The sequence below is a fragment of the Paenibacillus lutrae genome, from assembly GCF_009757775.1.
GTDB classification, from domain to species: Bacteria; Bacillota; Bacilli; order Paenibacillales; family NBRC-103111; genus Paenibacillus_F; species Paenibacillus_F lutrae.
Window position 1 is genome coordinate 238,869 of record NZ_RHLK01000004.1, and the last position, 47,787, is coordinate 286,655.

Annotated in this window: 35 protein-coding genes, 12 tRNA genes, 1 rRNA gene, 1 pseudogene and 1 other annotated feature (1 of these 50 cut by a window edge); of the genes and pseudogenes, 4 read left to right on the forward strand and 45 right to left on the reverse strand. The window is 48.1% G+C overall.

Going from position 1 to position 47,787, the window contains the following annotated elements:
* A protein-coding gene (locus tag EDM21_RS10380; protein WP_157335284.1) for a hybrid sensor histidine kinase/response regulator transcription factor crosses the window boundary here: on the reverse strand, positions 1-61 show its beginning. The gene continues 1,766 nt to the left of window position 1, outside the view; 61 of the gene's 1,827 nt are visible here — the first part of the coding sequence; it begins with the start codon at positions 59-61; its stop codon lies beyond the left edge, outside the window.
* A gap of 94 nt (positions 62-155) precedes the next feature.
* Positions 156-758, reverse strand: a complete 603-nt coding sequence (locus EDM21_RS10385) for a sensor domain-containing protein (protein WP_157335286.1) — start codon at positions 756-758, stop codon at positions 156-158.
* A 530-nt stretch (positions 759-1,288) separates the two neighbouring features.
* On the opposite strand from EDM21_RS10385, the gene EDM21_RS10390 reads away from it, so the two are divergent.
* Positions 1,289-3,283, forward strand: coding sequence for a serine hydrolase domain-containing protein (locus EDM21_RS10390; protein ID WP_157335288.1), 1,995 nt, complete (start codon positions 1,289-1,291; stop codon positions 3,281-3,283).
* Positions 3,284-3,598: 315 nt separating this feature from the next.
* Here the strand turns inward: EDM21_RS10390 and EDM21_RS10395 are convergent, their stop codons facing one another.
* From EDM21_RS10395 to EDM21_RS10435, 9 genes and pseudogenes are all read right to left on the reverse strand, one after another.
* Entirely contained in the window at positions 3,599-4,180 is a 582-nt protein-coding gene (locus tag EDM21_RS10395) for an LOG family protein (RefSeq protein ID WP_157335290.1), read from the reverse strand.
* Positions 4,181-4,283: 103 nt separating this feature from the next.
* Entirely contained in the window at positions 4,284-4,637 is a 354-nt protein-coding gene (locus EDM21_RS10400; RefSeq protein ID WP_157335292.1) for a hypothetical protein, read from the reverse strand.
* A 287-nt stretch (positions 4,638-4,924) separates the two neighbouring features.
* The gene (gene ileS / locus EDM21_RS10405; RefSeq protein WP_157335295.1) at positions 4,925-8,011 is read right to left on the reverse strand and encodes an isoleucine--tRNA ligase; all 3,087 of its coding nucleotides are present in this window, start codon (positions 8,009-8,011) and stop codon (positions 4,925-4,927) included.
* A 78-nt stretch (positions 8,012-8,089) separates the two neighbouring features.
* Positions 8,090-8,346, reverse strand: a binding site (T-box leader).
* Positions 8,347-8,670: 324 nt separating this feature from the next.
* A complete protein-coding gene (gene dcuC, locus EDM21_RS10410; protein ID WP_157335298.1) occupies positions 8,671-10,101 on the reverse strand; it encodes a C4-dicarboxylate transporter DcuC in 1,431 nt (476 codons plus the stop codon).
* Between the two features lie 34 nt (positions 10,102-10,135).
* Complete coding sequence (gene rihC, locus EDM21_RS10415) at positions 10,136-11,062, reverse strand: ribonucleoside hydrolase RihC (RefSeq protein ID WP_157335300.1); 927 nt, start codon at positions 11,060-11,062, stop codon at positions 10,136-10,138.
* Positions 11,063-11,133: 71 nt separating this feature from the next.
* Positions 11,134-12,018 (reverse strand): ribokinase, encoded by an 885-nt coding sequence (gene rbsK, locus EDM21_RS10420; protein ID WP_166541934.1) that lies wholly within the window; start codon positions 12,016-12,018, stop codon positions 11,134-11,136.
* A gap of 13 nt (positions 12,019-12,031) precedes the next feature.
* Positions 12,032-13,006 carry a LacI family DNA-binding transcriptional regulator gene (locus tag EDM21_RS10425; protein ID WP_157335302.1) on the reverse strand — a complete coding sequence of 325 codons (975 nt, stop codon included), beginning with the start codon at positions 13,004-13,006 and terminating at the stop codon, positions 12,032-12,034.
* Between the two features lie 362 nt (positions 13,007-13,368).
* The gene (locus tag EDM21_RS10430) at positions 13,369-13,839 is read right to left on the reverse strand and encodes an NUDIX domain-containing protein (protein ID WP_157335304.1); all 471 of its coding nucleotides are present in this window, start codon (positions 13,837-13,839) and stop codon (positions 13,369-13,371) included.
* A gap of 255 nt (positions 13,840-14,094) precedes the next feature.
* Positions 14,095-15,708 (reverse strand): annotated as a pseudogene (locus EDM21_RS10435) (endonuclease); the annotation flags it as partial.
* A 319-nt stretch (positions 15,709-16,027) separates the two neighbouring features.
* Here EDM21_RS10435 and EDM21_RS10440 point away from each other — a divergent pair.
* Positions 16,028-16,945: a WYL domain-containing protein gene (locus EDM21_RS10440; protein ID WP_166541935.1), complete on the forward strand. Its 918-nt coding sequence runs from the start codon at positions 16,028-16,030 to the stop codon at positions 16,943-16,945.
* 81 nt (positions 16,946-17,026) lie between these two features.
* Positions 17,027-17,563, forward strand: coding sequence for a DinB family protein (locus tag EDM21_RS10445; protein WP_157335306.1), 537 nt, complete (start codon positions 17,027-17,029; stop codon positions 17,561-17,563).
* Between the two features lie 27 nt (positions 17,564-17,590).
* Here EDM21_RS10445 and EDM21_RS10450 read toward each other — a convergent pair whose 3' ends face one another.
* The 3 genes from EDM21_RS10450 to EDM21_RS10460 all read right to left on the reverse strand — a co-directional run bounded on the left by EDM21_RS10450 (position 17,591) and on the right by EDM21_RS10460 (position 22,769).
* Positions 17,591-18,649, reverse strand: coding sequence for a flavin-containing monooxygenase (locus EDM21_RS10450; protein ID WP_157335308.1), 1,059 nt, complete (start codon positions 18,647-18,649; stop codon positions 17,591-17,593).
* A 372-nt stretch (positions 18,650-19,021) separates the two neighbouring features.
* Positions 19,022-20,014: an aspartate--ammonia ligase gene (asnA, locus tag EDM21_RS10455; protein ID WP_201280776.1), complete on the reverse strand. Its 993-nt coding sequence runs from the start codon at positions 20,012-20,014 to the stop codon at positions 19,022-19,024.
* A gap of 292 nt (positions 20,015-20,306) precedes the next feature.
* On the reverse strand, positions 20,307-22,769 hold the full coding sequence (locus EDM21_RS10460) for a response regulator (RefSeq protein WP_157335312.1): 2,463 nt from the start codon (positions 22,767-22,769) through the stop codon (positions 20,307-20,309).
* 490 nt (positions 22,770-23,259) lie between these two features.
* Here EDM21_RS10460 and EDM21_RS10465 point away from each other — a divergent pair, with 490 nt between their 5' ends.
* A complete protein-coding gene (locus EDM21_RS10465) occupies positions 23,260-24,066 on the forward strand; it encodes a phosphotransferase (protein ID WP_235918131.1) in 807 nt (268 codons plus the stop codon).
* Between the two features lie 191 nt (positions 24,067-24,257).
* Here the strand turns inward: EDM21_RS10465 and catA are convergent, their stop codons facing one another.
* The 31 genes from catA to rrf all read right to left on the reverse strand — a co-directional run bounded on the left by catA (position 24,258) and on the right by rrf (position 47,778).
* The gene (catA, locus tag EDM21_RS10470; RefSeq protein WP_157335314.1) at positions 24,258-24,917 is read right to left on the reverse strand and encodes a type A chloramphenicol O-acetyltransferase; all 660 of its coding nucleotides are present in this window, start codon (positions 24,915-24,917) and stop codon (positions 24,258-24,260) included.
* A 228-nt stretch (positions 24,918-25,145) separates the two neighbouring features.
* Positions 25,146-25,487 carry a YxeA family protein gene (locus EDM21_RS10475; RefSeq protein ID WP_157335316.1) on the reverse strand — a complete coding sequence of 114 codons (342 nt, stop codon included), beginning with the start codon at positions 25,485-25,487 and terminating at the stop codon, positions 25,146-25,148.
* Between the two features lie 23 nt (positions 25,488-25,510).
* Positions 25,511-27,442 carry an ABC transporter permease gene (locus tag EDM21_RS10480; RefSeq protein WP_157335318.1) on the reverse strand — a complete coding sequence of 644 codons (1,932 nt, stop codon included), beginning with the start codon at positions 27,440-27,442 and terminating at the stop codon, positions 25,511-25,513.
* The gene (locus EDM21_RS10485; RefSeq protein WP_157335320.1) at positions 27,429-28,214 is read right to left on the reverse strand and encodes an ABC transporter ATP-binding protein; all 786 of its coding nucleotides are present in this window, start codon (positions 28,212-28,214) and stop codon (positions 27,429-27,431) included. Before EDM21_RS10485 ends, EDM21_RS10480 begins: the two co-directional genes overlap by 14 nt.
* 142 nt (positions 28,215-28,356) lie before the next feature.
* The gene (locus EDM21_RS10490; RefSeq protein ID WP_157335322.1) at positions 28,357-29,403 is read right to left on the reverse strand and encodes a sensor histidine kinase; all 1,047 of its coding nucleotides are present in this window, start codon (positions 29,401-29,403) and stop codon (positions 28,357-28,359) included.
* Between the two features lie 13 nt (positions 29,404-29,416).
* The gene (locus tag EDM21_RS10495; RefSeq protein WP_157335324.1) at positions 29,417-30,100 is read right to left on the reverse strand and encodes a response regulator transcription factor; all 684 of its coding nucleotides are present in this window, start codon (positions 30,098-30,100) and stop codon (positions 29,417-29,419) included.
* Between the two features lie 264 nt (positions 30,101-30,364).
* On the reverse strand, positions 30,365-30,691 hold the full coding sequence (locus EDM21_RS10500) for a hypothetical protein (protein ID WP_201280770.1): 327 nt from the start codon (positions 30,689-30,691) through the stop codon (positions 30,365-30,367).
* 560 nt (positions 30,692-31,251) lie between these two features.
* Entirely contained in the window at positions 31,252-32,481 is a 1,230-nt protein-coding gene (locus EDM21_RS10505; RefSeq protein ID WP_201280771.1) for an MFS transporter, read from the reverse strand.
* On the reverse strand, positions 32,481-33,365 hold the full coding sequence (locus EDM21_RS10510) for an NAD(P)-dependent oxidoreductase (RefSeq protein ID WP_157335326.1): 885 nt from the start codon (positions 33,363-33,365) through the stop codon (positions 32,481-32,483). The genes EDM21_RS10505 and EDM21_RS10510 overlap by 1 nt, the downstream gene beginning before the upstream one ends.
* A 152-nt stretch (positions 33,366-33,517) precedes the next feature.
* Positions 33,518-34,099, reverse strand: a complete 582-nt coding sequence (locus tag EDM21_RS10515) for a TetR/AcrR family transcriptional regulator (RefSeq protein ID WP_157335327.1) — start codon at positions 34,097-34,099, stop codon at positions 33,518-33,520.
* Positions 34,100-34,813: 714 nt separating this feature from the next.
* Positions 34,814-34,957 (reverse strand): hypothetical protein, encoded by a 144-nt coding sequence (locus EDM21_RS10520; protein WP_157335329.1) that lies wholly within the window; start codon positions 34,955-34,957, stop codon positions 34,814-34,816.
* Between the two features lie 167 nt (positions 34,958-35,124).
* Positions 35,125-36,954, reverse strand: coding sequence for a glutamine--fructose-6-phosphate transaminase (isomerizing) (gene glmS, locus EDM21_RS10525; RefSeq protein ID WP_157335331.1), 1,830 nt, complete (start codon positions 36,952-36,954; stop codon positions 35,125-35,127).
* Positions 36,955-38,349: 1,395 nt separating this feature from the next.
* Complete coding sequence (glmM, locus tag EDM21_RS10530; protein WP_157335332.1) at positions 38,350-39,690, reverse strand: phosphoglucosamine mutase; 1,341 nt, start codon at positions 39,688-39,690, stop codon at positions 38,350-38,352.
* A 142-nt stretch (positions 39,691-39,832) separates the two neighbouring features.
* Positions 39,833-41,176, reverse strand: a complete 1,344-nt coding sequence (locus EDM21_RS10535; protein WP_166541936.1) for a CdaR family protein — start codon at positions 41,174-41,176, stop codon at positions 39,833-39,835.
* Positions 41,169-41,987 carry a diadenylate cyclase CdaA gene (gene cdaA / locus EDM21_RS10540; RefSeq protein WP_068776761.1) on the reverse strand — a complete coding sequence of 273 codons (819 nt, stop codon included), beginning with the start codon at positions 41,985-41,987 and terminating at the stop codon, positions 41,169-41,171. Before cdaA ends, EDM21_RS10535 begins: the two co-directional genes overlap by 8 nt.
* A gap of 215 nt (positions 41,988-42,202) precedes the next feature.
* Entirely contained in the window at positions 42,203-42,802 is a 600-nt protein-coding gene (locus EDM21_RS10545; RefSeq protein ID WP_157335334.1) for a zf-HC2 domain-containing protein, read from the reverse strand.
* 81 nt (positions 42,803-42,883) lie between these two features.
* The gene (sigW, locus tag EDM21_RS10550) at positions 42,884-43,462 is read right to left on the reverse strand and encodes an RNA polymerase sigma factor SigW (protein ID WP_068776759.1); all 579 of its coding nucleotides are present in this window, start codon (positions 43,460-43,462) and stop codon (positions 42,884-42,886) included.
* Positions 43,463-43,589: 127 nt separating this feature from the next.
* Positions 43,590-46,376 carry a phosphoenolpyruvate carboxylase gene (gene ppc, locus EDM21_RS10555; RefSeq protein WP_157335336.1) on the reverse strand — a complete coding sequence of 929 codons (2,787 nt, stop codon included), beginning with the start codon at positions 46,374-46,376 and terminating at the stop codon, positions 43,590-43,592.
* Between the two features lie 232 nt (positions 46,377-46,608).
* Positions 46,609-46,682: transfer RNA gene (locus tag EDM21_RS10560), tRNA-Gly, on the reverse strand.
* Positions 46,683-46,689: 7 nt separating this feature from the next.
* Positions 46,690-46,766, reverse strand: a tRNA-Pro gene (locus tag EDM21_RS10565).
* 11 nt (positions 46,767-46,777) lie between these two features.
* Positions 46,778-46,854 (reverse strand) — tRNA-Arg (locus EDM21_RS10570).
* A 9-nt stretch (positions 46,855-46,863) separates the two neighbouring features.
* Positions 46,864-46,938 (reverse strand) — tRNA-Gly (locus tag EDM21_RS10575).
* Positions 46,939-47,000: 62 nt separating this feature from the next.
* Positions 47,001-47,081: transfer RNA gene (locus tag EDM21_RS10580), tRNA-Leu, on the reverse strand.
* Positions 47,082-47,094: 13 nt separating this feature from the next.
* A tRNA-Lys gene (locus EDM21_RS10585) sits at positions 47,095-47,170 on the reverse strand.
* 8 nt (positions 47,171-47,178) lie between these two features.
* Positions 47,179-47,253: transfer RNA gene (locus tag EDM21_RS10590), tRNA-Gln, on the reverse strand.
* 9 nt (positions 47,254-47,262) lie between these two features.
* Positions 47,263-47,338: transfer RNA gene (locus EDM21_RS10595), tRNA-Thr, on the reverse strand.
* A gap of 5 nt (positions 47,339-47,343) precedes the next feature.
* Positions 47,344-47,419: transfer RNA gene (locus EDM21_RS10600), tRNA-Val, on the reverse strand.
* 4 nt (positions 47,420-47,423) lie between these two features.
* Positions 47,424-47,498 (reverse strand) — tRNA-Glu (locus tag EDM21_RS10605).
* Between the two features lie 8 nt (positions 47,499-47,506).
* A tRNA-Thr gene (locus EDM21_RS10610) sits at positions 47,507-47,579 on the reverse strand.
* Position 47,580: 1 nt separating this feature from the next.
* Positions 47,581-47,656, reverse strand: a tRNA-Asn gene (locus tag EDM21_RS10615).
* Between the two features lie 5 nt (positions 47,657-47,661).
* A 5S ribosomal RNA gene (gene rrf, locus EDM21_RS10620) occupies positions 47,662-47,778 on the reverse strand.
* Between the last annotated feature and the right edge of the window lie 9 nt (positions 47,779-47,787).

Genomic DNA, 47,787 nt, shown 5'->3' on the forward strand with positions numbered 1-47,787 from the left:
GAAGCCGAATTAGAAGCAGCAGCCAGTCATACCAGAACCATTTTTTTATAACATCAAACAAATCGCTCATCTCCTGCTCTTTCTTCCATATGTTCCTACGCTATTATAGACCAGACCTCCACATAACGTATATGGTTTAAGGGGGTGAAGACCTCCTAGTGCTTCTTCCTGTTCGTTTGGTTAAGAGCCCGAAACATGTCACGGGTATAACCGCCTGCCAGCACGACCAGAAGACTCCCCAGCTTCCCGCCTGCGAACACGCAAATAAATCCAATCACCATCACAACCAGAGATTTAAACAGCGTATCGATTGGAACCACGATATACATATCCACAAAGTGAAGCAGCAATGGTGCCGCGATCATAATCAGCGGTGAAATGTACAGAACGAATGCCCCGAGGAAGCAGACCAGACCGAGCAGAAATTTCAGCATGAGCCACTGAATCGCTTTCCAGTTAACCGGATCGAGCAGTTCCTCTTTGGCCTGCAGCCATACGCTTCCTTCCGCTAATGCTTTTCCCGGGTACGATTCAATTGAAATATCCGTATAGAGTTTCGTCTGAATTCGTTCATATTGCGTAAAAGTCTGTGTTGTGCGCATGATGTTCTTGAGCAGCGGAATGCCGATCAGCGTAAAAGACAGAGACAAACCGAACGTCAGACTGACCATATAAAAGCAAAAGTAAAAAAAACCTGTTCCAAAAGTAAGCAACAAAAACCAAAAGTTTTGTACGTGCTTAAGTAATCTTCTTTCCATAAAGCTCCGCTCCCTTTCTTCTATTTCCTACTCTCTTCGATACCTTCCCTGATAACTTCGTATTTCAATCTCCCAGCAAGTAAGCTGCATGTTTGCCCTGTGTCTGAAGTTATCCCGCATGTATGAAAGTCTCCTTCCCCTCTCTTCTGCTGCCTGTATCTTATCTCTCCTGTTGTCAACAAGACTAGTGTCAAAGTGTCATATGACACGTGCAGTGATTTCCGGTACCGATTTCATGCGAAAATAGACCTCCCATGTGTGATCCGCACTTCGTGACATGCCATCAAGACAAGTGTCATGCCTTCTTTACGATTCATCATGTATCAGGCTGCAAATTCCCGTTCCGTCCGGGGGCCCCCATACTGGTGACGAAAGCTAACTTGCCGCTGTGACAGCCTCATTGAGATACTTTGGGGGTGATACACGATGAGAGCACACGTAAAGGAGGAAACGGCTCTTTGTGAATCAAATGATGATCCTGCACAAGAAAACGGCCAGAAAACTACGAGCAGTTAAAGGAGAACCCCACGATGAATACAAGGATACGCAACCTGAGTCTAGCTGCCCTATTAGCTGCCTCCACTGCAATTACAGCTTGTACACCTGCACCGGTTAAACCGGAAGTGTCTCAGCCGGCAGATCCGGATAAAATGAACGGACCGCAAGACGGTAAAGAAGTCGAAGCGTTCGCCGATCCTCTTTTTGCGGAAATGATGAAGAAAGATAATGTGGCCGGATCGAATTTCGTCGTCGTTAAAGATGGCAAAGTGCTGGTCAACAAGGGATACGGTTACGCGGATAAAGAGAAGAAGATTCCAGTCGATCCAGACACGGTGTTCCAGATCGCTTCCGTATCCAAGACTTTCACGGCGCTCGCTGTGATGCAGATGGTCGACGAGGGAAAACTGGATCTGAACAGAGATGTCAATGAATACCTAGGCGGATTGAAAGTGCCGAACACAACGGGCAAACCGCTTACTTTGTTCGAGATGCTGAATTATACGAGCGGGGTGGACAAACCGGATATCACCACCTTCATCTCGCCGGATTATATCGGCCAGGACATCCCGATGAAGTCGTTCATCGCCGGGCACATGCCGACAGTCGTCCGGCCGCCGGGCGAAGCTTATACGTATGACAACTTCGGATTTCTGCTGGCGGGTTTAGCCGTAGAGAACGTGAGCGGAATGCGTTTTGATGAGTATATGAAGACCAAAGTGTTTGAGCCGCTCGGCATGAAATCAACCAGTGTCCGCTATACGCCTGAGCTTAAGTCTAGAATGGCGCAGCATTACTCCCCTACAGGTGAACTTCAGCCGGCTTTTGGACATGCGCCGACCGACGGCCCTCAAGGCAGTATCCTTTCTACCGGAACCGATATGGCGAACTACCTGGTCATGCAGCTGGGCAGAGGCAAATTCGGGGACAAGCAGATTGTCAGTGCCAAGAGCATGGAGCCGATGCACACTTATTCGGCCTTTGCCGATGCCGGCAAAACCATTCCGATTGCTACAGTTGGTTTTGAAGGCTATTACAAAGAATTGATGAATGGGCAGCATGTTGTTCTTAAAGGCGGCAATATGCCGGGCCACTCTTCCCTGATGGTTCTGATCCCGGAACAGAACACGGCCTTCTATATGTCTTACAACAGCGATACCCAAATGAGTGTCGGTTTCTATGAAGCGTTCATGGACCACTACTTCCCCGAACCTGTGAAAAAGCCGGCACCTGCCTATCAAGATCTGACCGCGCAAGACGCGCAGAAATACTTGGGCTTGTACCAGAATACACGCGCTTATGGTTTAAGAACCCAGTTTACCTACCAGGATGGAAAACTCATCATGGATGACGGAAGCACCGGCAAGCATACGCTCCGGATGATTACCCCGACCCTGTTCGATGACGAGGCCGGCGAGAAACTGGCTTTCCAGAAAGATGCAGCCGGCAGCATCAAGTACTTTTACTACACAAGCAAGAAGGGGATCAATGTGGTCGGACATTCTCAGAAAGTGGAGATGAAACCAGCCTTTGCCGATGTACCGGCTGACAGTCCGTACAAGCTTCATATTGACCATCTGAATGCACTTACTATTATGGGGGCAGCACGAGACAATCTGTTCGAGCCCGCAAGAACCCTGACCCAAGGAGAATTCGCGGACCTGCTTATTCAAGCTCATGGCTGGTACATCTTCCCCGGCCAGAGTGAGAACAACAAGAAACAAATGATGGCCGATATTCCCGGATTCGAATCATCCGAAGTGATCACCCGGCAAATGGCGGCGGCCATGATTCAGAACCTCAAGCAGGCCAAACCTGCATCTGAGGTCCGGTTAACGGGTCCGACGGATGAATGGGCCGCAGCCAGAATCTCCGCGCTCCTCTCGCAAGGAATCGCCGATCCGGACACGAAAGTCGGCGCAGACGGTTCTGCCGACTTCCGTTCCAGGCAGCCGCTGCTTCGCCAGGAAGCCGCAGCCCTGCTCGACAAAGCATTCGGCGCGTATAGCTTGCCGATCAAGAACTAGAGCGGGCCAGCGGGATCGATGCTTCTCAAGAGCCTCAGGCTTCAAAGAACAGCATGCTCCAGCGGACAGACTGGCCCTATCTGCACCGTTACAGGAACAGTAAAGTTACTTCAGCAAGGGACAGCCGTATAGTTCTTCTTCGCAACCTCTCCGAAGAATTTGAGCTGCCTCGCAAGCTGCATCTGTATAAACTCAAAAGGAGTGAGCCCCGGCAAACATGCCAGCGGGTTCACTCCTTTTTTATTTAGCTACGTAAGAAATAGGGCTATGCGAATCGGATGGTACGAAGAAGACCAGCACCGCATAATCGCGGTTTTATGTCTGGTCTTCCTTAATGTAAGTTTTTACGGCAGGCGGTTCATAGGAACCGAATTTGTCCAGCAGCGCCGATGGATTGGAGTCCACAAGCACCATAGAACGGTATTTCTCCTGCAGAAATTGTTCATTCGTCATATGATCGAAAAACTTCACGAGCGGCTCGTAGTAATCCTGGATGTTAAGCAGCCCGAATGGCTTCCGGTGCAGTCCAAGCTGCGCCCATGTGTAAATTTCAACGAATTCTTCCAGTGTGCCGGGACCTCCGGGCAGAGCCAGGAACCCGTCCGACAGCTGTTCCATCTTCGCCTTGCGTTCATGCATGGATTCTACCACGATTAGCTCGGTTAAGTTCGTATGCGCAATTTCGCGCGTCTGCAGCATTTGAGGGATCACGCCGATTACCTTGCCGCCCTCTGCCAGAACGGCATCCGCCACAGCACCCATAAGACCTACACTGGCTCCGCCATAAACGAGCGTAATCCCGCGCTTTGCCAGCTCCTTGCCGAGCGCAGCCGCCCCTTCTTTGTACACGGCCGAAGCCCCGTTACTTGATCCGCAGAAAACCGCAATACTTTTCATGATTTCTCCTCCATCCGTTTATCTAAGTTCTGGATATGACTATTAGTATATCGGTTAAATAGCGGAAGGGAAAGATGCTTCATAGTTTATAACAAGCGTATGATTATTCACTCCATATTTTATTTACATCATTAAGGTCCGTTGTTTTTAATACAATCTTTGCATCATCCACAACAACAAAAGTGGGGAAATCCGCAATATCCAGAGCCTTAATCATCTCTTTATTACGTTTTTGAAAGTTGTCATAGAATTGAACGGATTCAATTTTCTTAATATTTTTATTCCATATCCTGTTTACTTCTTTATCTAATTCATCAGCCCCACTGTCTTCTTTAAAGACATGCAGGGTATAAGTATCAGACGATTTCGATTTTAATTGTTTAATAACTTCCTTTTGGCTTGTGCAACCAATTAGTAAAATAAAAAGCAGAAGATAACATAATTTCGTTAAATTCACTGCAATTGCTCCTCGACGACTAATTTTATAATCTTCAAACCTTATCAGCTTTATCACTTACTTCATATCAATCCGGTCATCCTTACAATATCTTGTTCTTTCTAAAATTATCAACAAAACTCCCTACGCATCATACAAATCATTCTTGCAAAATATACCATATTTTCAACCGAATAATATTTTTTCATTTCAAGCAGCCTCTATCTCTCTTCAGACATTGCTAGCACTTACCCTATTCTATACAAAAAAGGCTGCACCCCTAAGGATACAGCCTGTTTATTCAGTTCCTATTCAATCCGCATTCCGAACGACTTGCTGCCGAACGAGAATGTCTCCATGCCGGCTTCCTCGGTATAAGCTACTTCGTTGACCAGCACGTTGTCACGCAGTACATGATCGAATGCTTCCAGGGCTGCTTTCAGCTCCGCATCCACATTCAGCACCAGATTAACACGCTTCTCGATCGGAAGCTCCAGCTTCTTGCGGTAATCCTGGATCGCACGGACGATCTCGCGGACAAGACCTTCCTGCTCCAGCTCACGGGTGATTTCCGTGTTCAGCGCAACGGTCATCTGGTAGCCGGACATGGAAGCGAATCCTTCCTTCGCGTGCTTCTCGACCAGCAGCTCATCCAGCGCGATCTGAACCGCCTCGCCGTCCAGCGTCAGGTCCAGGGAGCCGCTATCCACGACGGCCTTGCTCTCCTCTGGCGACATCTGCTTCAGGTGGCCCTGGATCGGCCCGACGAGCTTGCCGAACTTCTTGCCCGCGACCTTCAGGTTCAGCTTCAGGCTGAACTGGACGTAGCGGCTGTCGCTCTGCTCCACGCGGATTTCCTTCACGTTGATTTCATCCTTGATGATGGATTCAAAACGGCTCAGATCGAAATCCCCGCTCAAGGATACGATCAGCTCCGACAAAGGCTGACGGGTCTTGATCGCCGTTTCATTGCGGACGCTGCGCGCCAGCTCTACGATCTTACGGGCGGTATCCATTTCCTTCTCAAGCCCGGCGTCAATTGCCGCCTCATTCACCTGCGGATAATCAGCCAGATGCACGCTGCCGTCTCCGGTCAGGTTCATGTAAATATCATCGGCAATCAGCGGAGTGTAAGGCGCGACCATACGCGACAGTGTCACGAGCACCTCATGCAGCGTCTGGTAAGCCGACACTTTATCCATCGTCATTTCGCTGCCCCAGAAGCGGTCGCGTGAACGGCGGATGTACCAGTTGCTCAGCTCATCGACGAACAGCTCCATTTGCTTCGCCGCATTAAGGAAGTCGTTGACTTCGAGGCCCTTAATCACATTCTTCAGCACGCTGTTCAGTCGCGATAGAATCCAGCGGTCCAGCTCGTTCTCCGATACCTGCTGTGCATGATCCTCATGCTGGTAACCGTCGATTCCGGCATACAGCACGTAGAACGCATGCACGTTATTCAGCGTATCGACCAGCTTGGATTTCGCCTCCGCGACGATCCCTTTCGAGAAGCGCTTGCTGTTCCAAGGCGCGCTATCCGACAGGAGCGCCCAGCGGAACGCATCGGTGCCGAATTCCTCGATGATTTCCCAAGGATCGATAACGTTGCCCTTGCTCTTGGACATTTTCTGCCCGTTCTCATCCAGCACGTGGCCTGTCGAAATCACCGCTTTATAAGGCGCTTTGCCCTTAAACAGCGTCGATACCGCAAGCAGGCTGAAGAACCAGCCGCGTGTCTGGTCAACACCTTCGCAGATCATATCTGCCGGGTACTGATCCTCGAACTGCTGCTTGTCGCCGAACGGATAGTGCATCTGCGCGAACGGCATCGAGCCGCTGTCGAACCAGACGTCGATCACTTCCGGCGTTCTTTCCATTACGCCGCCGCATGTACAGCGCAGCTTAACGTCATCGACGAACGGCTTATGCAGCTCCAGATCGTCACTCACCGGATCAACTGCTTTAGCCTGCAGATCGGCGAAGCTTCCCGGCGAATACTGACAATCACAGCCCGGCTCCTGGCAGAGCCATACGTTCAGAGGCGTACCCCAGTAACGGTTCCGGCTGATGTTCCAATCGACGAGATCCTCCAGGAACTTCCCGAAGCGTCCTTCACGGATGTGGGAAGGATACCATTCCACCTTGCTGTTGTTCTCGATCATTTGATCCTTCACAGCGGTTGTCTTGATGAACCAGCTCTCCATCGCATAGTAGAGAAGCGGAGACTTGCAGCGCCAGCAGAACGGATAGCTGTGCTCATAGCGTTCTTTGGAGAACAGCAGTCCGCGTTCGGACAAGTTTTTGACAATATCAATATCGCAATCCTTTACGAACCGTCCGGCAAAATCCGTCACCTGATCCGTGTAACGCCCCGCCAGGTCAACCACGTTCACAAAAGCGAGCTCATGCTGCTTCACCGTACGATAGTCATCCTCACCGTGTGCCGGAGCAATATGAACAATCCCCGTACCGCTTGCATCCGTCACATAGTCGGCATCCACTACCACATGTCCTTTGTCTGCGGCAATGTAGCCGAAAGGAGGCTGATAGGAAGTTCCTACGAACTCGGAACCTTTATGCACAGACAGGATTTCGAAATTTTCTTTGAACACTTTCTCAGCCAGGTTCTTCGCAACAATATATACTTCGCCTTCGTAGTTGACTCTGGCATAGTCCATCTTAGGGTTAACCGCGAGCGCAATGTTAGCCGGAAGCGTCCAAGGCGTTGTCGTCCAGGCCAGGAAGGACTCATCCGCAGTCTTGCTTTTGAATTTGACCGTTGCACTCAAATCTTTGACATCCTCATAGCCCTGCGCTACTTCGTGGGAGCTTAGAGTGGTCTGGCAATCCGGGCAGTACGGACTTACACGGTGGCCTTTGTACAAGAGGCCTTCCCCGTGAATATGGGACAGAATGTGCCATACACTCTCAATGTAATCATTCGTCAAAGTCACATAAGGATTATCCATATCGGTCCAGTACGCGATTCCTTCGGTCAGCTCACGCCACTGCCTCTCATACTCGAACACGCTGCTTTTGCACTGTTCCACGAACTTGGCAACGCCGTATTTCTCAATCTCCTGCTTGCCGGAAATCCCCAGCTGCTTCTCCACGCCCAGCTCTACAGGCAGCCCGTGCGTATCCCAGCCCGCTTTGCGGACAACCCGGAAACCGGACATCGTTTTGTAACGGCCGACAAAATCCTTGATTACACGTCCGAGCACGTGGCCGATATGCGGCTTCCCGTTAGCGGTCGGAGGGCCTTCATAGAAGACGAAATTCGGCTTTCCTTCGCGGTTTTCGATCGACTTACGGAACGTATCGTTCTCTTTCCACTGCTGGTGCACACGCAGCTCGCGCATTCTTGCTTTTTCTTTGACATCTACCTGTCTCATGGATCTTCATCCCCTCTTATTTAAGCTCTATTGGAACTTGCTCCTGCTATCTGAAAAAAAACAAAAAAATCCCGTCCCCTAAGGGACGAGATTGTATCTCGCGCTACCACCCTTGTTCCGTCAGAATCACCATCGTGTGACTCCGCGGCACCTCCACTGCGTACCAGCATACGCGTCCTTGGTAACGGCAGGACCCCGGGGCAGCTTACTCACAGCATTCAGCTTTCCTTCTCGGAGAGGATTTCCGGCTAAGTCTTGAACGTCGGCTTCCAGCATAGCACCGACTCTCTGGGGGACAAGGAATTTAGCGTACTCGTTCTCGTCAATGAATTTGATTGGGATTATTCAATTTCTAGCTAGTTTTAGGTATACGCCATTTCCATGTAAATGTCAACTTGATTTCCTCAGAAATCCGCGTCTAATTTTACTAGTATACCCTCTGGAACCGAGGAATAACCCGCCAGCTCCGCAAAGGGGCCCACACTGACCCTGCTTGGGCTCGGCCTGCCCCAATAAATTACGTGCCGCTTGTTGAAGATCACGAATTCTCCATGAAGAGCAGCCAGATCATCCTCTCTGAACGTTCCAAGAAGGTAATGATGGTTTTTGCCTAGAAAGCCAGTCATCGAAAAGAACGATAACTGGCTGCAGGCGTAATTTTATAAAAATATAATCATAGAGAGCACGAACATAAAAACGACTCCGGCAATCATAGGGACAGAGGTTCGTTTTACAATGGCAATAGGATCTGCCTTAACTGTTCCTGCAACGATTAGAATAACTGCAGCTACAGGTGAAACGGCCCGGAAGAGGTTTCCTGATAGACCGAGTGGAACGGATATGGCAATGGGATTAATGCCGGCTGCAACTGCTAACGGTACGATCAAAGGCACCATAGCGAAAATCAGGGCAGTACCGCTTCCGCTCAAGATGACGATAAGAGCAGTCAGCGCGACCAGGATGAGAGGCAGAATAAAGTCTAATCCATTCCCTTGAATTTGTTGCATGGATGTTTGAAGCTCATCAACCAACCCGATTGATTTCAGCCCTGTTACGAACACGGATGCGGCAACCAGCAAGGCCACAATAGGGATAGCTCCACCCATTCCTTTAAAGAATGCTTCCGTTTTCTCCAGGACGCTCTTATTTCCTTTGTGACGGATTAATTCACACACAATAGCGAGAATCAAGGATACTAATGCGGCCACTTCCACGCTCATATTGATCGATTGGCCTGTAGTAAGTTGAACCGCATACACAACTAACAGAAGAATAATAGGGAAGACGGGAAGAATCGCATATACCGTTTTATATAATTTGCCTCCGGTGATTTCAGCGACGACAGGCGCTTCGATGTTCTCCTCATGACCAGTCTTTGTAAGCTGGTTTTCTTTGCGATCCATTCTTTTCTGCCAAAAGTAATGAATGACTGCTATAAAAATTAAAGTCGGTATGGAAACCACCGCGTGATAGTTAAATACATAGTCCGTCACGTTCATACCGGCGAACAATGAATGTTTGGCTAATTCCTCCGCAATGGCAACATTGTCGCTTCCTAGCGGGGTCGGCACTATGGTTGCCGATGTTGCTATAATAGCCCCTGCCGTCAGAGCAGACATCCCTGCTTTTCTCATAATAGGATACAGGGTAGCAAGCAATATGATGGCCAGATTTGAAGCACTCGGAATAACAAGAGACAATACGTTTCCTAACAGAAAAACAATCGGGACGAGAACATAGACGGATTTGATTTTAGCAATGGGCTTAGTTAAAGCATTTACGGTTACTTCGTTCGCACCGATGGAAGACATATAAGCGGTATATCCGCCCAATATAAGGACAATAAAGCCCGCCGCGCCAAAAGTTTGTTTGAACTGGGTAACGATGACTTGAAGCGGATCTAACCAGATTGATCCTGTCGATTCAAAGCCTTTAATGGCAATCTCTTTTCCCATCCCCATGCTGATCAATATGAGTACGATCCCCATTAAGAACAAGGTAATTTTGATATCCATTTTCTTGATTAGCATATAAATGACTATGGATACCGCTACAATAGCAGAAGCATACATGATGATGTTAGAATCCATGGTGTTGTTTCCTTCCTGTTCATAGGGTTTCAGCTTAGTTGCATTTTTTCAGACTTTCCATAAACCATAGTTTGAACATCTGGGGGTCCAAATCGACACATACTTTGGCATTACTGGCTTTTCCTAAATATCCTTTCAAATCCACTACCGTACATCCTGTCGTCAAAGAACCGCCTAATTCCACATCAACAAATGTATCCACAACCTGGAACATTTCCGGCTGCAACAGATATGCAATCGCGCAGCTGTCATACATCTTCAGCCCTGTTTTCATGCTGCCGCCTCTGTATTTCTGGAATAACTGATAAATCATCCGGCCCGTCTGATTCATATCCTTCAATTGTTCGCTGTCTTCCGGATATACGAGAGCCTTCAATCCAACGTCAAGTCCAACCATGACAAGGGGCAGGCCGCTCTGGAAGACGATTTTGGCGGCTTCCGGATCGGCTAAAATATTAAATTCAGCCATCACGCCCGAATTTCCCCGTCCTGTGGAACCGCCCATTAATACAATTTCAGCAATCTTGCCTTTCACTTCCGGATACAGTCTCAGCAAGAGAGCGATATTGGTTAATGGACCGATCGGCACCAGGGTCATAGGCTCTTCACTTGCCATAATGACGCGGTACATGGCGTTCACAGCATGCTCTTCGAGCACCAGGTTTTCCGTCGGCTCTTCAAAATCAAACCCGTCCATGCCCGTAGATCCATGGATATCGCTTGCATCGATCGGTTCCTTGATAAGAGGTCTGTCGGCCCCCAGGGCTACCGGTATATTTTTGCCGAAAAATTTCAGTAAGCGCAAAGCATTCAACGTTACTTTCTCCAGTCCGACATTGCCGGCAACCGTCGTAATTAAGCGGACATCCAGTCCCTCACTATACAGCGCTATGGCAAGCGCAACTGCATCATCAATTCCAGGGTCTGTGTCAATAATTATAGGTCTTGGTGTTTGGGTCATGGTTGTATTCCTCCTGAATAATTGTAGTAAGCGATTGCAACGAGTGGAGAAGAACAGCTTTCAGCAGCTGGTTACTCCTGACTGCCGATAAACTTTTCTACCTCTTGAGCTGTAGGCATTCCTGTCTGCGCTCCAAGCTTGGTCGTCGATAATGCGGCAACCGCATTTCCGAATTTGCAAGCCTCCCTCAGGTGGATACCCTTTGCCAAGGCAAAAGCCAATCCGCCATTAAAGGCATCTCCCGCTCCGGTAGTATCCACCACATCTATCCTGTAAGCGGGTATGTTGATTTCCTTATTTCCTTCACGAATCGAGACCCCTTGACTGCCCTTCGTGACGATCAGTTTCCCATCCAGCTCTTCCTTGCTTCTCCCTTGTTTGAGCAGGGTTTGTTCATGTTCATTTGGGGTAACATAATCAATCCGCTGAATTAATTCAGACGGCAGCTCCTGGATCGGGGCCGGGTTAAGAATGACTGTAACTCCGTTTTCTTTGGCAATCTCAACTGCCTTCTCCACACCTTCGAGCGGTATTTCCAACTGAAGAATGAGAATGTCGCTGTTGGCGATAACAGCTCGTTTGGATTCAACGAATGCAGCCGTTACATACTGATTAGCCGCCGGTACGACAATAATACTGTTGTCTCCGTCAGAAACAGTGATTGATGCCGTTGCCGTCGAACCTGTAACCGGTTCCACATTGCTTACATCGACACCTTCTTGTTGAAGATGTCGCAGAATATCCTTGCCGAAGACGTCCTTGCCTATACAACCAATTAATTGAACATGCGCTCCCAGTCTGGCCGCTGCTACGGCTTGATTGGCTCCCTTGCCGCCGGGATTCATTTGAAACCGGTTACCGAAAACAGTCTCTCCTACCTTCGGCACTTGAGTGGTAATCGTCACTAAATCCATGTTAATGCTGCCCACAACCGTAATTCTAGGTTTCTGTTCCACAGCGATATACTCCTTAAGTTGATTTTCTCTCTACAAGTTCCACAGCCATCGTATAATACGTTTGTTCAATCGGCTGCTGCTCCATCAGGCTGATCAACATCGTAGTCGATGTTTCACCCAATTGATAAATCGGCTGTACAATGGTGGTTAGCTCCGGAGTCATCACTTCGGACAGCTTGATTCCGTCAAATCCGATAACGGCAAGTTCTTCGGGCACTTTCCTGCCAAGCCGGTAAGCTGCTTTCATCGCGCCGATCGCCATAATATCATTCGCGGCAAAAATCCCGTCAATTTCAGGATGCAGACTTAAAAGCTCTGCCGTCGCTTCAATGGAGAATTGCATATCGAAATCCCCGTTGACGATAAAGCTTTCCCTAAACCACGGTTCTTTAGAAACTACTTCTTTGTAGCCCTCATAACGTTCTTCTGCATTCGCTACCCCGTAGGAACCTCTGATATGACCGATTCTTCTACACCCTTTGTTCTGCAAAAAACGTGTAGCCATCACGGCCCCTTTCTTGTTCTCTACGACAATAGTCGGCAGACCTTTGCTGATTTCCCGGTCAATACTTACTACGGGAACATTAAGTTCTTCCACCTGCAGAGCCGTCAGCGTATTGGAAGAAACTATAATTCCATTTACATATTTTTGTTTCAGTACATCCAAATAGGCTTGTTCCTTGTCTTTGTCCCCGTCAGAGTTGCACAGAATAACGTTGTAGCCCAATTTGGTAGCCATATCTTCAACCGCTCTCGCCAGCTCCGTAAAGAAGGGATTCATAATATCGGGCACAATTAAACCGATCGTATTCGATTGCTTCTTAAACAAACTTCTCGCTACCTCATTAGGCTTGTAGCTCGTTTCTTTAATCGCTTTCTCAACCTTTTCCCGGGTATTCTGCCCGACATATCCTTTATCGTTCAGCACTCTGGACACTGTTGCAACAGATACACCTGCAATTCTGGCAACGTCTTTAATGGAAGTCATCTTTTCACTCCACCTTACATAGGTAACCGGTTACACAAATAATATACTATTGATTAAATGGCGCGTCAACGCTATTTCGAATCCATTTAAAGTAAATACCCCAATCCCACGACCCGAACAAGTCCAACACGCAGGAAACGATCCGGTTTTCTGTGCTTAATAAGCTTAATTCCGTACATCTTGAGGTTAAGCTTATTTCTTTACCTACCCTTCATATACCGGTTTCTGAGTTTGAACACTTTCACAAACATCAGTCGTAGTTACCCGTCAGAAAGGAGTTGGCAGACCCGTTTGCTGAGTAGGCAAAATAAATTAAGTATTTCCGATTTACTCCGGCTTCCTTCTATACCCAGATATCTGGCTTAAAAGAAAGTACGTTCAGACTCCGTCTTGATGAATATCTCTTTGGGATAAGGGATGGGAAGCTCCGGCATATCGGAATGGCTGAAATAGCGCAACTCAGCAGATTCGCCGTCGATTGCTTCAAGAGTTCCGCTGTCAACAACGCATTCAAACAGTAATATAACATATTCAACCTGATTCCCGTCCGGATACGTAAATCTGAAATCCTTCCCGCCGAACACGCCTAGTAACTTCACCGGGGTTACCCGTAATCCCGTTTCTTCCCATACTTCACGGATAATCGCTTCTGCCGGTGTTTCCCCCAGTTCGATTGCCCCGGCAGGCAAGCTCCAAGTATCCGTATTTGAAACAGGGCGCTGAAATAGGATTTCATCTTGTTCATTACGGATTACAGCAGCGGCACTGGGACTAAAAATCATTTGTGTCCCGATTGTATGTCGCAAATCTTTGTAGTATTCGGACATTGGCATTGGTTCGCAACCTCCTCGATTAAGAGCTTGTCAGTTATACACAAGTAAAGAATAATTTCCTGTCTTTTCAGATCTCGCAGCACAAAAAAAGAAAATCACAAAAACCTTTTAGAAACCGGGTTTTTGTGATTCCATTCTACTCCAGCTGTTTCTTCTCCGCCAGAGGGGGTCGCAGCCAATTCCCGCCTGCCACCTGCCTCGGCTTAAATATACGACTCCTTACGGCTCTTACCCCCGTACAACCCCGCTCGTTTACGGGAGAGGCTGAGCCGGGACGTTGCCGATCGTGACGGCCTCCGTCTTCAAATTCGTGCTGTTCTGGCGAAGCCGCAAGTTCGCCGCTCCACTGGTCCCCGGCTTGATCCGGACCGTGAGGTCCTTGTAAGCGCGGCCCGTACTGTCGGCGGTCAGGCTGAACGCCGCGCTGTAGCCGTATGCGGACGGCCATGTCCCGTCCGCACCCCGGACCTTGGCTACCTGCGTGCCGCCGGAAGCCAGATAAATGCCGGCGTTATAGCCGCTCACGGTGCTGCCCGCCGGCAGGTTGTCAACGACAACGCGGATCTGGAAGTCCTGCGCGTTGGGCAGAACCGCCTGCCGGATGAAGCTGTACGTGACCTGGCCCGGAATGCCGGGTCCGGGACCGCCGCCGCTGCCGCCTCCGAAGGAGCCCGCCTTGAAAGTGGTACGGTCATACCACTTGTAGCCCGCTGCCGGCGCGGCCCATGGCTCCGGCTGCGGTTCCGTCGAAGCTGCCGGTGCCTCCATCGGCAGCAGGACCGTCGGCTGGTCGAGCAGCAGGCCCGGGACCTGCGACAGGCTCGTGTAGCTCTCCTTCTTCGCGAGCCAGTTCACCGTATTCACGAGCAGCACGCCGTCATCGGCTTCCTTGAAGCCGTCGTACGTCTTCTTGACCGCTCCCGTGTCCTCGCGCAGATACTTCGGCGTGGCATCCTCGACAGGCGAGGAATCTCCAATAAAAGCCGCCTTCCCGGCGCCTTTCTTGGAGACCGCCACGAAGGGGCCTTCCGCGACCCCGCCGCCGTTATAGACGCCTTGGTCGACCGCATTAGCCCAAGCCGCATTCGTCTGCGGCAGATAGACAATCCCCTTCGCCTTGGCAGGATCGAGAATCGCCAGCGTGGAGCCCGCATGCATGGCGACCGAGGATACGCCGGCTGTGATGCCAAGAGCCTGGCTCGGAGCGACGATGTTACTCGCGGCCACATCGCCGATCGCATTGTAGCGGAAGCGGACGCCGAACTGCGTGCCGAGCCAGTCCGAGCTGGCGACGTCCTGCATAGCGGCAGATGCCGTCTCTTCGGCGCTCATTCCCTTGGCCGGGTTCGTCCAGGCCCCCCGGCGGTAGCCGTTGAACACCTCGGAGCCGTCCCAGCGATTCTTGTTCCGGTCGGCATTGTAATGATCGCCGATGAAGAAAATGCTGCCGCCCCCCTGCACATAAGCCGCCATCGCGGCCTGCTCACTGACCTTATAAGGAACGTTCGCTTCCGCAACCACAAAGACATCATAGCCGCTCAGATCGCCGAGCGTAATCGGAGAGGTTTTGCGGAGTTCCTTGACATAGTAGCCCTGATTCGCAAGCGCATTCCCGAAATCCGAGAAAGCCCCGTCGATGACCCAGTCTGCCGCGCCTGCTGTCTGTTCATGGGTGTTGTCGAAAAGTACCTTTTTCCCCGCATTCTCATTAACAACCTTCGCTTCAATAAAAGGAGCCGGGTCTGCCGGCCCCTCGGCCAGAGCAATCTGAGCGTTTCCAGCCACTATGAATGGCAGCGGCAGCGCTAACGTCAGGGCAAGTACTGATTGAATCAGTTTCGATTTCCAGCGGACGAATACGTTTCCCATGAACATCCTCCTTTTGGGTATCTGACTGTAAATCAACGATTTCATTTTAGCACACGCAATTAACAATTAGTGGTAATTGTTTGTAAAGTCTGGATGTTTTTTGTGTTAATTCAGCATGGCTCTCCCCTGGCACGAAGATAGCAAATCCGGCTCGCCTGCTTCCTTATTCAAGCACATCTTCCTGCGCTTAGCGGAATAAGACGTGATTACTTGAGAGGGTTGAGTATATGCAATGCGAGCCAAATAATTGGAAAAAGATATGATACAATGTAAGAAATATTTGAACACGTTTACCAAACTACCGGACAGGATGATGACCGTGAAATTGGAACGTCTGATTTCGATGATATACATGCTGCTCAATAACGAAGTACTGTCCGCTTCCGCCTTAGCTGAGAAATACGGCGTATCCCAGCGGACCATATACCGTGACATCGACGCGATTTGTGCCGCTGGCATACCTGTCGTCTCCTATCAGGGCGTTCATGGGGGTTATGGAATCATGGAGGAATACAAAATGGACAAAAGCCTGCTCGGCTCTTACGATGTCGGCTCGCTCATCACGATTCTGCACAGCATGTCCACCGTTTTTGATGACGAGCGCGCTCTGGACACGATCAATCGTCTGCAGACGGTCCGCTCCGGCCCGGCAGCATCAAGCTTATCGATGGATCTCGGAAGCCGCCAGCATTCCAATGAACTGCTGCGCCTCCTCCGCACAGCGATTACAGGCCGGCGCATCATTGAATTTGAATACATCAATATGAAGAACGAGAGGGCAGCGCGCGTAATCGAACCTATCCAGCTTAACTACAAACACGGGAACTGGTATGTGTACGGTTTTTGCCAAACCCGCATGGATTATCGTGAATTCCGGACCTCCCGCATGGCGGATTTAACTCTGATGAACCGGGTATATACACACGATCATGCCGTGAACAATAGAGATCCTGGCCCAGACTGGACAAAATCCGCCAACCAGGAGGAAGTTGTGCTTCATTTTTCGGCTGACGCGCTGGCTAGAGCCATGGATCACTTTTACGATATGGACAAATCCTTCCACGACGACGGCACGCTTACAATCACACTGAAAGTTCCGAATTCCTCGGATGCCAAATGGCTGCTGCCGGTGCTGCTAAGCTTCGGTGAGACCGTCGAGGTGAAGGAACCCCTTGAGCTGAGAAAAGCATTAAAAACTAAGCTCGAAAAAATTTTAAAAACATACTCGGAAGTATGACACTCTGCTGTCATACTTCTTTTCCTATACTGATATCAACAACGAACAAATAAAACGAGAATCCAAAGGAGTCGATACTAAATGACCACTCCCGTAACGATGTACCATTTCCATGCCTGGGCCACCCAAACGATTATCGACCGGCTAAAGGAACTGCCGGTTGAGCTTTACACGCAGGAAATCCAGAGCAGCAGTTTTGCCAGCTTGTCCCGAGCGCTCGCTCACATTTATCTTGTCGATGTCGTGTGGCTCGACATTCTGAACGGTAAAGATATGATGGAATCCATGACTGCGCGACATGAAATGCAGCAGCAAATCGAGTCCAAGAGCCTCAGTGAGATGGAAGCCCTATTTAAAGAATTAACGCTGAAGTATCTTACCTTCTTCGGGGAGCAGCCCGATCTGGAAAAGACGATCCTGCTGGACAATCCTTATGCAGATAGCCGTGATATCCGTCTATCCCAAATCGTCTTCCAAGTGGTCAACCACGGTACCTACCACCGGGGGAATATCACGACCATGCTGCGCCAGACGGGTCATGCTTCCACGATGACGGAGTATGCACTCTTCTGGTATCAGGAAGACGCCGCCCCACTTGGAACGGCAGCCTCCTTCTAACACCAAAAGCTGACTGCGTGGCCGCAGTCAGCTTTTGGTGTTTGTTGCAGCGGTGATGTGCCTCGTGACAGACTCGGCGTCCCGGCTCACCCAGCCCAGCAAAGCTGAGCCTCTGCCAGACTGCCAGGGAAGGCCCACGAAGTACATCCCTTCTACCGGGCTCACGCCCTCCTCATGCTTAGGGATTCCGTTACTTCCCAGTGCACCCGGTATGTCCATCCACTTATAGTCAGAACGGAAGCCTGTGGCCCAGATTACGTTGTTCACCACAAGCTGTGATCCTCCCTCAAAGCTGATCGTTCTTCCCTCAGCTTGAAGAGCACGGGTTTTCACCTGAACCCGCCCGGCCTCGATTTCTTCTTTTAATTCCAGCCCGTAGATTTGTTCCGCCTGTCTCCTGAGCCATCTCCCCCGCCTGGAGGCAGGGCCCGCCTGCAGCAGCCCTAATGTATTGAAGTACCAGAAGATGCTTTTCCCCCAAATTTGCAGCGGCCTAAAGCTGAGGCGATGACTGGACGAAATGGTTACCTCCCGCTCCCGGGCCAGCTCCACTGCAATTTGTGCTCCCGAATTACCCGCACCGACCACCAGAACAGACCCATCATTTAATTGAGCAGGATTTCTGTATGCGGAAGAATGAACCTGATAAATGTCAGGACTGAGCGATGCAGCGAAGGCTGGTATAACGGGGTGCTGAAAAGGGCCTGTGGCAACTACTACCTGCTGAGCCCTGAATTCCCCCGCATGGCTTCGTACATAGAAGCCTTCCGCCCTCTTCTGCAGCAAGCTGACTTCTGCGTTTGATACGACCGGAAGAGAAAAGTTCTGTGCATACCCCTCCAGGTAATCCGCAGCCTCATCCTTGGCAGGCAGACCGTCCTGGGCTCCGGGAAAGGGCATCCCAGGCAAGCTGCAGTACATCCTTGGAGTAAACAAAACCAGGGAATCGTAGCGATTCCGCCAGCTGTCACCCGTTCGCGGATTCGCATCCAGAATAACGAAATCGCGGTCGTTCTGCTGCAAATAGTATCCGATTGCCAGGGCCGCCTGGCCGCCTCCTATAACGACAACTTCTTTTTCAATCAAAGTCAGTTCCCCCTATCTCTGTCTCTATCTCTGTCTCTGTCTCTATCCCTGTCTCTATCTCTATCTCTATCTCTAGCCCTTGCCTTCGGCATGACGCTCTGCGTGCATCCATACCGTAAACTCGGTTAACAACCGGGCCGATTTGTGGGCTTTACGATTGCAGGGTTATAAACAATCGTATTTTTCGATTCATTCCTGATGAATTTAGTTTTGTTTTTGAATTTAGTTTCGTATTGAATTTAGTTCTATGTTGGATTTATTTTCCTATGTAAGAACTATTATATACCCTACCCATCTATAGTTCCATATATAAACAAAAAAATACCCGCATATACGGGTATTCGTTCATAACAGAATTCGCATGTATCTTTTTTATAACAGAAAAATATTAGCGCTCTCGCATACTTCCTTCATCTCTGAAGGCCATACGGAAGCCTGTATCTCACCGATATGAGCCTTTTCCAAGAAGAACATCCCTAGACGGGACTGCCCGATGCCCCCGCCGATCGTATACGGAAGCTGCCCCTCCAGCAATTGTTTATGGAACTCCAGCGTGCATCTCTCCGGGCATCCCGCTTCCTCCAATTGATGGCGCAGTGTAACCTCATCCACACGAATTCCCATCGAGGATAATTCGAAAGCACTCTTCAGAATAGGGTTCCATACCAGGATATCGCCGTTAAGCTGCCAATCGTCATAATCAGGTGACCGCCCGTCATGCGGAATTCCCGACTCGAGCTTACCTCCGATCTGCATAACGAATACCGCTCCATATTCCCGGGTAATCGCATCTTCGCGCTCTTTGGCGGGTAAATGCGGGAACCGGTTCTCTAGCTCCTGAGCGGTTAAGAACGTGATCGATTCCGGCAGTTTGCGGTTTAAGCCAGGGTATTGCTCTACAAGAACGCGCTCGGTTTCCTTCATAGCACCGTAAATCTTCTCGACTGTCTGCCGAAGGGTCGTTAATGTCCGCTCCTGCCTGTCAATCACTCTCTCCCAATCCCATTGGTCCACATAAATCGAATGAAGATGATCGAGCCCCTCATCTCTGCGAATTGCGTTCATGTGGGTGAATAGACCTTCTCCCTGTTCAAAACCATACCGCTTCAGCGCCATCCGCTTCCATTTGGCCAACGAATGTACGATTTCAAGGGACTGATCGCCCAGCTCCAGCGCAGTAAACTGAACCGGCCTCTCCATGCCGTTCAAATTATCATTGATACCGGTGCCGGACAAGACGAAGAGCGGCGTGCTGACGCGAGTCAGATTTAAAGCCGTGGAGAGATGCAGCTCAAACGCTTGCTTTAACGTGTTCAGTGCCTTCTGGGTTTCCTTCACATTTAGCTTTGCGGTGTAAGGCTCCATCAATCGGATCGTGTTCTCCAAAATTTTCATAGATATCTTCCTCTTATCCCTTTAATTTTTTAGATTCACGAGAAAGCTCTGATTTCCACACTCAAACGAACACAAACTGGATTCTCACGATTATTTTTGTATACTCACTTATCCGAAGAGTTTACTTTTGTTTAAAGAAATATTACCACAAGGAAATTTTGTTGTAAATTACTTAAATGTTAAATATTCTCAATAAAAATCCCCATAAACAAAAAAAGCCCGACACAATCATCGGCACTTTCTTGTATCCATACATGCTGCTTTAGAATCTTCCAGGGAGACCGGATAAATTATCCAGCTGGAATTTAGTCTGTTCGAACACATCTTGCAGTTCTTGAATGACCTCTTCGATTTCTTCGGCATGTTTTAATTCCTGCTCCAAATGATTACAGAGATGAGCAAGCCGGGCCGCCCCCACATTCAGACTGACCCCTTTTAACATGTGAACCTTCGATGCTAATTGAGCGAGTTCCTTTTTACTCCACAAATCATGAATTTGCTTAATACAAGAGGCCGCTTCGGCATCAAACAACCGGTATAGCTCGTCAAAGAACGACCTGTTTTCATCCAGACTGCGGAGCTCCTGAACCAAGGTTACATCAATAATATTCTCGCTTTCGCACACTACAGCCTCGTTGGTTGATGTAGAAAAGCGTATCTCTCTGGCCCAGTATTCGAGTAATCGCTGGACGTCATCGAGCCGCAGGGGCTTGCTCATATAATCATTCATTCCCGCTGCCAGACACAGCTCTTTGTCTTCCTTATGAGCATTAGCGGTTACGGCAATGATGACAGGACGTTGTGCACGGCCGATGCGCTGCTCAATCATCTTCGTGGCTTCCAGGCCATCCATTACCGGCATTTGAACGTCCATAAAGACCAGATCATAATGACGCCGGACTAATGCCTGTACCGCTTCCAGACCATTGCCGACAACATCGGCCGAATAGCCCATTTTCTCCAAAATGCGAAGGAGGAGTTTTTGGTTGACGGCATTGTCCTCAGCCACCAGAATCCGCATCGGCAGACGTTCGGACAGTGTCGCGTCCAATAAGGAGGGAATCGATTTTCTAGCCGGTACCGCGTGGTTCTCGAATAAACTGGATAACATAACCTCTATCAACTGCTGGTCGCGTACCGGCTTAGTGACAACCGCTGCAAAAACCGCCTTTAAATCCAGCTCCTGCTGGTCCGTACCCACGGAAGTCAATACGATCATAGGCAAACTTTCGGGAGTACGGTGCTTCCGGATTTTGCGTCCCAGTTGAATTCCATCCATTTCCCGCATTCGCATATCAATAATCGCCAGATCAAAAATATCTCCTTGCTCAATCCAAAGCAGCGCTTCTCTTGCTGAAACAGTCGCTTTCACATACATGCCCCATCTTTCGAGCACCGTCTTCAAGATCCTCAGATTGGTACTGTTATCGTCGACGATGAGCACACGCTTGTGCCGCAGCAGAAGTTCCTTATTTTCATTCTCCAGAAAGAGATCCGCGCTCTCAGCTGCAATCGTAAAATGAAAGGTAGATCCGATTCCCTCCCGGCTCTCTAGCCAGATTCGGCCGCCCATAAGTTCCACCAGCTGCTTGCATATCGCAAGCCCTAAACCGGTTCCCCCATAGCGGCGTTTCTTATTAGGCATATGGGCTTGTGAGAACGATTGGAATAACTGGCTCTGCATATCCGCAGGAATACCCACCCCTGTATCATGAACCGTTACATACAGCTCGGAGGCTTTTGAATGCTTTCCAGGCCCTTTAAGGACTGAAACTAAGATTTCACCTGACTCCGTAAATTTCACGGCATTGCCGACCAAATTCACCAGCACCTGACGAAGCCTGGTCACGTCTCCCATCAGAAACGGATGTATATCGGGATCAATATAGCAAACCAATTCCACATCTTTTCCAACCGTTTTGGAAGCAAATAAATCCAAGATGTCTTCCACACAGGACTTGAGGTCAAAAGGCTGATGCTCCAATACCATTTTGCCTGACTCCATTTTTGAGAAATCCAAAATATCATTCAAGATAGAGAGCAGAGACTCATTGCTGCCGCGGATAATCTCCGTGTATTCCCGTTGTTCTTCCGTTAGATCCGTTTCCTGAAGCAGGCTGGTCATGCCCATGATCCCGTTCATCGGTGTACGTATTTCATGACTCATCATCGCTAGGAATTCGGTTTTGGCTTGTGTGGCCCGCTCCGCCACCTCTTTGGCCTGCATGATTTCATGCCTGGCTTCTTGCAATTCTTCCACCGAGTTCTCTAATTCAATCACGTAAGAAAGAAACATGGACATGGAATTCAGAAGACTGATTTCCCGTTCGGTATACGTATACGGCTCCCGGTCCATCGCACAGATCGTGCCGAAGATTTGCCCGTTCTTGTGCCAGATGGGTACGCCGATGAACGAACAGCTTCCCAACGCTGCTGTAACACCCATTCCGCAGGTTAAAGGATGTGCCGTCGTATCTTCAATCACAAGGGGCTTCGCCCCTTCTTCGATCACTAGACTGCAATAGGTCTGCTCATAAGGAAGTACCGTCCCTTCCTCAATAAGCTGCTCATGACGATTAAACACTTTGAATATCGTATTGGATACCTTATCGTTACTCGCAACAAAAAAGGTATTCACTTTAATCAGCTCGCTGACCATAGACAGAACATGTTTCGCTGCCTCATCTAAATTCCGGTACAACTTTTCTTCGAGCTCCTCTATCATCAATTAGCCCCCGTTTGAATGCTGAATACTGCCTTATATATAAAATGCTTTAAAAATTGCTGCAAAAGTTATCGATTACATACATTACCCAGTAATTAACCTAATCAGATCACTTGATCTGTTTTACCTTCTCTAAAATCTAGCATAGTTTCGCGATATCTCCAACAAAACAGGGCGACCAGAATAAGGGACTTGTCTCAGATCGTCTGAGAATCAAGTCCCTTGACGTTGGAAAGAAGAATGTTAAAGGAGGAATACTGTTCTGAACAATGAGGAATAGAAGACAGTTGGAAGATAGTTGATTATTAAAGGTTTTGCACCTATCGGTCATACAGTCATGGTGCTAAGATTATTTTTATACACAGTTGAGGAGCTGTTTTAGTCGGTTAAAGGAAAACTTATTTCAGAAGTACGATTACTAGCAGAGAAAGCTGGATTAAATAAGGTCACACCTATCGAGCTTAGTAGTGCCGGGAACCTGATCATTCATTTGGATCTTTATCCAATCGTTGCCCGAATAGCCACTGTCATTTCAAAAGAAGATGCAGACCATGCATACCAGATACTTGATCGTGAGTTAAGGGCAGCACGTCACCTTCATTCGAAGGGCATACCCGTATTATTACCATCTGATCACATTGATGCAGGGCCATACGATATTGGTGGTACATGGGCGACCTTTTGGAAGTATGTTCCGCCCACACAATTAAAACCACCTTCACCAAGCGAAGCCGTTGAGTTAGTAAATACACTTTCACGAGGTTTAAAAGACTTCTCAGACGAAATTCCTTTACTTGGAGTTTGGGAGCGGGCATGTCAATCGGCTAAAAGATTGATGAAACATCCCGATCAGCGTATACAAGCACTGTTAAATGTGTTTGTAAAAGTTGATAGGCAGATGCGTTTCGATACAAGTTTGCTAATACCGTGTCATGGGGATGCCCATACAAGAAACTTATTACCCAGTACTGAGGGTTGGATCTGGGCGGACTTTGAAGATTTATCCCTGATGCCTGTATACTGGGACCTGGCTTCATTTGTTGGTAATCTTGCCTTATACAACGGGGTTCAGGAGCCAACCTTTAGGTATGTATTAAGCCAAATTAACAATGGAACCGATCTGGAAGCTTTTGGATTTGCTATTACCGCACGTATACTAATGTCTACATTAGGTAATCTGGATTTTGCCCTTGCAGGCAACGGAGATTTGGCATTTGCATGTAAACAACTTGAACTTGCGGACGATTTTATTCATCAGATAGATCTAATCATTCAGCGAAATGGAGGAGTCCATTAGACTCCATAGGAACTATAGCTCAGCGAGTATTGTAGCCTCGATAGAAAAACTTGCTGCAAACATTAATACCCGTTAACCTCTGAGTCTAGAGCTTTTTATCCCTGCAAAAAAAGCGGCAGCCTTGGACCTAAAAATAAGTCCCAGACTGCCGCTGCTTAATTTGAACTGACAAAGCGGAATATGTTAGCTAGTTAATCGTTTGGCAACCACTTTTTACAAATATCTGCACGCAATTGCAGCTCGTTATACAGCACACCGGCATGATACCCGTCGCAAACGGCATGATGAAATTGTCCTGATAAAGGTAACAATATTTTTTCGTCCTGCTGAAAATATTTCCCCATTGTAAAGATGGGTAACAAATACGTTCCTTCGTTATAGACGTTCAGATTAAAGCCCGTGAAGCTGACCCACGGAATGCTGGAAATGGGAAAAGTATTAGGTGGCTCATTTGTTTTAGGGGCAAATTGTTTAACCTTTCCGTACTTTTCCATATCATCGAGATAACGACTGTAGAATTCATTAAAATCTTCATCATACGGAGTCCAAATGCTGGAGAAAGTCTTATCCTCATCATGGAAAATTGTAAAGCTAGGAGACACACTGTCCCAATACCCTAGCCTTCCCTCAGAATCAAAACATTTACGAAATTCAGAGTGCCGGTTTACCACTGTAGTTATCATGTGGATTAGCGCCGGATACAGCTTAATCCCCTTATTCTTAAGTTCTATCAACAGCTTGGTAATGTCAATATTTGCAGTCATGCTGTAGGTACATCTAACATTGTTTAAATAATGATCAAAATAGGGTTTTCTACTCCATGTATCAATGACAATCGGTTTAAAAATCATTTATTATACCTCCTAAAATTATAGCATTTTTTTGTTTTAGGAGGTCCCATCCACTGCTTTAACCATACCCTCATCACAATCCCAACAAATTATTTTTGCTATTGCTCCTACCTAAGTATATCATCTGCAACGGCAAAGTTATTCCATACCTGATAAGTCGCGGTAAGAATAGGAATAGACTGGCGTGAGGCACAGAATCACCGGAGTGGACACCGTAGCAATTAACCCCTATTTCAAAGCATTGTTTGGAATCTCCTCTTTCTGTATTAAAATCCATTCCTTCGTATATGCTCCCTTGGAAAGCACTTTAACATAAGCAGCCTGTTCCAATTCTTTGCTTGAAGAGAAAGTAATCTTTTTCTTCTCTCCCTGCGCTGTGTAACCTGACAGATTATATCTGTAGCGGACACGTTCATCTTTACCTTCAATTCCGTCAGGCTTAGTGATTGCTGCATAGACATACTGTTCTTTATACAGCGGGTTGAACTGATCAAAATCCCGTTTGAAAGTTATATAGAGTCCAGAGCAAATCACTACAGTGATAAGGATAAAAATAACTGTTTTCTTCATAAATATACCTCCGTTAATGGTTGTTATAACATAGCGTTTCTAACGATTTTCCGGTAGTAATCAAGCGTGAAGAGAGCGAACAGAACATATATGGAAGTATAGGCACCTATCGAAATAACGGTTGGAATGGTAATGTCTGAAATAATAATGAATGAAGCAGCTTTAATTGCAAAGAATGAATGCAGCATACCAATGAATAGCGGGAGAAGAAACACAACGACCTGCTTTTGCGCAATGCCCTTCATAATCATCTTCTCGTCAAATCCGAGCTGCCGAAGTGTTCTGAAGCTCTGTTTTTCCTGCTCCGCCTCAGTCATTTGTTTGAAATACAGGATGCTGCCGGTAGAGGCAAGGAATGCAAGTCCCAGAAAGGCGGCTATAAAAATTAATAATCCTGAAATCTCAAGCGATTGTTTATACTGTGAATAAAAATCGGACGTAGAATATTCGTCAGGATTATATTTCTGATAAAGAGAGGAAGCTAAAGCAAGCTCTTCTTTGTCTGAAATACGATACGTATCTAACTGTACTCTCTCATAACCAGCAGTACTGGACATGCTATCCTGAATTTCTCTTAACGTATTTTCAGACACTAAAAGCTGATTACCGGATATATCCGAATTCACGAGATTTTCCACGACCAGTTCTTTTAACGGATAGCTATCTGTCTGTCCATTTGACTCCAACTCAATTTTAGTTGGGTAACGCTTGGAGAAATCACTGTCGTCAAATGCAGTATGTGCCGATGCATTGTATTCTACAGCCTCGCCGTGTGGAGGCACGGACAGCTTTTTCCCTGTTCCTAGAAGCTGTTCGGCTGGAAGCCACAACAAGTTTCTCTCTATATGACTGGATTTATCAAGCGGATTAAGAATAACGCCAGTAGTCCGGACCGCCTCGATGGGTAGGTAGCTGAAGTTAATTCCTTCGCGCTCAAGCTCGGTTGTGAACGACTGCGCGTCCAGCTGCCTGTTCTCAAACGAAAAATCATAAGGCATCGCCATACGGGTATCTTGCTCCGCAGAGTAGTAAACAGAATAGGCCATAGTAACCAGAGTGATTGTTAAAGCCGATAATATTGTAATCAGGGTGAGCGAGTTGGCATTACCTTTCATCCGGTGCATCAGCGGAGCAAGTGACAGGCTATTATACAAGCCAAGATGTCCGTTTTTCCGTTTGCGAAGCCAGAAGAAGCACCCTGTAATCGTCACCCGAAATAATATATATGTCCCTGTTATAGTAGAGGCAAGTACCAGGAGCGCATTTAAGACTAATTGTTCGTCTACCATCCGACCCGATAATTCATAGCCATAGCCAAGAAGGACAATACCAAGCACGGCATAAATAGCCGTGAGAATAGACGGAGGCCGGCTGGATAAGTCAGGCTGCTGATCGGCTTGAAATAAATTTAACAGCGTACTGCGATATATCATGATTATCATTTGAACGGAAGTAATAACAACGACGAGAACAAAGACTATTGCCGTATCAAAGGCTGCGGGTAAGGAAAAGTCAATGGCAGGCATCCCATCCAAACGGAGTAATTTCATTAAAATCAGGACAAACAAACGTGACACCAATGCTCCACAGATAATCCCTGCGATTAGTGCAGCAAAACCGAGTAGTACGTTTTCAATGATTAAATAACGGGCAACCCAGCCTTTGGATAGACCGATGAGCTGGTACAATCCGATTTCACGGCTGCGCCGACGCAGAAAAATTTGGTTAGATGAAATAGTAAATATTACAATAATTACAATAAGCAGGATTGCTGCAGACTGAAAAGCTACCAGAAATTTATCACTTGATTCCAGCATGGACTGAACCTGCTGATCGTGCTGCAGGGAAGAGAAGACGAAGAACAGACTCATACTGAAAATTAAAGCGAAGAAATACAAATAATAATGCTTCACATTTTGCCGCATGCTGCGAAGTGCTAATTCAAATACTGTCAATATGGTCGCCTCCCAAAACAGCCTGCACATCAATGATTTCTTTGAAGAACGACTGCCTGGATTTCTCTCCCCTATACAGTTCGGAATAAATCTTCCCGTCCTTTAAGAACACCACACGGTTACAGTAGCTGGATGCGACTGGATCATGCGTGACCATGATAATCGTGACCTTTCGTTTCCGGTTTACCTCCTCCATTACGGACAGTAACGATGAAGCAGATTTGGAATCTAATGCGCCAGTAGGCTCGTCTGCAAAGATGATGGAAGGCTGGTGAATAAGGGCCCGTCCAGCTGCAGTGCGTTGTTTTTGGCCGCCTGATATTTCGAATGGGTACTTTTGTGAAATTTCCTGAATTCCCAGAACATCCGCTATCGCTATAAACTCGTTCTCTGCCTGCTGTTTGCTTATTTTGCTAAGTGATAGTGGCAGGAGGATATTCTCCTTTACTGTCAACGTGTCAAGAAGATTGTAATCCTGGAAGATGAATCCGAGCTTGTTGCGGCGGAAAGCCGAAAGAGCAGTGTTACTCATGGTAGAGATATCTTCGTCTTCGATTAAAATCGTGCCATCTGTTGTCCGGTCAATAGTCGCAAGTACGTTAAGCAAGGTTGTCTTCCCCGAACCGGAGGGACCCATAATTCCTACAAATTCTTTGCGGAGAACACGTAAATCTATTCCTCTTAATACTTGTTGGGCACCGCCCTTTGAGCCATATGATTTGTGAACGTTGTGAGCATGTAAAACCGTTTCACGTTCATTCGATGCATTCATGTTGAACCTCCCAAAAATTGATTGTAGCTTAAGTGTACGTTGAACTCCCCGTCTTGTCGCACGTTCTGGGTGACGAGTTGAATAGGTAGATGACAAATTTGTCATGTTCATAAAAAAAACAGTCAAGAATAATCTTGGCTGCTTATAACGGGATATTGTCCTCTTGTCCTCTTCTAACCGTTTCGAATGCATTGGGATCCGTAAAAGTGATTCGCATCGTCGTACCTTGCGTCTGACCAGGTAGGACATGAAGTGCAACACCTATTTTCCCTGCTACAGTTTGAGCAAGATAGAGCCCAAGTCCGGTAGCCGCATTATGAATCCTTCCATTCCCGCCTGTGAATCCTTTATCAAAAATACGTGGCAGGTCATGCGGTTGTATACCCGGACCTTCGTCAATCAAATCTAGGATAACATTCTCTTTTTCCGTCATCGCTGTCCTGAATGTAATAGCCTTGCCTTCTGGACTGTATTTAATGGCATTGGTCAATAATTGCCGGATAATGAACCGGCACCATTTGCGGTCCGTAACGACCCTGGCATCATCTCCTTCGATGCTGACTGCCAAATTTTTCTCCATACACCAAGGAGCCAGTTCCCGGATTTCTTCTGCAACAAGACGTTGTATAGAAACTCGTTCAAGCACGTAATCCGATTCCAAGGCAGGAAGACGTGTCATATACAACTGACGGTCTATGAGCAAATGGATCCGCAGCCATTCGGATTCGATTCTACGTAGGTCCGGATCACTCGGCCGTGCGTTTAAAATCAGTTTTATAGCGGTAAGAGGGGTTTTAACCTCATGAATCCAGGAGGCAGTAAAATCATTTTCAATCAACTGGGCTTCTTTATAATGAGAAAGCTTTCGTTTGAACTGGTAAAAGGCCTCTCGTAATACATCGTTCGTTATGCTATCCAGTTCATTATCCGGTTCGGGGAGGCTCTCTATCCAGTCCGAGTCCATAACTTTCTGCAGCTTGAGTATCGCTGCTGCATATTTGGTTTCTTTCTTGTAACGCCATAGGAAAAAAACAAGAAATAAACTTATATATAAAGCATTTAAATAAAGGAAAGATGTAAATTCCACATGTATTCCTTGCTCGATAAGGATAAGTAAATCGGTCAAACCCAGCAGCCCGACAAACATCAAAATCCAGCTTTTTCTTGAAGCGATGTAACGGATTAACATTGCACTATTCCTCCTATAAAGTGATGGCCATATACCCCATCCCTTTCTTTGTCACAATCGCGTCTGAAAGTCCAAGCGGTTCTAATTTTTGGCGCAAACGGGTGATATTGGCGGTAAGGGTATTATCGTTCACGAACTGCTCGTCTTCCCATAGCTTACGGATCAAGTCATGGCGTGAGATAACGACATTGTTTGCCTTCACCAGTGCAATCAACAAAAAAAATTCATTTTTTGTCAAGTCTGCTTCCACGTCTGATTTTCGGATCAGACCTCGTTTCAAATCAATCAAGGCAGCGTTCCATTCGAGAATATCTGTCTGGCTATCTCCATAAGCATAAGTTCTGCGAAGAATAGCTTGAATTTTGGCATACAGCACGTTTGTATGAAATGGTTTCTGGACGAAATCGTCCGCTCCCATATTAAGCGCCATGACCATATCTAAAGGATGATCGCGTGAGGATAGGAAAATGATAGGCACCTCGGAGACGGAGCGGATTTCTCTGCACCAATGAAAACCATCGAATTTAGGGAGCGTGATATCCATGATAACAAGATGAGGTTGCTGATCAAGAAACGAACGCATAACCTCATCAAAATCATTCGGTCTCGTAACACGAAACGACCATGTTTCCAGTCCTGTTTTCAACGCTTCAAATAACGCATCATCATCTTCAACTACAAATATATTAAACTCCATCGATTAAACCTCCTTTAAGCTCCAAGCTTAGTCAAAACTCAACAAAAATAATAACATGTATTGAGCTATCCTACCCCTTAATCGAATAAAGGTACAATTTATTGGGATCTGCTGTTATTCAAAAGCTAAAAAAACGACGATAAAGTTCTCGCCGTCCTTCGCCGCAGCTGAGCATATATTGGAGTGGTTAAGGCTTTCTCGTGCCCCTGCGTCTCATACAGTTCCGGCAAGTTTCTGATCCAATCGCGAATCCTTGTCGTCTGATTAGTCTTGTTTATATTTTTCTTTTAGCATGCTGGAGCCGATTCCCCCGCCAACCATTAAAATTAAAGAACCGAAGTTCCAAAAGAATGACCCGCCATATAATCCAATCTCCATCGCAGTTACTTTGTTTAAGAAGAGGACAACGAGCTTGACCACCAACAGCACAAGGCCTATTGAAATGAAGACATCAAACAGAAACTTTAATTTCGGGTGAGCTAATTGCTTGCTTTCTTTTATCACCTTTTTTGTCAACTCTTCGTCACTCCTTAATAACTCATCGATAGTTAATCCAAACACGGGCTTATGAAGGCCTTCGCCTGAATTCATTCACCAAGAGCTTTTGATTATTCCATCTTCAATCCGTAGCATCATCTCAAACCTGCCGTTATTTATAATATAGTTGACCCCACTTAATTTTAAACTATTGTATCCGTTAGCTTAATGGCAATACAATTAACATTGTATTAGCGTACGACCATGTCCATGAAAAAAGGTCGCCCTAAAATACAGGCAACCTTTGCTTTATTTTCATGGTTTACAATTTGGAACGAACAAAGTTCCCAAACTCCGCTAGTACAGCCATTTCATAAAAATTCCGTTTCTCTTCGCAAACTTGTTTCTGTTAATGGTTTGAGATAATATTCAGCGCAGTGCCTTCCGATTAAATGTAAAAAAACCGCTGAGATTATCCAGCCCATAATCCTATGTGTTCTCCCCGACCTCTCATATACTTCTATTTTAATGGATTTGGGAGTTTACACAAACTATTTTACAGACTCTCATGATGTGGTGCGAAGCTTTCCCTGAACCTCAATCTCATATGTAGCCCAATACCTTACCATTCACTAGATAATCTGATGCAATTAAGGTCGAAAGCAGCAGAGTTGTCATCTTGCTTCGCGACGACCAGGCTTAAAAGCGTGGACCTTGCTCTTCCATGCAGTGAACAAGCCGATGAGGCTCAGTAGTGCAATCGCCCAAGGGATGATTCCTGCCCCCATGTGTTCCAGCAACAGTCCGCCAACGACACCGCCCCCGGCAACCGCGAGGTTGAAGATTGTTACTAGCATCGACTGCGCCACATCAGCTCCCTCTCCAGCGGCATCCGTTATAGCTATCTGTAATAACGTCGGTGCACCACCAAAAGTAAGGCCCCAGGCAGAAATGCCAAGATAGATGATTAACGGCTCTTCGCTGGAGATTCCCAGTACCGTTGAGGCCGCCGCGAACACAGCAAGGCTAATAAGCGTCAATGCGCGAAGCCATCCGTCAACTAACAGGCCAGTAACCCAAATCCCGACTATGGATGAGACACCAAAGATGAACAGGACGAGGTCTAAATGGTTGGCGAGTCCAACACGAGCCATAAATGGCGCGATGTAGGTGTAGAGGATGTTGTGGGCCAATATCCAGACAAAGATCACAAACAACACCGGGCGGACCCCGGGTGTCATAAAAATTTTACGTACAGGCTGTCGTTGGTGCGCCGTTTGGCCAGGATGATTGGGCACCGCTACCAGCACCCATACGATCAGCGCAAGCGCGAATACGGACATGATCCCAAAAACGCCTTGCCAATCGAAAAAGGTTCCAAGCCAGGTGCCCAGCGGCACCCCTAAAGACAAAGCGATAGGTTGGCCCACCCCCACAATCGCCAAAGCGCGCCCCTGCAGATGATGCGGCACCATCCGCCGCGCATAGCCCGCAAGCAGTCCCCATGTCAAACCTGCGGCCATGCCGGCAACGAATCGTGCTGCCAGTGTCAGCGCATAGTTGGCGGACAATGCGGTTACGGTATTAAAGAGGAACAGTCCGCCAATCGCCAGCAGCAACACCTGTTTTCTGCGCCAACTGCGCGTCACGGCAATGAGCGGAATCGCTGCCACCACCGAGCCAAAGGCATAAAGCGTCACGAGTTGGCCCACCAGCGCCTCTGAGACGCCGAGGCCTCGACCGATTTGCGGCATCAAGCCTGCTGGCATCGTTTCCGTCATTATTGCGATGAAGCCGGCCATCGTAAACGCCAGCAGCCGCCAAATGGGAAGTCGATCTGAATCTGCCTTAGGCGCATCTTGGAAGTCAGATGCGACTGATTTGTTGTTTTCGGACGTACTCATCATTCTACTCTGACTAACCCGGATGCAGCCATATCTTTGTCACCATGCCCAGCTTCGAGAGCTCGCAGGAATCTCTGCAGCCCGGCAACCGTAGTATCCACTTGGATACCCGCCTGCTCAGCAGCTTCAACAACCAACTGCGCATCTTTGACCGCATTAGCGATAGAAAAGCTGGTTGTATAGTCATCCGCGAGGATGGATGCGGCCTTAAGCTGAAAGTATCCGCTATCCATCGGACCACCTTTAACGACATTCACCACAAGTGCTGGATCGATGCCGAGCCCCTTTGCTATCGCAAGACTTTCAGCGACACCATGAGTCAGTGCGAAAGCCCAACTGTTCAGTGCCAACTTGAGACGGCTGCTCGCTCCGATCCGATCGGAAACCCATATGGTACGTTTGCCGATGGCGTCAAAAACCGGTTGTACGTTGTCTCGCTCTTCGGTTGGTCCAGATGCGAGAATGACAAGTTGTCCCTGTTCCGCCGGTTGACGTGTACCTTGGATAGGTGCGTCGTAAAACTTAAGTTCCCGCCGCTTCGCAAAGGCCGCCAGTTCATCGATCGCCGTGATTCCGACCGTACTCATCTGAATCCAGATCCCCCCCTTGGACAAATCAGGTGCAGCGGATTCCATCACGTCCAATACGACCGGTCCGTCCTTGAGAAGCGTAATAATAATGTCCGCCCCCTCAACGGCTTCCCGGGGCGTATCAAACACATCAACACCGCATAATGCGAGCGCCTCTGTCTTGTCACGTGTCCGATTCCAAACACGCACGGCAAACAAATGTTTCTGCAAATTGCGCGCCACAGCCGCACCGATGATGCCGGTGCCAAGTACCGCAATCGTTTTTAATTGCTTCGAGTTTTTAGTATTTGACATTTCAAAACCTCCTATAGGTGAATGGAAATTGCACGCAGGACATGCATTTCGCCAATCTAATTTGGAACGCACGTTACAAAACCGGTAAAAAAATTCCTGCATAGGATGCAGGTTATCAGAATTGGATTAAGATTCTGTGTCAAGGTCGTTCTTTAAAGTGCATCGATCGTTACATCGACCACATCAAGCAAGAGCTGTCTCCGATTTTGACCAAGACAGCCTTTGCTTAATACCCGCAGCCCTTGAATCGTACTCAGCACAAACCGAGCGAGTGCACGAGCGTTCTTGTTTGAAGCAATTTCACCGTTCTCTTGGGCGCGACAAAATACCCCGTACAATACCATCTCTAAATAATTATAATTTTGCGACACGATTACAGCTACCGCCTCATCATGACTTGCAAGCTCTAGCGCTGCGTTCGCAGTCATGCAGCCGTATCCCTTTTCATCGCCGAGTTCTTCGTCAACGACGTCCATCAACAGCCGCCGGACTCGCTCTTTAACCGAAACGGGTTCAAAGAGCACCGCAATCTTTCGGGCTTTTAACTCCTGATACCGGCGAAGCGAGTGCTCATAAAGTTCATGCTTGCTTCCAAAGGCATTGTATATACTGCTGCGGCCCAAGCTAGTACCTTCGACCAAATCTTGAATCGAGGTCGCGGAATAACCGCGTTGCCAAAAAACTTGCATGGCTGCGTCCACTATATCGTCCAGATCAAATTCTCTTGGACGCAAGATAATCGCCTCCTGTTTTGGAATGATCGTTCTGTAATAGTATAGAAGTGCTTGCTTTCAAAGTCAAGGACACCTTCATGTGAAAAAAGAATCCGCAGCAGGAAGAGAAGGAGGCTAAATCTCCTGGTAAGTTTGTTAGTAAAACCAAGGAATTGTCGGAGCTCGTGCAAAATTTCGGTAACAAAGTTTGTTATCCATATTTACTTATGTATACTTTTTATTAAAACCTCATAGGTATCCCAAGGAACTTAGAAAAATTCATAAGAGTATCCCAGAGGACTTCATCCGAAAATATCCTTGATAGGATGTGACTTGAACCGCCCTTTCATAGTTGTCCTTGGCTCCCACTCAGCAAAAAGCATCAGTTGCGTCATTTAGGCCACCTCATTCCTTACAGATATCGACCATTGATACGATATAAAAGGTCGCGATGGTGAGTTGCGTGGTTGGTCGCAAATGATTCAGATCCTTTAGCGAGATAGCGGCAATGAATGTCTTGCAGTAGAAAGCATTGACTTCGAGCAAGGAACGGAGGTCTTCTCCATTGAATAGGAGATACCCACTTCCTCCAGCGTGTCCTCACTTAGAATTCCGAAATTCGGATCATGGAATAAGGTTGCCATTTGGTTCATCACAGACTTCCCCTCTCAATTGGATAAATTAAAAAAAGGCCTGGGTATGTATCTCCCAGACCTTAGCCGCGTCTTCGCGTAATTAGAGTTCAAATGCAAGCTGAGCTTTTATTTCCATGTTAGTGAATGCCGGATCGACTGATTCCACTACGAAATCCGCATTGCCGCAATCGATCACTTCTTCAGCAAAAGATTTTCCATCTTCAGAAATAGCGATTTGTACCATAATAAGTATCTCCCTAAAATGTGGGATAGTTAAAAAGGGGCTAATATTAGCGCCCCAGTTGCTTTATTCTTGCTGAACGTAAGCTCCAATGCCTTTGAAGGTGCGAAACAATAAGCGTAGTGGAGCTTTCTCTTTGTTAACAGCTGGCTTCCTAAACATCGACTTACCTACTCCACTGTCACGCTCTTCGCCAAATTCCGCGGTTTATCCACGTCATTGCCGCGAGCAAGGGACGCGTAGTAAGACAGCAGCTGCAGCGGAATCACCGTCAGAGCAGGCGACAGCAGGTCCAGCGTGCGCGGAATGCTGAACGTCCGGTCGACCGACTTCGCCAGCTCGTTGTCGCCTTCATAAGCAATCCCCAGCACCTCACCGCCGCGCGCGGTGACTTCCTTGATATTGCTGACGGTCTTCTCGATAAGCTCCGTCTGCAGCCCCAGCGCAATGACCGGCACGCCTTCCTCGATCAGCGCGAGGGTTCCGTGCTTCAGCTCACCCGCGGGATAAGCTTCGGAGTGAATGTACGAGATCTCTTTCAGCTTCAGCGATCCTTCCAGCGCCACCGCATAATCCAAGCCGCGGCCGATGAAGAACAGGTGCTCATGCGATGCAATTTTCTCCGCGTACGCTTTAATCTCTTCGCTGCGCGCGAGAATGCTCTCCACCTGCTCCGGCAGGCTCTGCATAGCTGCGAGCGTGCGGACGATTTCCGCCTGCTCCAGCGTTTCCAACGTCTGCGCCAGGTACAGGCCGAGCAGGTAGAACGCCATGAGCTGCGTCGTATAGGCTTTTGTCGAAGCGACAGCGATCTCCGGCCCGGCCCATGTGACGAGTACATCGTCCGCTTCACGGGAGACAGAGCTGCCGACGACATTCGTGATAGCTAAGACACGCGCGCCACTTCGCTTTGCTTCACGCAGCGCAGCCAGCGTATCCGCCGTTTCACCGGACTGGCTTACCACGATAACCAGCGTTTCCGGTGTAATAATCGGCGCCCGGTACCTGTACTCCGAAGCGACATCCGCTTCGACTGGAATGCGTACCAGCTTCTCAATTACACTTTTGCCGACAAGCCCTGCATGATAAGCCGTACCGCACGCCACGATATGAATGTTGCGGATCCTACGGATCTCATCCGCCGTCATCCCGATTTCATCCAGCACAACGCGGCTTCCATCTTCCGAAATCCGGCTTCCGATCGTATCGCGATACGCTTTGGGCTGATCGTAGATTTCTTTCATCATGAAGTGATCGAAGCCCGCTTTCTCGGCTGTGACCAAATCCCAATCGACATGGAACATTTCCCGAGAAATAAAATTCCCCTCGATCGTCATTAATTCGACACCCTCACGGGTTAACAGCGCCATTTCACCATCATTCAGAATGTACACATTGCGCGTATATTCGAGGATTGCCGGAATGTCCGATCCGATGAAATTCTCACCCTCCCCTACGCCGACAACGAGCGGACTTGCCAGACGGACAGCGACCAGACGATCCGGTTCATACTCCGTCAGCACTCCGAGAGCAAAAGCCCCCTTCATCCGCTTCACCGCCTGTTGAACTGCTTTTACAATATCGCCTTCGTAAAGCTCTGCAATCAGGTGCGAAATCACTTCGGTGTCCGTTTCCGAAACGAATGTATGCCCTTGTGCAATCAGCTCTTCTTTTAGCGAAATGTAATTCTCAATAATTCCGTTATGAACCACGGAGAATTTCTTCGAATTGTCCGTATGAGGATGCGAATTCTCGTTCGAAGGCTTGCCGTGCGTAGCCCAGCGGGTATGCCCGATTCCGACCGTACCATTCAGAGGTGCATCGCTAAGCTCCGACTCCAGTACTGCCAGACGGCCTTTGGCCTTCTTGATCTCCAGCCCGCCTTCTGTGTACACAGCGACACCCGCAGAGTCATAACCGCGATATTCCAGCTTTTTAAGACCCTCAATCAGAACCTCTTGTGAATCACGTTTACCAATATATCCAACAATACCGCACATAGTGAATACCCCCATATTGAGCTCTATGACCCGCTCCGCCTCAGGCGGATGTTCACAGGCTGTTTGTCAAAGATCGGCGGATCAGTGAATGGAATGCTCTCTCCATTTCTAGTCTTGTCTCCTGCCGTCTACCAAGCTTCATCTACATTCGATACATTTCGTATCAATAAGTCGATTTTTATAGCGCTGTTACGCTAATACTTTTTTCGACAAAATCGAAGTTCTATCCGGCTCACTCCATGTGATTATTAAAAAATCAATAAGGTTTATACGATAACAAAGTTCCGTCTTTCTATAAAAGACACACTCATAAAAGCTTTTTACAAGCCGATTTTTCAACAACTATCCGGTTAGACAACTGCCGGAAGCTTCTAGGCCCCAGCCCTCTCATATAAACTCCACATTTCTTCTACTTCTATCACCGTTCGTTGGACAAGCAATACGATAAAACCTAGAACAGTCTGCCCTCTGGCAACCTTACCCATTGAACTCTTACAGCACACCCGAAAGATGCTTTTAGATACAGCTTAAGAGAAGGACCGCAACTGCACACAGATCCTCTAAACATAAGAAACAAACCTGACTGCCTCGTTCGCCGCTTCCGCGGTTCCGTCCGATACGATGTGCAGTCTGAAGATGAGACCTGCATGGCTGCCTGGCAGCACAAGTCAGTTCCCTATCTTTAAAAAACAAACTATGGATCATTCCGCTGAATTCTTGTATGCCCGGTCACCCGGACAGTTTGCATGTCAGCTTGTCGGCACGAATGAGAATGCCGGAAGGTCCCCGCCGAAAATTCGAACACCTTCACCTCGTCAACTTGTCGGCTCCGCTTATCACCTCTGCCCTGCACACTAGACGATTGTCCGCATGCCTCTTACAGAGAGAATTGCTTTCCGCACAAGTTCTGGCGCTTGTTGAAACCCGTTTAACGACCCACCTTCCTATGCTTGAGTAAAAAAAGATATACCCTATCATATTCATTTTTGCGCAGCTTTGCAACTTCTATGACGCGAATCGAGATACAAGCACCCAACCCAAAGTTAAATATTAGGCGAATACGTAGGATTCATCCTCCTTTGTACGTTCACTATCCCCATTCCTAATTAGGCCCCCCTTGTTGCAAGCCACTGTCCACGTAATATTCGCATGGTTAATAGCAAGGTTACCAATTACTTAAACCCACCGTACCACAGCCGTTCTCTCCATAACCCTTTTAAAATCAACGCTTGCACCAAATCAGACCAAACCATTGCTCCGACAAAAAAAGCGCAAAAGGAATCTCCCTTTCACGCTTTCATTTATAAGAAATCCAACTCTGGTATCCATCAGGAAGCTTCAAGTGCCGCTTACCAAGGCAAGGGCCTCCCTACACTGCTGACAGGCCCTGCAGGCTTAGCCCAGCTCCCGCTTCACAACCTCGACAATATCATTCACGTAGCCCTCTACCGTCTCCTTATCGGGTCCCTCCGCCATAACGCGGATTAGAGACTCCGTACCGGAAGGACGCACCAGCACACGCCCATTATCCCCAAGCTGGCTTTCAACGGCTGTGATCGCACCTGCAATCGCCCCATTGTCGCTGAGCTTGCTCTTGTCGGCTACGCGCACATTCACCAGCACCTGCGGGAACTTGCGCATAATGGTTTTAGAGTCGCTCAGCGAACGCCCTGTCGATACAAGGGTATCTACCAGCTGCAAACCTGTCAGGATGCCGTCGCCTGTCGTATTGTAATCCAGGAAGATCACATGACCGGACTGCTCGCCACCCAGATTGTAGCCGCCCTTACGCATCTCTTCCATCACATAACGGTCGCCTACAGCGGTTTGCGTCGCTTTGAGCCCATAACCCTCAATTCCCTTGAAAAAACCGATGTTGGCCATTACCGTCGTCACAATCGTGCTGTGGTTCAGCTTGCCGGCCCGGTTCATCGCATCCCCGCAAATGCTCAGGATGAAGTCACCGTCGACTTCTTCGCCAAGCTCATCGATCGCGATCAGCCTGTCGGCATCGCCGTCAAAGGCAAGCCCCAGATGCGCGCCATGTTCCACGACGGCCCGCTGCAAGTTCTGCGGATGCGTCGACCCGCATCCTTCGTTGATGTTGCAGCCGTCCGGCTCTACGGCGAGCGTGATCACTTCCGCTCCCAACTCGCGGAAAATCTTCGGCGCCAGCTCGTAGGCCGCTCCGTTCGAGCAGTCCATGACGATCTTCATGCCGCCGAAGGAGTGATTCACCGTCGCCTTCACGAAGTCGGCGTACTTCTGCTTCGCCTTCAGATCGTCGGACACGCTTCCGATCTGTCCGCCAACCGGACGCGGCAGATCATCGCAGTCCGCGTCGAGCAGACGCTCGATTTCGTTCTCGGTCTCATCGAGCAGCTTATATCCGTCTCCGCCGAAGAACTTAATCCCGTTGTCTTCCACGGGATTATGAGAGGCGGAGATCATCACGCCGGCGTCGGCGCCCATCACTCGCGTCAAGTACGCGACGGCTGGCGTGGATACGACGCCCAGACGGATCACGTTAGCGCCGATCGACAGCAGACCGGCGACCAGCGCCGACTCCAGCATCGGGCCGGAGATCCGGGTGTCACGCCCGATGACTACCTTAGGGTGCTTAGCCTTACCCGTCAGCACAAAACCCCCGCAGCGCCCGATTTTGAAAGCCATCTCGGGAGTTAACTCCTTATTGGCAACCCCGCGTACTCCGTCCGTTCCAAAATATTTCCCCATATCTCTTTTCTCCCCTTTTATCACAAGCTTCATCCATCTTCATATACAAAACACCGATCCCATAAATAGAAATCCGTTAGTTGGTTAATTACCCCGACTTCTAAACTATTCGGATTCCATGCTGACTTTCAGTGGTTAAGGCTTACGGTTCCTTTTTCTCCACCGGCGGGCTGGCCGTGCCTGGCTCTGCTGGAGCCGGCGGGACTGACGGGGATGGAGTAGGAGTAGGCGTCGGCGCCGGTTTGGCCGGCTCCTTTGAATTGCCGCTTGCTGTAATAACTACAGTAGCCTTCGTTACCGATGTTCCTCCGTCTTTGATATAGGAGGGCAGATTAAGCGTAATCGGCACCTCATGCGTCCCCGGCGGCAAATTGCTTATATCCACAATGGCCTGCACATCTTCCGGCTTCAATGCGGCAATCTGCGGCGCCGCACCTTCTAACGTGAGGGTAATGCTCCCTTCCGCAGGAGAACTGAACTTCACATCCGTCCCCTCTGCCTGCCCGACGACTGTCAGCGCAATGTCAGGGAAGTCCTTCTTCGTAGAAGGTACAATCTCTACCGTCACCTGAACCTTGGATGGCTCCACCTGCGTAACCCCTTTTTGAAGAGGAATGTCAAGGCTAAATTCTTTCGTTGCCGTGAGCCCGTCGATTTTGATCGGACCGGCCGAGTAGAATTCCATGTTATCCAGTATATTCTGCGGGCCATAGACCATGATCTTATCCGGATTCTGTTTAACGGATCCGATGCTGTATCCGGCCGGAGGAGTTCCTGTCAGCTGAATCTGCAGCGGCACGGTTTTGAACGGGCTGGTTACAGGCACATCCACATCCACAACGGCCGGACTTACACTGTAATTCAGCTCATTTCCCTCTTTGTTATAGACCTTCAGCTTGACCTGCTTGGATACCGCAGAATCCGCTTTTTCTACCGATATATCCCCTTGAACCGAATATACCTCTCCCTCTTTACCGGCAGGGACCGTGACGTGTACTTTATTCGGCTTAGCAATAGGATCCCCGGGCTTGTACCCTGATTCCGGAGTGCCTTTTACATTAATTTTGACCGGAACTTCCTTCTTCACCATTTCTTCCACAACTACCTTCACATTCCGCGGAACAATCTCCACCTCGAGTGAGGACGGGAAACCGACCGCTTCCAGCGGCAGAACGTATTCCCCCTTGCCGGAAGACTTTGTTAAATCCAGAATAACCTTATAGTTACTCGTGCTGACTTTTTTAAGTGTTGAATCTTTTCCCTTCAAAACAACCTGAACCCGGCTCGGTTCAATGGAAGAGATATAATATTGATCGGAATCGTATTTAGCGGTAATCTCTACGTTGCTGATCGGCAGCTCCTTAATACCCGACGAGCCCGTATTGGTTACTGTACTTCCCTCCATACGGACAACCGCCCAGAGCAGGATTCCGATTATAATGGCAATCACTCTTACGACGTTAGTGTTCCTTAGCCATTTATCCACGTTTGCGTCCCCCCCACCATTTCTTCAAAGGGTTCTGCCTGACTTTTGCCTTGGGCCTGAGTTCATCGAACAGCTTCGAAATCAAAGATTCTTCCTTAATGTCACGTACGACTTGCCCGTTAAGCGACAAAGAGATTTGGCCTGTTTCCTCGGACACGATAAGACAGATAGCATCCGATACCTCGCTCATACCAATGGCCGCTCTATGCCGGGTACCCAGCTCTTTGCTGATAAAAGGATTCTCCGACAGAGGCAAATAACAACCCGCTGCCATCAGCTGATTGTTGCGAATAATGACCGCACCATCATGAAGAGGCGTGTTCGGGATGAAAATATTAATAAGCAGCTCCGAGCTGATCCGCCCATTTACAGCAATCCCCGATTCAATGTAATCCGTAAGGCCCGTTTCCTTTTCAAAAACGATTAAAGCCCCGATCTTGCGCCGGGACAAGTAGTTCATTGCTTTAATGACTTCTCCGATTCGAATGTTCACGTCATGATCCACATCACTGGAGGACATTCTTGAGAAGAAGCGCCCCCTTCCCAGTTGTTCCAAGGCTCTCCTGAGCTCCGGCTGGAAAATAATAATGATTGCGATCAATCCTACGGTGAACATCTGGTTCATAATCCACTGCAGAGTGTTCAATGAAAATGCTACACTAAGGGCCCACGTTACCAAAACCACGAAGATACCCTTCATAAGCTGAATGGCTCTTGTGCCGCGCAGCAGCATAATTAATTTGTATACCACGTAACTGACAATTGAAATATCAATAATATCCGTGATGGAAATATCTGAGAATAATTCCACTGTAGTTCCCCCAAATCAAAGCAACGAATCAGAATCTTTCTACGCTTTCTTATCTTTATCTGTCTATTCCTTGATAATACCACATTCCATGCAATTCTTCTATCGGAGCGATTTTCAGGAAAAAATGAGAAAAAGTCCTTTTCGGAATTACCAAAAAGGACCTTGGGTGAATTATTCGTTCTTTCACTATTGTTTGAAATGGAGGAGACGGCCGCTCAGTGCACCATCTCGTTTATTTTGAACCACAGCCAGCTTAGTGCCTGATCAATCCGGATCTTGTCTCCCGTGATATGAGCAGTAGAAGCTAAATACATATTTCCGTCTATAACCACCAGGTTGCCTTCAACGTTAGCGTTATCTTCGACAACCAGTTCCCCATTCTCAACGACTAGATTGCCTTTTACCGTCTCACCTTTGGGCACGATAACTTTATCGCCTTGAATGATGACCCTGTCGAGATCCGTGCCGCGTACCATCAACTCCGTGTTGTTGTTCCACATCGATCCGAAGCTTCCTGCCATCGTCAAAAGGAATACGGCCGCGACAGATACGGCCGGATGCTTACGCACCCACTGGATCCAAGGCGAGCGTTTCTTCACGGGAGGCAGAGAGCCCATAATACGGTCGGTGAGATCACTCGACGCGACTGGAGCCGGTATGGACCGGACCAGTGCATCCGTTGTTTCCATCTGACGGAAAATCGCATGACACTCCGGGCATGTCAAAAGGTGCTGCTTCAGATCCAGCGCCTCTGACCCTTGCAAATCCCCATCCAAATATTCGTGCATCAAAGGGAGGGCCTGTTTGCAATTCATCCGAGCCACTCCTTTCTCGTTCTTTGCCATTAGTGTAATACCATACGTATGGCCGGCAAAGATGTTTCAAAATATCGAGGACTACTTAGAAAAATTTCCGTCCGCCTCAAGTTTTTTGCGCAAGTACTCCCGTCCACGGTGTACGCGGGTCTTGACGGTTGTTACCGGCATCTTCAGTACGTCTCCTATTTCTTGCAGCGACATGTCGTGCAGATAGCGGAGAATAACGACGGACTTATATTTTTCCGGTAGAGTGTCAATGGCTCGGCGTATGACCTGCTGCGTTTCCGACAGGATGATCTGGTCCACAGGCAGGTTGTCCTTGCTTGCAAGCATGGCATAAAAATCGTTCCCATCGCTATCCGGCATTTCGGCGTCGAGGGAATAAGTTGGTTTTCGTTTGCGCAGCCGGTCTATGCATAAATTCGTTCCGATTCTGAAGATCCAGGTAGAAAACTTCTGGTTCTCATCGTACCGATCCAGGTTGTTGTATACGCGCAGAAAAGTATCCTGCACCGCATCTTCGGCTTCCTGCTTATTACCGAGCATTCGGTAGGCCAGGTGAAAGATTTTGTCCTTATATAAATTCACCAGTTCCTCAAAAGCACCACGATCCCCATTCCTTGCTAGCTTGGCTAATCGTGTTTCTACTAAATTCAACGATAACTCCTCCAACCCTAGGAAATGCGGGCTTCTTTTCACTAATGTTCGGTAAAACACGTAAAGTCGAGCCGCCCGGAGGACGGCTTGACTTCGTTGTTCCAGTGCCTATGCATAATGTGGACGATCAACCTGTATTGCGAAGGCCTGCAGCGATTCCATTGATGGTGAGAAGAACTTCGCGAAGCAGGAAGGCATCATCCTGGTCTGTCTCACGGATCGCGCGCAGTTCTTTAAGCAGATCTACCTGCAAATAACTTAGCGGATCGACGTATGGATTGCGCAGCCGGATCGATTCCTGAATAACAGGTACGTTATCGAGGATTTCCTGTTGACCTGTAATTTTCAGAATCAACTCGGAGGTTAAGTTGTACTCCGTGCTGATCAGCTCGTAGATACGATCGGCGATATCACTCTCTTTAAGCAAGCTGCCATATTCTTTTGCAATAAGCAGATCTGCTTTAGCTAAGGCCATTTGAAGACCATCGATCATGGATCTAAAGAATGACCAGTTCTCATACATATCCTTCAGAACTTCCATATTCTCTTCTTTGTTCTGATAAAAGGTCTGAAGCGCTGTACCGGCGGCATACCAAGCCGGAAGCAGGTAACGGCTCTGTGTCCAGGCGAATACCCACGGAATAGCGCGCAAATCTTCGAAACGGTCGCTGTTGTTACGTTTGGAAGGGCGGGAACCGATATTGAGCTCTCCGACTTCCGGAAGCGGTGTGGATTGCTTGAAGAACGTCATGAAGTCTTTGTCACGGAAAATAAGATCTTGATACTTATTCTGTGCCGTTTCGGAAATATCCTTCATGATTGCTTCCCATTGCGTCTCTTTAGCGGGACGCTCAGGATTACGGGCAAGCACAGCACCCTTGATCAGAGCGAAAGTCGCCTGCTCCAGGCTCCGGTACGCAATACCTTGCAAGGAATAACGGGAGGATAATACCTCTCCTTGCTCCGTAATCTTAATTCCACTGCCGATTGTATCCACAGGCTGTGCCAGGATACTGCGGTTTAGAGGCATTCCTCCGCGTCCTAAGGAACCGCCGCGTCCATGGAAGAACTTGAGCTTAACTCCGTTCTTGTTCCCCATATCGGTAAGCTTACGAAGAGCTACGCGCAGCTCCCAGTTGGCTGTAATCACACCGCCGTCTTTGTTGCTGTCCGAGTAGCCGAGCATAATTTCATGCATGGGAGCCGCCTGGTTAAGGCTGGCACGATACGCTGGAATGTTCAGCAGCGTATTCATAATTTCAGGAGCTTCATGCAGATCGTCAATCGTCTCAAACAAAGGAACCGATTGAATGGTGCTCACGACTGTGCCATCTTCTTCTTTACGGTAAAGGCCTACTTCCTTGGCGAATACCATAACTTCCAACATATCACTTGCACCACAAGTCATACTGATCAGGTAGCTGTGCAAACAATTGCGTCCGAATTCCTGTTGAGCTTTATATATATTGCGATATACATTGAGACATTCTTCGGTCGCTTCCGTATATTTCATATAAGGCGATGTAATTGGACGCGGTTCGTCAAGCAGCTTGCTGAGCAGATCAATCTTCTCTTTCTCGGATAGCTGGCTGTAATCTTCCACGATGCTGGTTCTCTTTAAGACTTCTGTCATCGCCATCTCATGCTCTCTGCTGTGTTGACGAATATCTAGAGTAGCCAAGTGGAATCCGAACAGCTCTACCTGGCGAATGAGCTTTTTGATATAAGCATCTGCTGCAAAGTCCGCAAAGTGACTCCGCAAGCTTCTTTCAATAATATATAAATCCTGGATCATCTCATCCGGGGAAGCATACTTTTCATTAGATTCAGCAAGAGCATTCCCCGTATTCCGCACTCTTTCGATCATATAAGCGAGCTTGATACGGTAAGGCTCATCGCTATTGCTCCAAAGTTCAGTACGCGGTCCGAATACTTCCTTATCCACTTCGATTGAGTTCTGCAGCTCCTCACTGACTTCGGCAAGATTCTTACTGAAGCTCAAGTGGTTCATGACATCCGCAAGAATGGCTTCATATTTCTTCAAAGCAAGCCCGCGGTGCAGCTCAAGCGTTTCCCATGTTACATCAGAAGTAACGGACGGGTTACCATCCCGGTCTCCACCGATCCATGAACCGAATTTAAGGAAGCTAGGCACATGCCAAGTTTCATTCGGATAGTATTTGTCTAGACAGCGCTCAAGCTCCTGATAGACCTCAGGAAGCACATCGAACAAAGTTTCGTCAAAATAATACATCCCATTCTGCACTTCGTCGATAACGGTCGGTTTACGATTGCGAAGCTCATCCGTCTGCCAAAGCGTCATTACTTCAGCCAGGAGCTTCTCACGCAGGTTTTCTCTCTCACGGAAAGTTAAGGTCGGGTTATCAAGCAGGATAACATCTTGGGATATACGCTGATGAATGTCTAGAACAGCACGTCTGGTTGCTTCTGTCGGATGTGCTGTAATAACCAGCTCAAGGGAAATTTCCTGAAGGATATCCTGAACCTCCTGATAGGAGATTTCGTTTTGTTTAAGACGCTGTACGATGCTTTCGATCGAACCGGGCTGTACGGTCTCCCCGGAAGAACGTTCATAATCACGCTTACGCCGGATCCGATGATTCTGCTCCGCAATATTGACCAGCTGAAAATATATCGCAAACGCACGAATAACCTGATGTCGAATTTCAGGCTGCAATCCGTTTATTGTTTCCTTGATTTCTGCATAAATAGCAGGATCGTATTGAGCTCTCAGTGACTTACTCAGTTCTCGGATCTTCTCTACCACGGCAAGAAGTTCATTGCCACCCTGATGGACCAGTACTTCTCCAAGTATATGCCCTAGAAAACGCACATCCCTGCGAAGCAAGTTGTTCGTTGTATTTTTTTGAACAATTGATTCGTTATCCGACATGTCCTCGCCTCTTCTCTCTACTTGTTAATCGCTGAAACAAAAAACACCCTAATTCGTCAAGATTGATACTCATTGCAGAATATTTTACCACATTCACGCGTTGCATTATAGCTATTTTTAAAGAAAGAGCGCATGCAATTTAAGGAAATGTGCAGAATCCTTCGACTATTTAAATAAGCCAAGTAGTGAATATAACAAAAAAAGACCTCCTAGAGGTCTGTACTTGTATGTATGGAGCGGGTGATGGGAATCGAACCCACGCTACCAGCTTGGAAGGCTGGAGTTCTACCATTGAACTACACCCGCATACATATGGTCGGGACGACACGATTTGAACATGCGACCCCCTGGTCCCAAACCAGGTGCTCTACCAAGCTGAGCTACGTCCCGACAAAAAAATATGGCGTGCCCTGAGAGATTCGAACTCCCGGCCTTTTGATTCGTAGTCAAACGCTCTATCCAGCTGAGCTAAGGGCACGTATGAAGTTGGAGCGGAAGACGGGAATCGAACCCGCGACCCTCGCCTTGGCAAGGCGATGCTCTACCGCCGAGCCACTTCCGCATTATATCATACCTTTTACTAATTAGCAAGTATTATCTTCATTAAAATACTTGAAATTAATATGCGCGTGGAGGGACTTGAACCCCCACGTCAAAGACGCTAGATCCTAAGTCTAGTGCGTCTGCCAATTCCGCCACACGCGCATGTAAGTAAAAATGGTGAGCCATGAAGGACTCGAACCTTCGACACCCTGATTAAAAGTCAGGTGCTCTACCAACTGAGCTAATGGCTCGAAAAAAATGGCTGGGGATATAGGATTTGAACCTATGCATGACGGAGTCAAAGTCCGTTGCCTTACCGCTTGGCTAATCCCCAAGGTAAATCTGGTGCCGTCGAGAGGACTTGAACCCCCAACCTACTGATTACAAGTCAGTTGCTCTACCAGTTGAGCTACAACGGCATATATGGTGGAGGCTGACGGGATCGAACCGCCGACCCTCTGCTTGTAAGGCAGATGCTCTCCCAGCTGAGCTAAGCCTCCACTATGGTGACCCGTAGGGGATTCGAACCCCTGTTACCTCCGTGAAAGGGAGGTGTCTTAACCCCTTGACCAACGGGCCTTCTGACAAGCTTCCAACCGGATTCGAACCGGTGACCTCTTCCTTACCATGGAAGCACTCTACCTACTGAGCTATGGAAGCATGGCTCCCCGAACAGGACTCGAACCTGTGACAACTCGATTAACAGTCGAGTGCTCTACCAACTGAGCTATCAGGGAATAACGCTTGGCAACGTCCTACTCTCCCAGGACCCTGCGGTCCAAGTACCATCGGCGCTGGAAGGCTTAACGGTCGTGTTCGGGATGGGTACGCGTGGTTCCCTTCCGCCATCGTCACCAAACAGGATGTT

Bases quoted from the DNA above. Each gene is read 5' to 3' on its own strand.
- EDM21_RS10385 (WP_157335286.1), bottom strand. From the start codon at position 758: ATGGAAAGAAGATTACTTAAGCACGTACAAAACTTTTGGTTTTTGTTG.
- EDM21_RS10390 (WP_157335288.1), top strand. From the start codon at position 1,289: ATGAATACAAGGATACGCAACCTGAGTCTAGCTGCCCTATTAGCTGCC.
- EDM21_RS10395 (WP_157335290.1), bottom strand. From the start codon at position 4,180: ATGAAAAGTATTGCGGTTTTCTGCGGATCAAGTAACGGGGCTTCGGCC.
- ileS (WP_157335295.1), bottom strand. From the start codon at position 8,011: ATGAGACAGGTAGATGTCAAAGAAAAAGCAAGAATGCGCGAGCTGCGT.
- dcuC (WP_157335298.1), bottom strand. From the start codon at position 10,101: ATGGATTCTAACATCATCATGTATGCTTCTGCTATTGTAGCGGTATCC.
- rihC (WP_157335300.1), bottom strand. From the start codon at position 11,062: ATGACCCAAACACCAAGACCTATAATTATTGACACAGACCCTGGAATT.
- EDM21_RS10425 (WP_157335302.1), bottom strand. From the start codon at position 13,006: ATGACTTCCATTAAAGACGTTGCCAGAATTGCAGGTGTATCTGTTGCA.
- EDM21_RS10430 (WP_157335304.1), bottom strand. From the start codon at position 13,839: ATGCCAATGTCCGAATACTACAAAGATTTGCGACATACAATCGGGACA.
- EDM21_RS10445 (WP_157335306.1), top strand. From the start codon at position 17,027: ATGACCACTCCCGTAACGATGTACCATTTCCATGCCTGGGCCACCCAA.
- asnA (WP_201280776.1), bottom strand. From the start codon at position 20,014: ATGGAGCCTTACACCGCAAAGCTAAATGTGAAGGAAACCCAGAAGGCA.
- EDM21_RS10460 (WP_157335312.1), bottom strand. From the start codon at position 22,769: ATGATAGAGGAGCTCGAAGAAAAGTTGTACCGGAATTTAGATGAGGCA.
- catA (WP_157335314.1), bottom strand. From the start codon at position 24,917: ATGATTTTTAAACCGATTGTCATTGATACATGGAGTAGAAAACCCTAT.
- EDM21_RS10475 (WP_157335316.1), bottom strand. From the start codon at position 25,487: ATGAAGAAAACAGTTATTTTTATCCTTATCACTGTAGTGATTTGCTCT.
- EDM21_RS10485 (WP_157335320.1), bottom strand. From the start codon at position 28,214: ATGAATGCATCGAATGAACGTGAAACGGTTTTACATGCTCACAACGTT.
- EDM21_RS10490 (WP_157335322.1), bottom strand. From the start codon at position 29,403: ATGTTAATCCGTTACATCGCTTCAAGAAAAAGCTGGATTTTGATGTTT.
- EDM21_RS10495 (WP_157335324.1), bottom strand. From the start codon at position 30,100: ATGGAGTTTAATATATTTGTAGTTGAAGATGATGATGCGTTATTTGAA.
- EDM21_RS10500 (WP_201280770.1), bottom strand. From the start codon at position 30,691: ATGAATTCAGGCGAAGGCCTTCATAAGCCCGTGTTTGGATTAACTATC.
- EDM21_RS10505 (WP_201280771.1), bottom strand. From the start codon at position 32,481: ATGAGTACGTCCGAAAACAACAAATCAGTCGCATCTGACTTCCAAGAT.
- EDM21_RS10510 (WP_157335326.1), bottom strand. From the start codon at position 33,365: ATGTCAAATACTAAAAACTCGAAGCAATTAAAAACGATTGCGGTACTT.
- EDM21_RS10520 (WP_157335329.1), bottom strand. From the start codon at position 34,957: ATGGTACAAATCGCTATTTCTGAAGATGGAAAATCTTTTGCTGAAGAA.
- glmS (WP_157335331.1), bottom strand. From the start codon at position 36,954: ATGTGCGGTATTGTTGGATATATTGGTAAACGTGATTCACAAGAGGTT.
- glmM (WP_157335332.1), bottom strand. From the start codon at position 39,690: ATGGGGAAATATTTTGGAACGGACGGAGTACGCGGGGTTGCCAATAAG.
- EDM21_RS10545 (WP_157335334.1), bottom strand. From the start codon at position 42,802: ATGAATTGCAAACAGGCCCTCCCTTTGATGCACGAATATTTGGATGGG.
- ppc (WP_157335336.1), bottom strand. From the start codon at position 46,376: ATGTCGGATAACGAATCAATTGTTCAAAAAAATACAACGAACAACTTG.